The sequence below is a fragment of the Nocardioides sp. Root140 genome (genome assembly GCF_001426745.1).
GTDB lineage: Bacteria > Actinomycetota > Actinomycetes > Propionibacteriales > Nocardioidaceae > Nocardioides.
Genome location: NZ_LMFI01000012.1, coordinates 1 through 57,671, shown reverse-complemented (window position 1 = coordinate 57,671; position 57,671 = coordinate 1). Strand labels below are relative to the sequence as shown.

The window sequence follows — 57,671 nt, the reverse complement described above, 5'->3', positions numbered from 1 at the left end:
ACGGCTCCTCCAGCTCGATGAGCCAGCAGCGACCCTTCGCCGTACGACGGCAGCAGTTCGTGGCCCGCCCTGGCGGTCAGGAGCGTGGTGCCCCGACCGGTTCGATCGCCCACACACGCGACGGGAACGGCTCCGGCGCGGTCCAGGGCGTTGTCCAGCTCGGAGGACCGGAGGTAGGGCAGGTCTCCCGGCAGGACGGCCAGGTCGCGGCCCGGATCTGCGGAACGCAGCTGATCGGCGCCGAACCGGATGGCCTCGTTGAGGCCCGGACCTTCGGCGACCCTCACCCTCACTCCGGGCAGGTCGAACGACTCGACGTCGTCGGCGGTGTCGCAGACCACCAGGACACCGGCCACGGCGGAGGCGTTCACCACCGCGCAGAGGGTGTCCCGGGCCATCACGATGGCGAGCTGGCGTCGCTCCCCCGGCTCACCACCGAGTCGCGACTTGCCGTGACGGGTGTCCTTCATCGGGACGATCACCCACCACTTCACGGGCGTGTGCGGGGCCATGGTCAGTGACCGATCCCGACGACGGCCAGGCCGGAGCGGACCTTGTAGCGCTTGTTGATCGAGATGAGGACAGCGGTGAGCGGTTCGAGCTGGCGGGCCAGCCGGAGCATGCCCGCGTCGACGCCCGGCTTGCCGGTCACCGTGCTGGCAAGCTCGATGACCGCGGCCTTGGACTCGGCGTCGTCGCCGCAGACCAGGACGTCCTCGTGGTCGAGCAGGTCGGCCTCACTGACCAGGGAGACCGCGGAGAGGTGGTGGAACGCACCGACCACACGAGCATCCGGCAGGAGCCCTTGGGCGGTCTCGGCCGCGGACGTCGGCCCGAGGTCGAGGCCGTAGGGTCCACGCTTGTCGAAGCCGAGCGGGTTGACGCAGCTGATCACGACCTTGCCTGCCAGCTGCGGGGCCAGCGACGCCACGAGATCGTCGTGGCCGTCGAACGGGATGGCGAGCAGCACCAGGTCGGCTGCTTCCGCGGCCTTCTCGTTCGCGGCGCCGTTGACCGACCCATTGCCGGAGATCCGTCCGGCCAGATCGGTGGCCGCCTCGACCGCGCGTTCCTCCGAGCGGGAACCGAGGATGACGTCGTGGCCACCCTTGGCGAACCGGTAGCCGAGTCCCTTGCCCTGGGGACCGGTGCCTCCGATGATCGCGATGGTGCTCATGTGGTTTCTCCTTCAGGCGTTGATGATGATCAGGCGTTGACGGTGAGCGGCAGTTGCCGGCGCAGCGACTCGTCGAAGGACGCCGCAGCCTGCACCCGCTCCTCGCAGACCGGGCCGTAAGTGGTGGACCGCTGGCGGGCCGGACGGCCGATGCCGGCGGCCAGGTCGTTCAGCTCCCGCACCGACTTCAATGAGCCGTTCTGGGCACCGGCCATCCGGCTGATGGTCTCCTCCATCAGCGTGCCGCCCACGTCGTTGGCGCCACCGGTGAGCATCAGGCGGGTGCCGTGCTCGCCGAGCTTCACCCAACTGGTCTGGATGTTGTCGATGCGGCCGTGGAGAAGCAGTCGGGCCATCGCATGGACGACCCGGTTCTCCTGCTCGGTGGCGCCGGCGCGGGCCTTTCCGGCGAGGTAGATCGGTGAGCTCTGGTGCACGAACGGCAACCCGACGAACTCGGTGAACCCGCCGGTCCGGTCCTGCATCTCGCGCAGGACCTTGAGGTGACCCAGCCAGTGCCTCGGTTCGTCGACGTGGCCGTACATCATCGTCGACGACGAGCGCAGCCCCACCTCGTGCGCGGTTTCCACGATCTCGATCCAGGTGGCGGCGGGCAGCTTGCCCTTGGTCAGCACCCACCGCACCTCGTCATCGAGGATCTCCGCCGCGGTGCCGGGGATCGAGTCGACCCCGGCCTCCTTGGCCGCGACCAGGAACTCCCGGAACGACAACCCGGTGCGGGCCGCGCCGTTGAGGATCTCCATGGGCGAGTAGGCGTGCAGGTGGATGTCGGGGACCCGGCGCTTGATCTCGCGGGCCAGCTCGAAGTACGCCGTCCCGGGCAGCTCCGGATGGATCCCGCCCTGCATGCAGATCTCGGTCGCGCCGACCGCCCAGGCCTCCTCGGCCCGCTTGCCGACCTCGTCCAGGGACAGGGTGAACGCGTCGGCATCCGTACGGCGCTGCGCGAACGCACAGAACCGACAGCCGGTGTAGCAGACGTTGGTGAAGTTGATGTTGCGGTTCACCACATACGTCACGTCGTCACCGACCACGGCTCGACGTACGTCGTCGGCCAGGCGACACAGTGCCTCCAGTGCAGGCCCCTCGGCCTGGAACAGCAGCATCGCCTCGGTGTCGGTGAGACCGGCCGGGTCGCGTTCGGCAGAGCGCAGGGCAGCCGCGACGTCACCATCCAGGCGGGCCGGGACCGTGTGCAGGGAGGCGTCCTGCAGGGCGTCCCAGTCGCCGTACACCTGGTCGAAGTCGTCTCGACGGTCATGGGTCCGGCCGGTCGTGTCGATGCTCCGGTGCAGGTCGGTGCGGCCCGAGCTGGTCCAGTCGAGATCCGGCTCCTGCCACGGCAGACCCACCGGCACAGCCGACTCGAGTGCCAGGCCACGTGCATCGGCCAATCCGTCGACGTGGTGGCGCAGGCGCGGGTCCAACCACGGCTCACCCCGCAGCACGAACTCCGGGTAGATGGTCAGTCGCTCACGCAGCTCGAAGCCCTGCTCCGCGGTGCGCAGGGCGAGCTCGTCGATCTGTGGCCACGGCCGTTCGGGGTTCACGTGGTCCGCGGTCAAGGGTGAGACACCACCCCAGTCATCGATGCCGGCCCGCAGCAGCAGCGCGAACTGGTCGTCGATCAGGTTCGGCGGCGCCTGGATCCGCATCGACGGACCGAGCACGACACGGGCCACCGCCACGGTCGCCGCCAGCTCCGCCAGCTCGGCGTCATCCTCGTGGGCCATCGCCGTGTCCGGCTTGGCGCGGAAGTTCTGCACGATGACTTCCTGGATGTTGCCGTACTGCCGCGCAATCCCGCGCAGCGCGAAGATCGCGTCGGCGCGTTCGGCGAACGTCTCGCCGATGCCGATCAGCACACCCGTGGTGAAGGGCACCGACGAGCGGCCGGCATCCTCGAGCGCCCTCAGCCGGACGGCCGGCTCCTTGTCCGGCGAGCCGTAGTGGCACCCACCGGGCTCGGACCACAGCCGCGTCGCGGTGGTCTCCAGCATCATCCCCATCGACGGGGACACCGGCTTGAGCCGCTGGAGGTCCTCCCACCCCAGCACGCCGGGGTTCAGATGGGGAAGGAGACCGGTCTCCTCGAGGATCCGGATCGCGACCGCCCGCACATAGGCCAGGGTCGAGTCGTACCCGTTGGCGTCGAGCCACTCGGCCGCGGCCGGCCAGCGCTCCTCGGGCCGGTCTCCCAACGTGATCAGGGCTTCCTTGCAACCCAGTGCCGCACCCTCGCGGGCGATCGCCAGCACCTCGTCCATCGACAGGAAGGGCGCCGGCACCTTCTTCGGGGTGGTCGCGAACGTGCAGTAGTGGCAGCGGTCCCGGCACAGCCGGGTCAGCGGGATGAACACCTTGCGGGAGTAGGTGATCACTCCAGCCCGGCCGGCCTGGTCGAGCCCGACGTCACGAACGTGGCCGGCGATCTCGCACAGTGCGTCCAGGTCCTCCCCACGCGCCTGCAACAACACCGACGCCTCCTCGGGGTTCAGGGTCACCGCCTGGCGGGCACGGTGCAGCGCACGCCGCATCTCCGCCGAGGTCGCTGCCGTCCCCGTGGTCATGCGCCGAACCTCGCCGTTCCGCCCTTGAGCACGACGGTGTCGCCCACGAGGGCGTCGAAGTGGACCACGCCGTCGGCCTCCCCGGACTCGACACGCAGCTCGTCGCCGGGCAGCACAGGTGAGGCCAGCCGGACCTCCAGCTCACGCAGGTCGGCGGGGTGTGCGCCCACCTGACCGGCGACGATCCGCGCGGCGATGCCCAGGGTGCACAGGCCGTGCAGGATCGGCCGGTCGAACCCGTTCGCGGTCGCGACCTCGGGGTCGACGTGCACCGGGTGCCGGTCGCCGGTCAGTCGGTAGAGCGCGGCCAGGTCCGACCTGGTCGCGAACGTGTCGCTCGCGTTCCGATCGACCGGTGCGGCAGCGGGGGCAGAGGGTCCGCGGTCTCCGCCCCACCCACCGAGGCCGGGCAGGAAGATGTTGTACGTCGCGGAGAACACCGACGAGCTCACCTCGATCTCGACGACGGCGGCCTTGCCCTTGTCGAGAACGCCGGCGATGCGCCCGGTCATCGGGATCTCCCCGCAGGCCGGCATCTCGCCGTGCACGACAAGCTTCTGCGAGGCATGCAGTGACCGCTTCGGGTCGTAGGCGCCGAGACGGCCGGCCGACTCCACGGCCCACAGGCCCAGCGCACAGGCGTACGTCGGCAGGGTGCGCAGGTCGCGCTCGTAGACGAGGTCGAGGTCGGTCGCCGAGGCACCGACCGAGAGCGCGTAGAGGATCGCGGCCGTGTCGTCGTACGACGCGGTGTGCGAGCCCAGTTCGGTGCCGGCGAGATCGGCAAGGGTAAGGGTGGGAATGTTCATCGGTAGGCCGCCGTCCCGGTGATCGCGTGGCCGAGGGCCAGCGTGTGGATCTCGTTCGTGCCCTCGTAGGTGTAGACCGACTCGAGGTTGTTCATGTGCCGGATCACCGGGTACTCCAGGGTGATGCCGTTCGCGCCGAGGCTGTTGCGTGCCTCGCGGGCGACGTCCATGGCCTGCCGCACGTTGTCGAGCTTGCCGAAGCTGACCTGCGCCGGCGTCAACGTGCCGGCGTCCTTGAGTCGCCCCAGATGAAGGGCCACCAGGGTCGAGCGGTTGACGCTGACCAGCATCTCCACGAGCTTGCGCTGGACCAGCTGGAAGCCGGCGATGGGCTTGCCGAACTGCTCACGGGAGAGGCTGTAGTCCAGAGCCGCCTCGTAGCAGGCACGGCCGGCCCCGACGGCGCCGAACAGGATCCCGAAGCGGGCCTCGTTCAGGCACGACAGGGGCCCGCGCAGGCCGGTGACACCGGGCAGCACCGCGGTCTGGGGCAGCCGCACGTCCTCGAGCACGATCTCGCCGGTCACCGACGCCCGCAGCGATGCCTTCTTGTGGATGGTGTTGACCGTGAAGCCCGGAGTGCCGGTCGGGACGATGAACCCCCGGATGCCGTCGTCGGTCCTCGCCCAGATGACCGCGACGTCCGCGATCGGTGCGTTCGTGATCCACATCTTGGTGCCGTTGAGCACCCAGTCGGTGCCGTCACGACGGGCCTGGGTCTTCATGCTGCCGGGGTCCGAGCCCGAGTCGGGCTCGGTGAGCCCGAAGCAGCCGATGATCTCGCCGGCGGCCATGCCCGGAAGCCAGGCTTCCTTCTGCTCCTCCGACCCGTAGGCGTGGATCGGGAACATCGCCAGGGATCCCTGCACCGACACGAAGCTGCGGAAGCCGGAGTCCCCGGCTTCGAGCTCGAGGCAGGCCAGGCCGTAGCTGACCGCGTTCGTTCCGGCACAGTCGTAGCCCTCGAGGTGCATGCCGAGCAGACCGAGGCCGCCCATCTCCTTGGCCAGCTCCCGTGGGAAGACGCCTTGGTCGTACCAGTCGCCGATCTCGGGAAGGACCCGGTTGACCACGAAGCTGCGGACGGTCTGCTGGATGGCGCGTTCCTCGTGGTCGATGAGCGTGTCGAGGTCGAGGAAGTCGCGCGGGTTGTCGGCGCGCTTGAGGTTGGTGGCGTCACTCATGCTGTCCTTCTTTCGTGAGGTGCTTGCTGCGGGCCCGGGCGACCGCGGATGCGCGCTCCGGGGATCCGAGCAGGGCGAGACGGGATGACTGCCATTCCACGGGGTCGAACGTGCCCGCGTCGTGGCTGTTGAGCACGGCCTTCGTCGCGGCGACTGCGGCCAGGTGCTCGGTGGTGGTGGCGCCCAGGAGTGCCTCCGCGGTCGCGACAGCCGTGCCCTTCGCCACGACCTGGGAGACCAGACCTGCCGCCCGGGCCGAGTCGTGGTCGAAGCGTTCGCCGAGCAGCAGCAGCCGGCGTACGGCGTCGCGCGGGTAGGCGTCACAGAGCCGGCCGAGTGACTCCGGGTTGTACAGCAGTCCGAGTCGTACGGCGGGCACCTGGAGGTAGCTGCCCTCCGCGGCCACCCGCAGGTCGCAGGAGAGGGCCAGGTCGGCGGCTGCTCCCAGGCACGGGCCCTCGAGTGCGGCCACGACGGCGACCGGCGCTGCGCGGATCGCGCGAGAAGCTGCTGCGACGGCCTCGTCGTAACCCACGTCGTCCGTGGTCCCGGTGATCTCCCGGAAGTCTGCGCCGGCACTGAAGACGTCACCGTTGCCGTGCAGCACGACACCTGTGACGTCGCACGCGAGTGTGGTGAAGGCCGTCGTGAGCGAATCGAGCACGGACAGCGACAGGGCATTGCGCCGTTCGGGCGCGTCGATGACGACGTGTTGGACCCGCCCGGTCATGTCAGGCCCCGACCCGGGCCGACGACCACCGCTCGACGAGTCGGGTGCGGTCGAACTCGACCGCCTGCTCGAGCTGCTCGGAGATGTTGAGCAGCAGCTGTTCGGTGCCAGCCCGGGTGACCAGCTGGGCGCCGACGGGAAGCCCGTCGACCAGGCCGCACGGCAGTGAGGCGGCGGGAACGCCCGCCACGTTGAAGGGCACCGCGAACGGGAACGCCCCCCAGAGCTGGTCGACCTCGTGTCCGTCGATCGTGGCGGGCCTCTCCCCCAAGGGGAAGGCCGGTACGGCGACGGCGGGAGTCAGCACCACGTCGTAGGTCGTGAGCAGGTCGTCGATCCGCTGGCGGAACACCGGCAGCAGCTCGTTGGCCCGCAGTGCGGCCGACGGGTCGAGGGAGAGCGCGGCCCGCAGCGCCGACCGCTCGTAGCGGGTGAGCTGGTCGGCATGCTGGGCCAGCAGATGCCCGCGCTCACGGTGCTCGTCGTCGAGGACCAGCGGACCGAACACGTCGTTCCAGCCGTCGACCGGGAGGTCGATCTCGGTGACGTGGTGTCCGAGGGTCTCGAGGATGTGCGCAGTCTTCGCGATGACCCCCGCGACTCCGGGATCGACCGGGCGCCCCTCGGGGTGGGCGCAGTAGCCGATCCGGAGCCCGGTGCGGGGCACCGCCGGCAGGAACGTGCGGCCCGCCAGGACGCCCAGCATGGTGCGTGCGTCGGCCACTGTGTTGGTCATCGGGCCGGCGCTGACGAAGTCGGTCATTGCGCGGAAGCCACGTTCGTCGCTCACCACGCCGGCGCTGGGCTTGAGGCCGTAGAGGCCGGCGAAGGCCGCGGGGATGCGGATCGACCCGCCGCCGTCCGACCCGACCGCGAGGGTCGAGAGGCCGGCCGCCACCGAGGCTGCGGCTCCGCCGCTGGAACCACCCGGTGTCCGTGTGGTGTCCCACGGATTCGCCGTGTCGGGGCCGAGCAGGTTGTCGGTCGTGGCCGACTGGCCGAACTCGGCGGTGTTGGTCTTGCCGGTGAACACTGCCCCGGCCGCGCGCAGTCGCCGGACCACACCGGAGTCGGTCTTGGCCACCTGGTCGCGATGGACGAGCGAGCCGAGGGTGGTCACCACACCTTCGATGTGGAAGGCGTCCTTGATCGACACCGGCACCCCGGTCAGCGGGGCCAGCGGCCCGCCGTCGGCGTACCGTCTCTCCGCCTCCGAAGCCTGTGCCAGGGCCAGGTCACGAGTGACCTCGACGAACGCGTTCAACTCGACGTCGTACCTGTCGATGCGGTCGAGGAACGTGGTGGTCACCTCGACCGGGCTCACCGTGCCCCGGCGGTACGCCGAGACCAGCTCGGCCGCCGACCACCGGCAGAAGTCCTCGTCAGCCATGGGGGTGGACCCCGCCGCTGACGCCGTAGACCTCTCCGGTGATGTAGCCGGCCTGGTCGGAGACCAGGAAGGCCACGAGGTTGGCGATGTCGTCAGGCTGCCCGATCCGGCCCAGCTTCGACTTGTCCTGCAGGTAGCCGTCGAAGAACTCGTCAGGGTAGATCTTGCGCAGGAAGTCGTTGTAGATCAGCCCTGGTGTGATCGCGTTGACCCGCACACCGTGCTTGCCGTTCTCCGCCGCGGCGACCCGGGTGAGTGCGTTGACGCCCGCCTTGGCCGCGGAGTACGCCGCCCCGTGCTCGGCCGTCGTCTCGTAGGCGGCGATCGAGCTGATGTTCACGATCGCGCCTGAGCCGGCTTCGATCATGTGGGGCAGTGCGTGCCGCATGCCGAGGAAGGTGCCGGTCAGGTCGACGTCGAGGCAGCGCTGCCAGGTCTCGAGCGACATCTGGGCGACGGGCTCGATCTTCGACCAGCCGGCGTTGTTGACGAGCACGTCCAGGCGACCGCGTTCGGCGACCACCGTGTTCATGCACTGCTCGATCGCTGCCGCATCGGTGACGTCGAGCGGGATGGCCAGGAACGGTCGTCCGTGCTCGCCGGCCAGCTCGTCAGCGAGCTCCTTGCACCTGCGCTCGTGCGCATCGGTGACGACCACGTCGAATCCGTCGGCGGCCAGCCGTCGGGTGATGGCTGCGCCGATTCCGGCGCCGGCGGCAGCGGTGACGACGGCGACCTTGTGCTCGGTCATGGTGCTCTCCTTGTCCTGGACGGTCAGGCGTTGACGGCGGGAATGATGTCGGTGGCCAACTGCTCCATGCGGCGCTTGCGGCCACCGGAGAGCAGGGCGAACGTGATCCGGTCGAGGTCGAGGGCGCAGAGATCCTTGAGGCGCGCCACGCACTGGTCGGCGGTGCCGGCCAGCGCGACGGACTTCACGAACTCGTCGCTGACGACCTGCTTGTGGCCTGCGTGCCGCGAGAGGTGCTCGACCAGGTGGTAGCCGGAGTTGGCCGCAGCGAACTCCGGACGGAAGCGCTCCCAGGCGGGCGGCATGTGCTTCCACACGTCGAACGTCGCGGCCTGGCTGGTCGCCCAGGCACGCACGTCGGAGAGCGCCTGCTCCTCGTCGTCGTCCACGCTCATCGTGACGACCAGGTCGATGACGATCTCGGAGCGGTCGCGACCGGCCTTCTCGAGGCCCTCGTAGATGTACTTCAGCTGCCACTCGACGAACTCGGGGTCGGCGCCGCCCATCAGGATCGCGCCGTCGCACTTCTCACCCGAGAGCCGCAGCATGCCGGGCTGGGAGACGGCCAGGTAGATGGGGATCTGCTTGCCTGCGGTCGCCAGCTTCACCTTGGTGCCGTAGAGGTCCTGCTCCTCGCCGGTGAAGAGTCGACGGAACTCGTCGATGCCGGCCGAGAGGTCGCCGAGCTTCGAGGGCTGGCCGCCGGCGCCGTACACCGCGGACCAGCCTGCGCCGAGGCCGAGCATCGCGTTGCCGTTGCTCAGCTCGTCGAGGGCAACCGTCGCGTTGGCGGTCACCGTGGGGTGCCTCGTGAGCAGGTTGGTGACGGCCGAGCCGATGTGCATGTTCTCCGTGGCGAGCGCGGCGATGTTCATCGCGGCGTACACGTCCTTCATGCCGAGCTGGAAGTCGATGAACCACATCGCCTCGAAGCCCTTGGCCTCGGCTTCCTTGGCCAGGTCGGTCACGTTGGTCAGTGGTTCGCGCGGGCTGACGCCCATCGAGAGTCCCCAGCGGTCCATGGTGTTCAGTTCCTTCCAGAGAGGGCAGTGCGCATGACGGCAGTCACGGCATCCGGGTTGTCGATGTTCATGAGGTGTCCCGCATTCGGGATCTCGGTGTAGGTCACGTCGGCCAGGGCCTCGGTGATGATGTCTGCGGCCTTGCGAGGGCAGAAGGTGTCGTCGGTGGCGCCGACGACGTCGACGTGCACCTTGATGTCGGCCAGGCGCGGCGTGAGCGGTGCGGCGTTCAGACCGGCCATTGCCTGCGCGGCATTGGCGTAGCCACGCCCGTCGCCGACCACGCGCAGCCGTTCCGCGACGACCTGGTCGAGCTGGTCGTGGGCCACCGCCAGAGCCGCGGCGGTGTCCTCGCGCATTCCGTGACGGAACTCGGCGGATGCCGTGTCCGCGGCCTGCGCGATCCGGTTCGCGTAGAAGCCGGTGGCGGCGCGACCGACCACGGACGACGTACCGAGCACGATCGCGTGGGTGACCAGGTCGGGGCGCTCGGCAGCGGCCCAGAGGGCGACGGTGCCACCGAGGGAGAACCCGACGACCGTGGCCGGGCCGGTGACCGTCTCGAGGAAGCCGAGCAGGTCGCGCCCCAGCTGCTCGAGCGTTGCGTCGCCGTCGCCAACCGTGGTGCCACCGTGACCGCGCAGGTCGTAGGCGAACGTGTGTACGTCGGCCAGGTCGCGCTGTTGCACGGCCCAGGTCTCCTTGCCCTCGGCAAGCCCGTGCACGAGCACGACGGGCGGGCCGGAGCCGGCCTCCGTCCACTCGACGTCGATGTCGCCGATGGTTCGGGTGGATGTGGCTGTCATGCGTGCTCCTCGAGGATGCGGCGAAGGTCGACCTTGCGGATCTTGCCTGCGGCGGTCACGGGCATTTCGTCGACGACGCGCAGGGACTCCGGAAGCTTGCGGTCGGACACTCCCGCTCGACGGAGCCAGCGCACGAGCTCGTCGAGGGTCGGCGGGAGGTTCCTGGCCACGATCACGGCGCAGATGCGTTCGCCGAGGCGCTCGTCGGGCTCGCCGATCACCGCCACCCGGAGCACGTCGGGGTGAGCCGCGATCGCGTTCTCGATCGGCACCGGGGAGATGTTGACGCCGCCGCGGATGATGAGGTCCTTCAGCCGCCCGGTCAGGCGGAGGTAGCCGTCGTCGCCGATGCTGGCCAGGTCGCCGGTGCGGAAGAAGGCGTCCGGGGTGAGCAGGCTGCGGTACATCTCCTCCTGCCCGAGGTAGCCGACGAAGACCCCGGGCCCACGCATGGCCAGCTCGCCGACCCCGTTGTCGTCGGGCTCGAGGATGCGGAGCTCGAGGTCGGGCAGCGGGATGCCAGCGGTGCTGGTCAGTTGCTCGGGCGTGCTGTCGGCCGTGCCCGTCGTTCCGGCGCCCTCGGTCATGCCCCACAGGACGGTGACGAGAGTGTGCGGGGCCTGCTCGGCGGCCTGCTCGAGAAGGCTCGGCGGCACCGGGGCACCGCCGCAGAGGAAGCTGGTCAGGCTGGCCAGCTTGGCCTTTCCAGCCGGCCATTCGGCATCCACGAGGTCCTTGAGGAACGGAGTCGCGGCTGCGGTGAACACGCACTGGTGCTCGTCGACGAGCTCGAGGCCACGCACCGGGTCCCAGCGGTCCTGGAGCACGAGGGTGGCACCCGTGAACAGGGACAGTCGGCCGCCGTGCCACGCGCCGACGCTGTGGCCCAGCGGCGACGGCATGAAGATGGGGGTCTCTTCGGTGATCCCGAAACGCCGGGCGAAGCCCAGGTTGACGGCGGCCATGGTGTCGGCGGTGTGCATGACGGCCTTCGGCATGCCCGTCGTGCTCGACGTGAACATGAGGTGGTCGACGCCGGCGGGAACCACGGGGGCACGCCGCTCCCCCTGTGCCCAGGTCCAGAACTCCGCGCCGTCGTCGTCGACCAGCAGAACGCTGGTCGCCCAGCCGCACGAGACGGCCGCGTCGCGGGCCCATTCACCGGTCGGCCGGTTGCGGCTGGTGTGGGCGCCGATGATCACGCGGGAGCCGATGAGCTCGTGGACATGGCGCAGGGTCCGGGAGTCGGTGCTGATCGGCAGCGTCGCCGGCACGGCGCCGATCTGCAGGCAGGCGAGCAGCGACACCTGCCACTCCACGCTGTTGGGCAGGTAGATCAGCACGGCGTCTCCGGCCTGCACACCGGCGCTGACCAGGCCGCGGGCCATCAGGCGCGCCCGACTCGAGAGCTCGCGACGGGTCAGCGCGTGGCCACGGTCGTCCACGAGTGCGAGGTGGGTCGGGTCGGCCTCGACGAGGCGGTTGAAACGGTCGGCGAGCTGCTCACCCGGCCACCAGCCGTTGCGGCGGTAGTCGTCGGCGAGCGGGTGCTCTGCGCCGAGCTGGAGAGGCGTTGCTGTCTGGGTCACAGGTCGATCGTCCAACGGTCTGCATCTCCTGTCAAGAGAGTGATGTCGCTTTTTTTCTTTGCTCACGTCGCTTTACGTTATGCTCGGGTCCACACAGGCCAAGACGATCACTTCGGGAGCCCGCACATGCCAGTGTCCGCAGAACCCACCACCCCCAAGGGCCGGCGCACCCGCGACCATCTCGTGAACGCGGGCCGTGTGGTGTTCGCCCGCGACGGCTACGTCAGCGCCCGCATGTCCGACGTGGCGCAGGAGGCCGAGATCTCCATGGGTGGGCTCTACCGCTACTTCGCCAACAAGGAGGACCTCTTCGGCCAGGTCATCGCCGACCTCCATGAAGAGCTCTTCCAGGCGAGCACTGCCACCGACCACGACTTCAAGACCGACCCCTATGAGGCGCTGGTCGAGTCGAACAAGGGTTACCTGCGGCATTACAGCGAGCAACGCGACGTCATGCGGGCCTTCATCCAGGCTGCCCACGTCGAAGACCGGTTCCGCGACTTCTGGTGGAAGATGCGCAACCGCCACATCGACCGCTTCGTCACCGCGCTCAAGAACGTCCATGGCATCACCGAGGTGAACGGCGTCGACGCCGCGCTGGCGGCCGAGTCCGTGGCGTGCATGGTCGAGCAGTCGGCCTACGTCTGGTACGCCCAGCACAAGCTGCACGGTTCCGAGGTCGACCTCGATGACGCGGCTCGCACGGTGGCTCACACATGGTTCGTCACCTTCTTCGGTCCCGACGACCACCGGGTCGCCTCCTCCTAGAGGGAGCGCAGGTGCGGCGGGAGCCCGTCGGGAAGCAGCGGTTCGAGCGAGGCACCGATCGCGATGAGATCGAGGTCGCTCCCCCGACGCCCGACGAGCTGCACACCCACGGGCAGCCCCTCGTCCAGGCCGGCCGGGATCGCCAGCACCGGATGCCCGGTCAGGTTGGCGAAGGCCGTGTTGCGACACAGCGCGGTGTCGCGGTCCTCCCACTCGCCTGCCACCTGCACCTGCTCGTCGTACGCCGGTGACGCGGGGAACGGCACTCCCGGGAGCAGCAGGACCTCGACCGTGTCGAGCAGTTGGTCGAGTTCGTCACTGAACGCCATACCCGACGTACGCGCCGTGTCGTACTGCCCGTCGGTGACCAGGGCAGCTGCGGCCAGCCGAGCTCGGACGTACGGCGTGTAGAGGTCGGCGCGATTCGCCCACCGGGCGTGGAAGCGACTCGCCTCGTGGCCGATGATGGTGAAGTTGTCACCGACACTGGCCTCGATTCCGGGCAGCCGCACCTCCATCACCCGCGCGCCGAGATCACCGAACGCGTCGGCAGCCGAGGAGACGGCGACATCGACCGAGGCCGCCGATCGTCCGAGACCGGCGAGGACGCCGACAGTGCGCGGCACCCCCTGCGGCGTTGGCCCGCCGGCCAGGCCGGCCAGCACCCGTAGCAGCGGGTCGAGGTCCGCAACCGAACGTGCCATCGGGCCGGCCACGTCCAGGGTCGGGGAGAGTGGCACGATCCCGTCGGTCGGCACCAGCCCACGGGTCGGCTTCAAGCCGGCCACCCCGCACAGGTTCGCCGGAATGCGGATCGAGCCCGCCGTGTCGGTGCCGACGGCACCGAGGCAGAGTCCGGCAGCCAGGGCCGCCGCGGGTCCGCCGGACGAGCCGCCGACGATGCGTTCGGGATTCGCGGGATTGCGGGTCGGCTCGGTGGTGCCGCCGTACGCGAACTCGTGGGTGTTGGCCTTGCCGACCAGGACGGCGCCTGCCTGCTCCAGCCGGCTCCACACCGTGGCGTTGGTGTGAGCCACGTTCTTCTCGAGGACCCGGCTGCCGGCCGTGGTCACGAGGCCCGCGACGTCGATCAGGTCCTTCAGCACGACGGGGATCCCGAGGAGCGGACCCGACTCCCCCGCAGCCAGCCGGGCATCGGCCTTGGCCGCGTGCTCACGAGCCAGGTCGACGGTGGCGGTGACCAGCGACCTGATCGCGGGTTCGTGCACCGCCGAGCGCTCCAGCACCGCCTCGAGCAGCGCGGCCGAGGTCAGCTCGCCCGAGTCCAGTGCGGCCCGGGCGGCCACGAGCGTGGCGGGCAGGTTCACGCGGCTCCGACTCCGATCAGGCTCTGTTGCACGTCGCGCCGGCCCGAGAGATCTTCGGCGCTGCCATCGTAGGCCACCTCGCCGCTGACCAGGACGACTGCACGATCGGCGACCGAGAGCGCAAATCGCAGGTTCTGCTCGACCAGAAGGATGGCCGGGGCATCGGCCTCGCGGGTCAGTTGCCGCAGCAGGACGGCGATCTCGTTGACGATGGAGGGAGCCAGTCCCTCCGTCGGCTCATCGAGGAGCAGCAGGGACGGATTGGTGCTCAGCGCGCGGGCGATGACGAGGAGCTGCTGTTCGCCGCCACTGAGGTTGTTGCCGAACGCCTTCGAGCGCTTGCGCAGCACCGGGAAGAGGTCCATCAACCGGTCCGTGGTCCATCCGGTTCCCGACGCCGGCCGCCTGGCCGCCACCTCCAGGTGCTCGCGCACGGTGAGGCTGCGGAACACCTGGCGCGACTCGGGCACCAGACCGATGCCGAGCCTCGCGCGCTTGTGCGGGCCCAGCTCGGAGATGTCCCGGCCCGCCAGGCGCACTGCGCCCGAGGAGCGTGGCAGCTGACCCATGATGGCCCGGATGGTGCTGCTCTTGCCCATGCCGTTGCGCCCGAGCAGCGCGGTCACCGAACCGGACTCGACCGTGAGCCCGATGCCGTGCAGCACCGGCGCCCCGCCGTACCCGCCGCGCAGGTCCTTGATCTCAAGCAACGATGGGTTCTGCACCGAGATACACCTCCTCCACGAACGCGTTGCGGGCGATCGCCTCCGGGGTGTCGTCGGCCACGAGCTGCCCCTGGTGCATGACGAGGATGCGGTCGGACCAGCCCATGACCATGTCCATGTCGTGCGCGACGAAGATGACCGCGGTCTCCGGGCCCAGTTCCGCGACGCGGTCTCGCAGGTCGCCGCACTCGGAGGCTGTCAGCCCGACGTTCGGCTCGTCGAGAAGCAGCAGGCTGGGCTGTGCCGAGACGGCGATCGCCAGCTCGAGCCGCCGTTGTGCGCCGTACGACATGTTTGCGGGCAGCTCCACGCCGTCATTGCGACCAAGGTCCCACGTGTCCAGGAGCTCGTCGACGCGCGCCGCGAGAACCCGGTCGCCGCGCCAGCCGCGGACCATGCTCCATCGGTGGTTCTGACGGCACGCGAGGGTCAGGTGCTCACGCACCGTGAGGTCAGGGAACAGGCTTGAGATCTGGAAGGAGCGCGAGATCCCGGCCCGGTAGCGGCGGTGCGGGGCGAGTCGTGTGACATCGCGTCCGGCCAGTCGCACGTGACCGCTCGAGGCCTTCACCTGGCCCCCGAGGATGTTGAACAGCGTGCTCTTGCCGGCTCCGTTGGGGCCGATCACGCCGACCCACTCGCCGGCTTTCACGTTGAACGAGACGTCCTGTACGGCGTGCACTCCGCCGTACGACCGTCCGACTGCATCGATCTCAAGCAACGGCATGGGAGACCCGTCCTCTCGTGAGGGAGCGCAACGCGCCGGCGACCTTCGGTCGGAACCGGAGCAGCAGCGCGGTGACGATGAAGAGCCCGCCGATGATCATCGGGGCGCGCTCCATCGACCACTGGTTGGCGTAGAACTGGAGCAAGGTGACGAGGATGCCGCCGATGAAGGCGCCGTACCTCGTGCCGGAGCCGCCGATGATCGCCATCAGCACCAGCAGCCCCGACGTGGCGACACCGATGTTGGTGGGCGAGATCAGCCCGCTCTGGAAGGCAAACAGGGCACCACACACTCCGCTGAGGGTGCCGGACAGGACGATCGCGACAACACGGTAGCGCCACACGTCGTACCCGAGGGCCTCCATACGGACCTCGTTGTCTCGACTCCCCCGGAAGGCCAGGCCTAGCGGCGAGCCGATGATCCGCTGGATGGTGAACAGTCCGAGCGCAGTGAGGACGAGCACGAACTGGTAGAGCGTGCCCGAGTGCCAGTCCTCGCCGAGACCGAGCGAAGGGATGTAGATGCCGGTGACGGCCTCGGCCTGCGCGGTCTTGAGGAAGTCCCACTGCTGGGCGAGGTTCGAGACCATCTGGCCCAGCGCAAGCGTGACCAGGATGAAGTACAGCCCGCGAGCCCTGAGCGAGACGAGGGCGAAGACCAGCGACGCCAGCGCGGACGCGAGGGCGGCGGCGACGATGAGGTACCAGAACGACTCGTGGCCGTAGCGCACCATCAAGAGCCAGGCGGTGTAGCCGCCCACACCGGCGAGTGCGGCGTGACCGAGGCTGTAGAGCCCGGCCTGACCGTAGGCGAGGTCGAGGCTTGCGGCCATCATGGCGAAGATCAGGGCCCGGGTGAGCAGGCTCTCCTGCTGGCTGGAGAGCAGGAACGGCAGTTCGAGAGCGCCGATCAGGAGCACCAGGACCGGCACCTTGCGGCGCAGCTGGGTGAACACGGTCGTCATGTCAGGCCGTCCTTCCACTGAGGCCGGTCGGCCGCAGCACGAGCACTCCGGCCATCAGCAGGTAGAGCATGACCGAGGACATCTCGGGAAACCGGTCGCGCGAGAAGGCGTCGAGCAGGCCGATCACCAACGCCGCGACGAGAGTGCCGGGCACCGAGCCGATGCCGCCGACCACGACCACGACCAGTGCCATGAGGAGAACCTCCATCGGCTGGTTCGTGTTCGCCCCCAGGACCAGGCCGCCCATGCCACCGGCGATGCCGGCGACCGCGGAGCCCAGCACGAACACGGCGAGGACCACCCGGTCGAGGTTGATGCCGAGGCCCTTGGTCATCTCCGCGTCGTCCATGCCGGCACGCACCATGGCGCCGACCCGGGTACGGTCCTGCACCAGCCAGAGCATCAGCGCGATCGCGAATCCGACGACAGCGATGGCCAACCGGTTGGCCGGCACCGACACTCCGCCGATCTGGACGGCGCCCTCGAGCCAGCTGATCCGGAACGGTGCCTTGGCGATCGGGCCCCAGATCCACTGGGCCAGGTTGGCCAACACGTAGATCAACCCGAACGACATGAGTATCTGCTCATTCGGTCTGCCGGGGATGAAGCGGAACAGCCTCTCCAGCGCCAGCCCGAGCGCCGCACAGATCACTGCCGCACCCAGGATCGCGACCACGAGGGGGTAGCCCTGGTCGACGGCGAGGGTCGAGGTGACGAACGCCCCCACCATGTAGACCGCCCCGTGGGCCAGGTTGAGCACGCCCATCGCTCCCAGGAGCAGGGCGAGACCCGATCCCATCAGGAACAGGACCGCTCCGAGCGAGATCCCATTTGCGATGATCTGCATGTCAGTGTCCGACGTTCTCGTAGGTCTTCACGGGTTCCCACTCGTAGCGACTGCCGTCCTTGATCGCCTTGACCACCGTGCGGTTGGACGCGGCGACGCCGTCTGCGTCGTACGACGCCGGGCCGATGACGGTGTCGAACACCTTCCCGTCGAGCTCCTCGCGGAGTGCCTTGACGGACGTGTCTCCATCGGTCTCGTCGGCACCGGTCAGGAAGATGTCGGTGACCGTGTAGGCGAAGGCGACGGTCTGGTTCGGAATTCCGTGGTACTTGGCGTCGTACGCCTTGGTGAAGGCCGCATTCTCCGGGTAGTCGAGCAGGTGGTTGTACTCGTTGAGGCCGATCTCACCGGAGAGCTCGTCGCCGATGCTCTGATAGGTGGGGTCGAAGACGCCCTGGAACATCAGCAACGGGACCTTGATCCCGAGGTTGCGGTACTCGCGGACGAACGCCGCGGCATCGTTGGGGACCAGCCACATGGCAAGCGCGTCGACGTCCTGGTCGAGCTTCGTGGCGTACTGCAGCATGTCCGTGGTCCCGAGCGGAACCCACTGCTGCTGGGAGACCTCACCGCCGGCTGACTTGAACGCGTCCGCGACACCGGCGATCGCGTTCTGGCCGTAGGCGTAGTCGGGTCCGAGGGTCGCGATCTTCTTGTAGCCAAGTTCTTCGGCCGCATAGGTGCCGAGCGGAGCCGCCGTCTTCTTGTCCGCCCCGGGCCAGATGAACCCGCTTCCGTCGCCGCCAGCCAGGGCGACGTCGCCACCGAGCAGGGTGAACATGGGAACACCCTGTTGGTCGAGGTACGCCGACACTGCCTGCTGGCTGGAGCCGAAGATCGGTCCGACGACGACGTCGGCACCGTCGGACTCGACGAGCTTCTTCACCCGCTCCAGGGTCTGGGACGGGTCGAGCACGTCCTCGTTGACCTTGACCACCGAGACCTTCTCGCCACCGGCCTCGCTGCCGAACTTGTCGAGCGCGAGCTCCACGCCCTGCGCTGCTTCGGGACCGTAGTCGGCGGCGAATCCCGAAGTCGGAGCCACCAGCCCGATGACGATCTCATTGTCATTGGCCGCATCGTCGTCGCGCGTGGCGCACGCCGCGAAGGACATCGTGAGCGTCGTCGCGGCAACGGCTGCCATCAGTTTTCGAGCCTGCACGTGGACTCCTCCAAGTCGATTACCAACCCCGTGGAGTCGATCGTCGGCCTGTGACGCGCATCATGTCAAGAGGGTGACGTCGCTTTTTTGTGTTTGCCGCCTCGCTTTTCTGGGCCCGATGCGGAAAGTGCCTACGACCGGTGGCGCCGAGACTGAAGGATCTGTGACTGCCGAGTTGTCACCGCCGATCGGGAGAACTCGCCCTCGACGACCTGGATGTAGGTCCGCGGGGATACTCGCTACGGTTTGGGCGGGTCCGGTCAGGTGGTCACCCCGAGAATGGCCGAACGGTCTGCGGCATGTTTTGCGGCATCGGCCCCAATGCGGGCCGTCGTGCGATCGCGCTGTGCGTCGGCCAGAAACGCAAAAACCGCCTCTGTCCTGCGTTCTCCGCAGGACAGAGGCGATTTCTCCGGTCGGGCTGACAGGATTTGAACCTGCGACCCCTTGACCCCCAGTCAAGTGCGCTACCAAGCTGCGCTACAGCCCGAAGCCCCGCGACTCACGCCGTGGAGCGAGTGGAACCCTACCGCAGCCCGGCGGCGAACACGGAATCAGGGTCCATCCTCGTCGCACCGAAATTCGTTGACACTTGGATTCTGCAACTGCTAAGCCAGTTCCCAACCACTGCGCCTCTTGCTTGCAGCACGGGAGGGTCTCGAGCACCGGGCTCGGTGGGGACATCCACTCACCTCGGGAAGGACCCTCCTCATGCGCTCGATCCGCCACACCATGCTGCGCCGACGTACGTCGTACGCGGTGGCCGCCGCCGCACTCGCGATGACCAGCCTGTCCGGCACTCCGACGGCACAGGCCGACGACGGCGACCTCCATCCGGACCCGTTCGCGTACTGCCCGGTCGGTGTGGTGACCAACCCCGACACCGGCGCCACCACGAGCACCTGCATCGCCTCCGTGGGACGCGGCGGCACGTTCAAGCTCGGCTCCACCGTCGTGACGCTCACCGAGGGCGTCAACGTCCAGGGCGGCCTGGGCATCACCCCGACCGGGCCCGCGTTCGTGCTCGCCAACGACGGCATGACCCTCTCCGGCCCCGACCAGAACGTCCCGGGTGGGGTGCTGGGCGTCGCCCAACTGGAGGGGCTGCTCCCGGGAATCACCGACATCAAGGCTGTCGTCCACCTCGCCGGCACTCCGACGTTCAAACTGGGCGCCAACCTCCGGATGGACCTGCCGGTCTACGTCGAGCTCAAGAACAACCTGCTCGGCCCCCACTGCACCATCGGCGCGCCGGACGCACCGTTCGTGCTGCACCTGACCAGCGGAACGACGACTCCCCCGGAGGGAGTCGAGCCGATCACCGGCGCCAACGGCACCGTCACCGCTCCGGACCTGGGCGTGACCGTGCTCGAGCTCAAGGGTCAGCGGTTGGTCGACAACACCTTCGCCGTGCCGGCCGCCACCGGGTGCGGTCCACTCGGACTGCTCAACGGCGCGGTCAACGCCAAGTCCCACCTTCCGGCTGCTGCCGGGGTCAGCGAAGCAAGGCTCGACGGCAATGCGTTCATCGTCGGTGCCTCACAGGTCGACCAGGTGACGGGCTACGTGCCGGGCATGTAGCAGCAGATGGTCTCGAGACGGGCGCAGAGTGCCCTCCTCGACCAACGAAGAACGCGAGCGCCCTCCTCGACCAACGATCCAGGAGGGCGTTCGCCTTCGATCAGCGCTTGCGCTTCTCGCGGGGTCGCACGGACAGCTCGATCGGGGTACCGACGAAACCGAACTCCTCACGCAGGCGACGCTCGATGTAGCGCTCGTATCCGGCGTCCAGCTTGCCGCTGGTGAAGAGGATGAACGTGGGCGGCGAGGTCTGCGCCTGCGTGCCGAACAGGATCTTCGGCTGCTTGCCGCCACGCACCGGGTGGGGGTGCTCGGCGACCAGACGGCCGAGGAAAGCGTTGAGCTGGCCGGTCGTGACCCGGGTCTCCCAGCCCTCGAGCGCGCGGTCGAGCGCCGGGACGAGCCGGTCCACGTGCCAGCCGGTGCGCGCGGTGATGTTGATCCGCGGCGCCCACTGCACCTGCACGAGCTCGCGCTCGATCTCGCGGTCGAGGTAGTAGCGACGCTCCTCGTCGACGAGGTCCCACTTGTTGAACGCGATCACCAGCGCACGGCCGGTCTCGCGGACGGTCTGGATGATGCGGATGTCCTGCTCGGACAGGCTCTGCGACCCGTCCACGACGAGTACGGCGACCTCGGCCCGCTCGATTGCGGAGGCGGTGCGCAGCGACGCGTAGTACTCGTGGCCGGAGGCCTCCTTGACCCGCTTGCGGATGCCGGCGGTGTCGATGAAGCGCCAGTCACGGCCGCCCAGGGTGATCAGCTCGTCGACCGGGTCGACGGTGGTGCCGGCGACGTTGTCGACCACGACGCGGTCCTGGCCGGCCAGCTTGTTGAGCAGCGACGACTTGCCGACGTTGGGCTTGCCGACGAGTGCGATGCGGCGCGGGCCGCCGACCTCGCCGTACGACTCCTCGGGAGTCTCGGGCAGGGCCTCGAGGACCGCGTCGAGCAGGTCGCCCGAGCCGCGTCCGTGGATCGCAGAGACCGGGTAGGGCTCGCCCAGACCGAGGTTCCAGAGACCGAACGCCTCGGCCTCGGTGCGCTGGTCGTCGACCTTGTTGGCAGCGAGCACGACGGGCTTCTTCGACTTGCGCAGGATCTTGACGACGGCCTCGTCCGAGTCGGTGATGCCGACCGTCGCGTCGACCACGAAGAGCACCGCATCGGCCAGCGACACCGCGATCTCGGCCTGCCCGGCGATGCGCTCGGCCAGGCCCTTCGCGTCGGGGTCCCAGCCACCGGTGTCGACGACCGTGAAGGCGCGACCGTTCCACGAGGCGTCGTAGGAGACCCGGTCACGGGTGACACCCGGACGGTCCTCGACGACGGCTTCGCGGCGGCCGATGATGCGGTTGACCAGGGTGGACTTGCCCACGTTGGGGCGGCCGACCACGGCGAGCACCGGCACCGGTCCCAGGATCTCCGGGCCGGCCTCGGTGGACGCGTCGTACTCGCTCATCATGCTCCTTGTTCGACCACACCGGTGTGCGGGTCGTCATCGATGTTCTGCTGCCCCACGGGCAGGGGCCCGGGGAGTTGCCGGCCGGTGAGGGCCAGCGCTTCGTCAAGCCGGGCGATCATGTGCTCCCGCAACAACAACGCCGAGTGCCTCACTTGTTCCCGGGTGCGTGGCCACGGAGTCTGCTCGAAACGGTACGGCTCGCCGTACACGATGTCGACGGTGCTGCCCCGGGGCGGCAGGGCGTTGCTGCCGGCGCCGGGTTCGCGGGTGCCGATCATGCTCACCGGCACGATCGGCGCACCGGAGACCAGGCCGAGGTACGCCGCTCCGGCGTGGAAGCGGCGGAAGTCGCCGGGTCCGCGGGTGCCTTCGGGGAAGACGCCGGCTGCACGCCCGTCGCGCAGCACGGCCAGGCACGCCTTCATCGCCGACGGGTCGGCGGCGAAGCGGTTCAACGGGATCTGGCCGGCTCCACGCAGGAACCCACCCAGCCTGCCCTCGAACATCTCGACCTTGGTCAGGGCGTGCACCGGCCGCGCGCCGAAGATCGCCAGCAGCGGACCGTCGACGACGCCCACGTGGTTGCTCGCGACGATCACCGGTCCGGTGGCGGGCACCAGGTCCGCGTTGTGCACCCGCACGCCGAAGCGGCGGCGGATCAGGAAACGAGCGAGGGGCCGCAGGCCATGCAGCATGAGGGTCCGGGGCAGCTCCACCCCGTCGGTGTCGGGAAGTGTGCGTGCCATCACACCCCTTCCCGGGCGGCGCTCACCAGAGCGACCACCTGATTGATCACCTCTTCGAGCGTGTACGGCGTGGTGTCGATGTGGTGCGCACCATCGGCCATCACCAACGGCGCGGTCGCCCTGCCGGAGTCGATCTTGTCGCGGGCCAGCAGCGACTGCTCGGTGGCGGCCAGGTCGGAGCCGCCTTCCTCGGCGGCCCGGCGGAGCGCGCGTGCGGCGGGGTCGGCGGTGAGGTAGAGCTTCACCTCGGCCTGCGGCCACACCACGGAGCCGATGTCACGGCCCTCGACGACGATGCCGCCGTCGCCGATCACGTCCCGTTGCAGCTCGAGCAGTCGGGCCCGGACCTCGGGGACCGCGCTGACCGGGCTGACCGCGCCGGTGACGTCCTCGCCGCGAATGCCCACGGCCACGTCGGTGCCGTCGACGGTGATGGTCGGTGCCAGCGGGTCGGTGCCGGACTCGATGCGCGGTGTCAGCGCGTGGGCGGCCACTGCCTGCGGGTCATGGACGTCGACGTCGTTCTCGAGCATCCACCACGTCATCGCCCGGAACATGGCACCGGTGTCGAGGTAGCGCAGGCCCAACCGGGCAGCCGCACCGCGGGAGGTGCTCGACTTGCCCGACCCGGAGGGTCCGTCGATCGCGACGACGACGTTGTTGCTCACGGGTTCCTGCCTCCTGCTGGGTCGATAAGTGCAGGGTGCAGCCTACCCGTGAGTCAGCCCGGCCCGGCCATCCTCGACTCGGCATCCCCGACTGGGCCGCCGGTCAGCTGTGCAGGTCCCAGCCGCGTTCGCCGAGCGAGACCCTCAGGTGCTCGGCGCGGTCGACCTCGACCAGCAGCTCGACCAGGCCGACCGGGCGGCCCGGGTCGTGGTCGATGTGCACGTCCTCGATGTTGACCCCGATCTCGCCCGCGTCTGCGAACAGTCGGGCCAGCTCGCCCGGGTGGTCGGGCACCGCGACGTACAGGCTCCGCATGGGGCGCGGGGGCCCGCCGTGCTTGCCGGGAATGGCCCGGGTGCCGGCCACGCCCTCGGCCAGGAGCACGCCGAGCGGGCCGCGCTCGTCAGCGGAGATGGCCGCGCGGAACTCGGTCAGCCGGCCCTGTACCTCGTCGATGAGGCCGAGCAGTGCCGCCGAGTTCGCGGTGATGATCTGCTGCCACAGGCGCGGATCGCCCGCGGCGATGCGCGTCACGTCGCGCACCCCCTGCCCGGAGAGCGCCAAGTGCTCCTCGGGGGCGTCGACCAGTCGGCCGGCCACCAGCGAGGCCATCAGGTGCGGCAGGTGCGACGTGCGGGCCACGGCCTGGTCATGCTCCTGCGGCGTCAGCTGCAGCGGCACTCCCCCACAGGCTTCCACCAGCTCGGTGACCAGGCGGACGGCGTCGGCGTCGGCCTCGTCGTGGACGGCGATCGCCCACGGACGGCCCTCGAACAGGGTCGCCGACGCGGCCAGGGGGCCCGACCGTTCACTGCCGGCCATCGGGTGGCTCCCGACGTAGCGGCCCACCGACTCGGGGGCGACGGCCGCGACCTGGGCCAGCGGCTGGGACTTGATGCTGCCCACGTCGGTCACGATCGCGTCGGTGTCGCGCAGGGCGTCGGCGACGATGCTGCCGAGGTGGTCCGGCGGCACGGCCACGACCACCAGCTGCACCGGCTGGCCGTCGTACGCCTTGCCGGCACCGAGGCCGCTCGCCGTCCGCAGGTGCTCGGAGGAGGCGTCCTTCAGGTAGACCTCGAGCCCGGCCCGGCGACAGGCCAGGGCGACAGAGGTGCCGAGGAGGCCGGTGCCGACCACCAGGACCGGACCGCGCAGGTCAGCCATCCGCGCCGGTGTCGTCGGGGACCTCGCGGACCCGGGTGAGGTCGCGACGGAGGTTGGCGGCGCCGTGCAGGTAGACGTGGGTGATGTCGGCGCGCGGCAGGTCGGTCTCGACGTGCGCCATCATGCGCACGACCCTCGGCATGGAACCGTCGATCTCGAGCTCGCGTGCACAGATCAGCGGCACGTCGTCGAAGCCGAGCCTGCGGGCGGCGTACGCCGGGAACTCGGAGTTGAGGTCGTCGGTGGCGGTGAAGATCACCGAGATGAAGTCGTCGACCTCGAGCCCGTTCGACGCCATCACGTCCTGGACCATCTCGGCGACGCGCTCGAGCATGTGCTCGCGTACGTCGTCCTCGAGCTGCGTGGCCCCACGCACGGCTCGTACTGCCACGATGTCGTCCTTTCCTGACCGGATCCTTGCCCGCACAGGCTAGGCCATACCGGTCGAGGGAGGGCGCCGCGGCCTCACTTCGGCTGGTAGTTGCCGAAGGACCACTGGTTGCCCTCCGGGTCGCTCACCGTGCCGCCGCGGCCGCCGTAGTCCTGGTCCACCATCGGTCGTACGACGCTCGCCCCTGCCGCGACCGCCGCGTCGAAGAGGGTGTCTGGATCGTCGGTGACCAGGTAGCACGCGGCCGTGCCCGGACCGGACACACCAACGGCGTCTTCCCGGACCGAGCCGAACATGATCCCGCCGCCGCCGGACCACAGCCACTCGGCGTGGACCACCGTCGTCGGGTCCTTGTCGTCACGGTAGGTCGCGTGCTCGGTGAACCCGATGGCACCGAGCCACTGCATCATCCGCTCGGGGTCCTGCAGGGTCAGGGTCTGCCAGTGCTTGATGTCGGCTGCTGAGGTCATCATCGGCTCCTTCGTCGTCGTCGGACCCTCAGGTTGCCGCGTCGTCGACCCCGGTGTCTTGGACGAATGGGAACTCCTCGCGCGCCCAGTCCGACGGGGTGCAACCGGCCAACGCGTTCCACTCACGGGTCAGGTGGGACTGGTCGGCGTAGCCACATGTCGCAGCCAGGTCGGCCAGCGAGCCGGCACCCGCGGCAAGGCTTGCCACCCAACGCTCACGGCTGGCCGAGAAACGCGCAATGCGCTGGAACACCTTGGGCGTGACGCCGCACTCGGCCCGGAACATGGTGGTCAGGTGGCGCCGGGAGCAGCCGGTCTCGTCGGCGACCTCGTGCACCGGGACGCCTCGGGTCAGCCGGGCCAGCGCATGCCCCACCTCGGCGCGGGGCGCAGGTGCTTCGGTGGCGGCCAGCGCCTCGACCAGGCACCGTTCGACCAGGCGCACACGGTCACGCGGGTCGGCGAGCCCATTCACCTGCTCGGGGAGCCGGCGGAGGACGAGCGGCAGGTCTGGACCGAGCTCGTCGAGCCCGGTGAGCGCTCTGGCCACCTCGCCGAGCGGCACGCCCAACAGGGCCCGCGCCCCGAGCGGGGTGAGCGCCAGCTGGATGCCCGCCTGGCGACGGCCGTGGTGGATGTGCGCCGGACGGTCGTGCAGCCCGGACACCGACGACCAGCCACTGGTCCGTGACCCCGGCACTCCCGCCCACGACACCGCGAGGGGCTCGTCGACGGGCAGCACGAAGGTCAGCGTCGGCGACGGGAGCCCGCGATGGATGCCCGGCTCGGGCGTGGTCACGTCGTACGCCACGAGCGAGGCGACGTACGGCGCGAGCACCGGTGCGGGCATGTCCACGACGGTACGCCGACGTGCCGGGCGAGCAACACGGAACATCCAAGTCACCTGGTGACTGGGATGTTCCGCGCTGACCTTCTAGAGCTTGGCCGCGTCGAGGAGCTCACCGAGCTCGTCGGCGGTGAGCTCGCGGAGCTTGCCGAGCTTGAGGGTCTGCAGCAGCACCGGACCGATGGCGGTGCGGGTCAGGTTGCGCACCGGGTGGCCGAGGTGGTCGAGCAGTCGGCGGACGATCCGGTTGCGTCCCTCGTGGATGGTGAGCTCGACGATGCTGCGGCCCTTGGCGCCGCCCTGTCCGGTGCGCATGATGCGCGCCCGCGACACCTCGACCGGGCCGTCGTCGAGGGTGACGCCGGCCAACAGCTGCGCGATGGTGTCCTTGGTCGCCTCGCCCTCGACCTCTGCGACGTACGTCTTCTGCAGCTCGTACGACGGATGGGCCACCCGCTGGGCGAAGTCGCCGTCGTTGGTGAGCAGGATCAGCCCGGAGGTGTCGGTGTCGAGCCGTCCGACGTGGAACAGTCGCTCGGGACGATCGGCCACGAAGTCGCTCAGGGTGGGGCGTCCCTCGGGGTCGGACATCGTCGAGACGATGCCGCGGGGCTTGTTCAGCACGAGGTAGACGTTGGGGCTGATCGGCGGGAGCCGCTTGCCGTCGACGTGGATCACCGCGGTGCGCGGGTCGATCTTGGTGCCGAGGCGGGTGACCACCTCGCCGTCCACCTCGACCAGGCCGGCGAGCATGATCTCCTCGCACTTGCGGCGCGAGGCCACACCCGACTGGGCCAGGTGCTTCTGGAGGCGGACCAGGCCGTCGTCCGCTGCGTCGTCGTTCACGGTCGGACCGGCTCGTCGGAGGCGGCGGTCGTGTCGGCCGGCAGTGTCTGGTCGGTCGCGACCTGGTCGCCCGGGGCCTCCCCCGAGGTCTCGACGGCCACTGCGGCGACGGCCTCGTCGCTGCCACCGGCGAGTGCAGCGAGGTCGTCCTCCATGTCGGCCATGTCCGGCAGGAACGGCGCGAGCTCGGGCAGGTCGGTGATGTCGGTGACGCCGATCCTCTCGAGGAAGTAGGTCGTGGTGCGGTAGAGGTTGGCGCCGGTCTCGCCGTCCTGGCCGGCCTCCTCGACCAGGCCACGGGTCAGCAGGGTGCGCATGACGCCGTCGACGTTCACTCCCCGGATCGCCGAGACACGGGCCCGGGACACCGGCTGCTTGTAGGCAACCACCGCGAGGGTCTCGAGCGCTGCCTGCGTCAGGCGCGCCTGCTGACCCTCGAGGACGAACGCCTCGACCACCGCGGCGAACTCGTCGCGGGTGTAGAACCGCCAACCGCCGGCCACGTTGCGCAGCTCGAAGCCGCGGCCCTGTTCGTCGTACTCGGCGGCGAGGCCGGCGAGCGCCTGCCCGGTCTCCTCGACCCGGTAGCCGACCGAGGAGGCGAGGGTGACCAGGTCGAGCGGCTGGTCGGCGACCATGAGGATCGCCTCGAGCGACGGGCGCAGCTCGGTGACCGGGACGGCCAACGTCTCCGGGTCAGCCTCTGGCGCAGCATCGGCCTCGGTCGCCGTGTCGGCGTCGATCGTCGGCTCGGCGGGGGTCTCCGCCTCGGTCTGCTCGGCTTCGTTCACCGGGGCACCGGTCTCGTCGGTCATGCGTCGTCCTCGTTCGGGTCGGATGCGTCGGAGTGGTCTCGAGACGGTTGCAGGGCAACCTCCTCGACCAGCGGGGGTTCGGGCTGCGCGGCGTCGTCGACCAACGGGGGTTCGGGCTGCGCGGAGCTCTCGACGGGGGCGGGGTCATCGACCGGCGGCGCCCCGTCGAACTCGTCGGTGATCTCGATCTCGGCGTCGTCGTCCCCGGTCCAGCGGATGGTCAGCTCACCCAACGGGGTCATCTGGTCGAAGCCGACCGCGCCCTCGCGGAACAGTTCGAGCAGGGAGAGGAAACGGGCCACCGTGGTCAGGGTGTCCGGTGAGTCGCCGCACAGCGCGCGGAAGGTGATCGTGCCGGTGCGGCGTACCCGCTCGATGACGAGTGCGGCCTGCTCCTTGACCGACACCTTGGCGGCGTGGATGTGCTGCAGCGAGACCTCGAGCACCGGCTTGGGGGCCAGTGCCTTGGCCGCGAGCCGGGCGAACTGTTCGAGCCCGATGCCGATCAGCACCTCGGGCAGCAGCGTCGCGAAGCGGTCCTCGAGGCCCACCGCACGCGGGAACCTGCGCGACTCCCCCGCCAGACGTTGCTCCAGCACACCGGCCACCTGCTTGAACGCCTTGTACTGCATGAGCCGGGCGAAGAGGAGGTCGCGCGCCTCCAGCAGGGCGAGGTCCTCCTCGTCCTCGACGTCGCCCTGGGGCAGCAGCCGGGCGGCCTTCAGGTCGAGCAGCGTGGAGGCGACGAGCAGGAACGACGTGGTCTGCTCGAGGTCCCAGACCGGACCGCCTGCCTTGACGTAGGCGATGAACTCGTCGGTGACCGTCGAGAGTGCCACCTCGGTGACGTCGAGCTTGTGCTTGGCGATCAGGTTGAGCAGCAGGTCGAAGGGGCCCTCGAAGTTCGCCAGGTGGACGGCGAAGGCCGGGGTGACCTCACCTTCTCCAGGCGCCACGGCCACGGCGTCCGCCTCGCTCACGACTCCCTCAGGCGGGTGACCAGCATCGAGTCGTCGCCGTTCTCCTCCAGGTCGGCCAGCGCGATCGCGATCGCCGACCGGACCAGGCGGCCCCGGTCGACGGCCAGGCCCTGGGTACGCCGCAGCAGCAGCCGGGCGTGCTCGATGTCGAGCAGCTCGTCGGAGGTGACGTAGACCGTCATCTTCTCGTCGTGACGGATCCGGCCACTCGGCTTCCGCGGCGCCGACTCCGCCGAGGCCTCCGGCTGGACGTCGGGCACCGCCTTCGGCCCGGAGGTCCGCGCCGGAGCAGCGTCCCGGGTGTCACCGGCGGCGGCCGAGGTCGGCCGGAAGAGGTCGTCAGCCGCGGGCAGGCTCACCCGTCGAGACACGCGCCAGCACCTCCTTGGCCAGCTGCCGGTAGGACTCGGCGCCGGCGGACGACGAGGCGTACGTCGTGATCGGCTCACCGGCCACGGTGGAGTCGGAGAACTTGATCGTGCGGCGGATGACGGTGTGGAAGACGGTGTCGCCCCAGGCGTGCACCAGTCGCTCCATGACCTCGCGGCTGTGCAGGGTGCGGCCGTCGAACATGGTGCCGAGCACGCCGTCGATCTCGAGCTTCGGGTTGAGCCGCTCCTGCACCTTGTCGATGGTGGTCTTGAGGAGGGCCACGCCGCGGAGCGCGAAGTACTCGCACTCGAGCGGCACGATGACGCCGTCGGAGGCGGTCAGCGCGTTGACGGTCAGCAGGCCGAGCGACGGCTGGCAGTCGATCAGGATGACGTCGTACTTCTCGAGGGCCGGGGCCAGCACGCGCGACAGGGTCTGCTCGCGGGCCACCTCGTGCACCAGCTGGACCTCGGCGGCGGACAGGTCGATGTTGGAGGGCAGGAGGTCCATGCCCTCGACGCCGGTCGGCACGACCACCTCGTCGTAGGTGACGTCACGCTCCATGAGGAGGTTGTAGATGGAGAGCTCCATCTCGTGCGGGTTCAGCCCGAGCCCGACCGAGAGCGAGCCCTGGGGGTCGAAGTCGACCAGCAGCACCTTGCGACCGAACTCGGCCAGCGCGGCACCCAGGTTGATCGTGGTGGTGGTCTTGCCGACCCCACCCTTCTGGTTGCACATGGAGATCACCCGGGCGCCACCGTGGGTGGTGACCGGCGCCGGCTCGGGCAGGTGCGGCATCGGCCGGCCCGTGGGACCGAGCTTCTCCGGCTCGTCGATCAAGGCCTCGGCCGGGGTCTCCTTCGGAGCTGGTGCGGTCTGCCGGGGCTGGAAGGGAATGGGGTCGCTCACGCGGTGGTCATCTCCGGGGGAAGTCGGTGCGACGGGAGGTCGGAGCAGGGGAGGCATCTGCGGCGCGCCACTCCCCGCCTGACCGGGAAAGCCGGAGAAACTGCCGGAGAAATTTCCGTCGCCGCTCATGTACCGCTCCTCCAACTCCAGTGCATTGTCGACTCGGCGACATGTGCCCGAGCCTGCGGGCGACTCTAGGGCCACTGCTCCGACCCGAACAAGGCGGGAGCCCAGATCCCTGTGTTCATGGGGAAATCTGTGCACAAGCTGTGCAGAACCACGCGCTCAGTTGCACAGGGCAAGTGCCACCTGTGCACAACCCTGTGGAGGAAAGGTCACAGTCGTCGCATCGCCGTCGACGTGACGATCGCCTGGCCGAGGTCGTCCGACGCGTCGAGGTCGACCACTGCCTCGATCACCCAGTCGTGGTGTCCTTCGGGGTCGTCGATGACCTGGCGGACCTCCCACACCCGCCCCTGCTCCGGATCGGTTCCTGGCGTGATCTGCAGCAGGTCGGGACCACGGGCGTCGCCGGCCGTGCCGATCGAGTCGTGCTCGTCGTAGTAGGCCTCGATCGCCTCGTCCCACTGGCTACGGGTCATCCCGATCTCGCGCGGTGGCTCGAAGAGGTCTGCCGTTGCCCGTTCGCCCCGCATCAGCCCGTCGAGGTCGTCGCGGGCACACAGCTCGACCCGGCGGAACATCGCGTTGCGGATCATCACCCGGAACGGCCGCTCCTGCAGCGACAGGGGCCGTGGAGGCGGCGGGGGCTCCCCCGCGGACCCGGCCACCCGCTCCGGGTCGGTCAACGCCTCCCACTCGTCGAGCAGCGAGGAGTCGGTCTGGCGGATGGTCTCCCCCAGCCACTCGACGAGCTCCTCGAGCTCGGGCGTGCGGTGCGAGTCGGGGATGGTGTGTCGCAGGGTGCGGTAGGCGTCAGTGAGGTAGCGCAGCACCAGACCCTCGGAGCGGGCCAGCTGGTAGCGGCCGACGAAGTCGGTGAAGCTCATCCCCTGCTCATACATCTCCCGCACGATCGACTTCGGCGCCAGCCCGTCCTCCGGCAGCCACGGGTGGCTCTGGCGGTACATCTCGTACGTCGCCCCGAGCAGCTCGGCCAGGGGCTGCGGCCAGGTCACCTCGTCGAGCAGTGCCATGCGTTCGTCGTACTCGATGCCGTCGGCCTTCATCTCGGCCACGGCCTCCCCGCGGGCGGCGTGCTGCTGGGCGAAGAGGATCTGCCGCGGCCCCTCGAGCACCGCCTCGACCACCGACACCTGGTTGAGCAGGTGCTCGGGGTCCTCCGGGTCGAGCACGTCCAGCGCGGCCAACGCGAAGTGCGCCAGCGGCTGGTTGAGTGCGAAGTCCTCCGGCAGCTCGGTGGTCAGCACGAACCGCCGGCCCAACCCGTCGACCTCGGTCAGCCGGGTGAGCACGCCCGACTGCACGAGCGAGCGGGCCAGTCGCAATGCCCGGCGGACCAGACGGGGCCGGTTGCGCGGGTCCTCGTGGTTGTCGCGCAGCAGGTCGCGCATCACCGCGAACGCGTCGGTCTCGCGGGCCACCACGTTGAGCAGCATCGAGTTGTCGACCCGCATCCGGGAGACCAGCGCCTCGGGCGTGCCCTCGACCAGCCGACCGAAGGTCTCCTCGGTCCAGACCACACTGCCCTCGGGTGGCCGGCGCAGCTGGGCCTTCGACTTCTTCTTGGCCAGCTTCGCTTCGCTGAGTGCGGCGTTCTTGGCGGCCGCCTTCGCCTTGGCCTTCTCGTTCTCGATCACGTGCTCCGGCGCCTGTACGACGACGTACCCGGCGGTGTCGAACCCGGCCCGGCCCGCACGACCGGCGATCTGCTGGAACTCCCTGATCCGCAGGGTGCGCTGGCGGGTGCCGTCGAACTTGGCGAGCCCGGTGAACAGCACCGTGCGGATCGGCACGTTGATGCCCACCCCGAGGGTGTCGGTGCCACAGATCACCTTGAGCAGACCGTCCTGGGCCAACTGCTCGACCAGCCGGCGGTACTTCGGCAGCATGCCGGCGTGGTGCACGCCGATGCCGCTGCGCACCAGCTTGGACAGGGTCTTGCCGAAGCCGGCCCCGAACTTGAACGCCCCGATGCGCTCGGCGATCGCGTCGCGCTCCTCGCGGGTGACGACCTTCGAGCCGAACGACCCGGGTGAGAGCAGCTGGTTGGCGTGCTCGACGGCGTCCTTCTGGGTGAAGTGCACGACGTACGCCGGCACCTGCCGGGTCGTGACCAGTTCCTCGAGGGTCTCGGCCAGCGGGGTCATCGCCCAGGTGAACGTCAACGGCACCGGTCGCTCGGCATCGTCGACCAGCACGGTCGGCTTCTTCGTGCGACGGGTGAGGTCCTCGACGAACGGGCTGACGTCACCGAGTGTGGCCGACATCAACAGGAACTGGGCCTGCGGGAGCGTGAGGATCGGCACCTGCCACGCCCAGCCGCGGTCGGGCTCGGAGTAGAAGTGGAACTCGTCCATGACGACCAGCCCGACGTCGGCGGCCGCACCCTCGCGCAGGGCGATGTTGGCCAGCACCTCGGCGGTGCAGGCGATGATCGGTGCGTCCGCGTTCACGGAGGCGTCACCGGTGAGCATGCCGACGTTGTCGGCCCCGAAGACCTCGCACAGCGCGAAGAACTTCTCGCTCACCAGCGCCTTGATGGGCGCCGTGTAGAAGCTGACCTGGTCGCGGTTGAGCGCGGCGAAGTGCGCGCCCAGGGCCACCAGCGACTTCCCGGAGCCCGTGGGCGTGGCCAGGATGACGTTGTTTCCGGAGAACAGCTCGATGACTGCCTCGTCTTGGTGCGGGTAGAGGCCCAGCCCCCGCGACTCGACCCACGCGGTGAACGCGTCGTACAACGTGTCCGCGTCGGAGTCCGCGGGCAGGGGTACGTCGAGTCGGGTCATGTCCCGATCCAATCACCCGCCCGCACACCACCACGACGAGAGGCCATGAAACCGCCGCGGAGCCACCGTGAAACCGGCGGCCCCCACGCTCGGAGCATGACACCCCCTACCAATGTCCCGGCCACCGACGCCCCGGCCGTGAGTGCCCGGGCCCTCGTCAAGCAGTTCGGCGACCAGCGTGCCGTCGACGGAGTCGACCTGGAGATCCGCCGCGGCGAGGTCTTCGGCGTGCTCGGTCCCAACGGGGCCGGCAAGACCACTGTCCTGAAGATGCTGGCCACCATGCTCCCCATCGACGGGGGCACCGCCGAGGTCTTCGGCCACGACGTACGTCGGGAGCCGCACCTGGTCCGACAGCTGATCGGCGTGACCGGTCAGGACGCCTCGGTCGACGAGAACCTCACCGCAACCGAGAACCTCTGGCTCTTCGCCCGCCTGCTGGGCATGGGCCGCAACGACGCCCGGGCCCGGTCGATGACCCTGCTCGAGCAGTTCGACCTCACCGAGGCGGCCAGCAAGCCGATCTCCGCCTTCTCGGGCGGCATGCGGCGCCGGCTCGACCTCGCAGTCAGCCTGCTCACCCGGCCGCCGCTGATCTTCCTCGACGAGCCGACCACGGGCCTCGACCCGCGCACCCGCGGCCAGATGTGGGACACCATCCGCGAGCTCGTCGTCGACGGCTGCACGGTGCTGCTCACCACGCAGTACCTCGACGAGGCCGACCAGCTGGCCGACCGGATCGCGGTCATCGACCACGGTCGCAAGGTCGCCCAGGGCACCGCAGACGAGCTCAAGTCGTCGGTCGGCCGCTCCACCCTGCAGGTGCAGCTCAACGACCCTGACGACCTGGCGATCACGGCCGAGATCGCCCAGCGGATGGTCGGCGAGGCCGCCCTGAGCCCCGAGGCCCGACGGGTCAACATCCCGCTGCGCAGCACCGACCAGTCCATCGAGGTGCTGGTGGCACTGCGCGACCGCGGCGTGTCCATCGACTCGGTGACGGTGCAGAAGCCGTCGCTCGACGAGGTGTTCCTGGCCCTGACCGGCCACGACACTCACCCCTCCGGCGCCGACGCCTCCGATGAAGCCGCCGACCCCACCGACCTGATGGAGACCACCCGATGACCACCACAGCCCCCACCCTCGACCTGCCGACGCGGGTCAGCGTGTCCGACGCGCTCAGCCAGACCATGACCCTGGCCTGGCGCGCCACCATGAAGATGCGCCGCAACTTCGAGCAGCTCTTCGACGTGACCATCCAGCCGCTGTTGTTCACCGCGATGTTCGCCTACATCTTCGGTGGCGCGATCTCCGGCGACGTGTCGAGCTACCTGCCGATCATCATTCCCGGGCTGATCGGCCAGACCGTGCTCACCGCCTGCGTCGCCACCGGTGTCCAGCTGCGTGAGGACATGGACAAGGGCGTGTTCGACCGGTTCAAGGTGCTCCCGATCGCCCGGATCGCGCCGCTCGCCGGGCCCATGGTGGCCGACCTGATCCGCTACCTGATCGCGTCGGTGCTGACCTTCGCCACCGGGTTCGCGATGGGCTACCGCCCCGGCGGCGGCATCCTCGGCGTCACCGGTGCGGTCGCGCTGGCCGTGATCGCCGGCTGGTCACTCGCCTGGATCTTCACGTGGTTCGGCATCATCGGCCGCAGCGCCCAGGGCGTGCAGGGCATCTCCCTGATGGTGATGTTCCCGCTGACGTTCCTGTCCAACGCGTTCGTGCCGACCGACACCATGCCGAACTGGCTGCAGACCTTCGCCGACCTCAACCCGGTCTCCCACGTGATCTCTGCGATCCGCGAGCTGGCCAACAACGGTCACCTCGGCGCCGAGACCGGCTGGGCGCTGCTCGGCTGCGCGGCCCTGGTCGCGATCTTCGCGCCGCTGTCGCTTCGCACCTTCAACGCGAAGATGTGATCGTGCCGAGAAGGTCCGCGACCTCCGGCACCAGCTCGACGCTCGGCCGGCCGGCGTACTCCGCGAGGTGTACGTCGAGCCGGCCGGGCGTCATGCGTTCGGCGAGCGCCGCGAGCAGCTCCCAGCGCAGGCTCGGCAACGTGCGGTTGTAGGCCCACCGCTGGCCGACCGCGAGCAGGCGTACGCCGACCTCGCGCGCGGCCTGGTCGCCGTGACGCAGCAGCCACGCACCCAGCGACACCACGAGCATGCCGTTGAGCGGCAGGTCCGGAATCGCCTGGCGCTGGCCGCCGAGCGTGCTGTGGGCCCGGATCATCCGGGCCAGCTGGTCGGCCCGCGGATCGGGACCGGGAGGCGCGTGGTGGACACGGGCCACCAGCGCGCACGACGCGCCCAGCACCAACCAGGGAGTGAATCCGACGCCGGTCTCGGCGTCCTCGATCAGGAGCACGGCCTCGTCGTAGTCCCTCAGCCCGCCCTCCACGTCACCTCGGGCGAGGCGGACCTCCGCCCGCGCCGACTGCAGGGTCATGCGTGAGCCGAGCTGGACGCCCTCGGAGATCGCCTCGACCTCGTCGAGGATGCGCTCTGCTGTGTCCGGGTCGCCGTCGACCAACCGCGCCAGTGCCGTGGTGATCCGCAGTGACCGGGCGTCGTCAGTCGCGTGCAGCCGCATCAGGGTGGGCCAGGCGATCTCCGCGTGCCGCGCCGCCTCCCGGTGGTCGCCGAGCACCAGCTGCAGCTGGGAGATCTCCGAGTGGAGCGAGGCCTCGATGTAGGGGGTCAGGGGCGCCCAGGTCAGGCCCCGCGTGGCGTAGTCGAGTGCCAGGGCCGCGTCTCCGTTGTTCTCCGCGGTCAGCGCTGCCCACATCATCATCATGCCGGCGGTCAACGGATCATCGGCAGCACTCGCCTGGACTGCGAGTCGCTCGGGGTCCGGTTGGCTGCCCGGCTCGGCGAACATCGTGTACGCCGCCTTCGCCCACGGTGTGTCCGGCTCGTCCCAGCCCTGCATCGACCGGCGCAGCTCCTCGAGCGGACGCCCCGGCACCCAGTTGAGGTGCACCAGCAGGATGGCCGCCGCCTCGCACGCGACCGACTGCACTGCCTCCGGCGCGTCCCACCCGGTGAGCAGCTCCGCGGCAGCGTCGGAGACCGCGAAGACGCGGGCGTGGTCGCCGGTGATGGTCCACAGGGTGCCCAGTGAGGCGACCAGGCGGGCCACCAGCTCGGCGTCGCCCCTGGCCAGGGCTCGCCGGAGCACGTCGGTCAGGTTGTTCTCCTCGAGGCGCAGCCGGTGGACGCGTTCGACCTGGTCGACGGCCACGAAGATCGACGCGTTGTCGTCGGCGATCGCTGCCGCCCAGGCGTCCTGGGCGAGCCACGCCGCGTCCCGCTCCCCCGCCTCGTTGAGGCGGAGCGAGGCGAACTCGCGAATCGTCTCGAGCGAGCGGAACCGGGTCACGCCCTCGTGCTCGCTGACCACCAGCAGCGACTGGTCGACGAGGTTCTCGAGCAGGTCGGCTGCACCCGCGCCGATCACCGATGCGGCGGCGACCGTGTCGAACCCGTCGTGGAAGACCGAGAGCCAGCGGAGCGCGCGTTGCTCGGCGTCGTCTAGGAGGTCCCAGGACCAGCCGATCACCGCCTCGAGGGTGCGGTGGCGTTCCGGTGCGCCGCGGTCCCGGGTGCGCAGCAGCTCGAAGCGACGCTCGAGGCCGCGCCGGATCTCCGCCACCGACATCGTGCGCACCCGCGCCGCGGCCAGTTCGACGGCCAGCGGCAACCCGTCGAGTCGCGCCACCACGCCGGCCACCTGTGTCGGGTCGAGCGCGGCATCCGGGCGTACGGCGCGGGCCCGTTGCCGGAACAGCTCGGCGGCGTCCTGCTCCGCGAGCTGGCTCAGCGGCACGATCCGCTCGGCCGCGATCCGCAGGGGCGCCCGGCTGGTGGTGAGGATCCGGAGGTCACGCGTGGAGACCAGCAGGAAGGCGACCAGTGAGGCCACCGCCTCGAGGACGTGCTCACAGTTGTCGAGCACCAGCAGCGTCGGTCCCTCGCCGAGCGACTGCGCGATGCGGCCGCGGACGTCCGCCTCCTGCGCCGGGGTCAGGGTCCGTCGCGAGGTCATCGAGCCGCGTACGCCGAGGGCGGCGCCGACCTCGGCGACCACGTCGTCAGCGGAGCCGACGCCGACCAGCTCGACCACGTGCACCCGCGGCAGCGACGACTCACGCGCCAGGGCCTGGGCCACGCTGGTCTTCCCGATGCCACCCGGGCCCATGATCGTGGTGAGCCGGCCGTTGGCCAGCGCGGTGCGCAGGTCGGCCAGGTCGCCCTCGCGGCCGAGCAGGGCGCCACCGTCGAAGCGGAGTCCGGTGCGGACCGGGTCGTCGGCGGCCAGCAGCTCGCCGTGGAGGCGTTGCAGCTCGGGGTCGGGGCTGACGCCCAGCCGCTCGCCCAGGTCGTGGCGGTAGGCCTCGTAGTGCACGAGCGCCTCGGCCGGTCCGGACGTGTCGGCGATGGAGCGCAGCAGCGCCAGCCGGGCTCCCGTGTCGTCGGGCCGTCGGCGCAGCACGCCTTCGAGCAGGGGGAGCGCCTCTGCGAACTGTCCGGTCGCGGCCAGGGCCCGACCCCGCAGCTCGCGTGACTCGTCGAGTCTGCTGGCTGCGGCCGCACGGACTGCTGCCAGTGGACCCGGGGCCTGATGGTCGGCGAGCACGAGGCCCGCAGTGTCCTCGAGTGCGGCGAGCGCGGCGGTCGGGTCGGTGGCCAGCTGACTGCGGGCGCGGGTGACCGCCCGATCCAGGCACCACGCGTCGACGTCGTCGGCCGGGAGCCCGAGCCGGTAGCCGCCGTCGTACCTCTCGACGAGCGCCGCGTCCGTGGCAGTGCGCAACCGCGAGACCAGCACCTGCAGCGCCTTCAGTGGTCGCTCCGGGCGGCTGTCGGGCCACACCTCCTCGATCATGCGGGTGTCGGAGACCCCGCGCGGCTCGGCAACCAGCGTGCCCAGCAGCGCGGCGATCCGCTCCCCCGGCAAGGCTGCGCCGTTCCACAGGACGCCGTCGAGCACGCGCAGCCGCGGCGCCGGACCCGGGCCTGTCGGGACCATCACCCCTGCGCCCTCGGGTGGGCGGTCGCGAAGACCTCCCGGAGGTTGTCGACGGTGACCAGGGTGTAGACCTGCGTGGTGGTCACCGAGGCGTGACCGAGAAGCTCCTGCACGACGCGCACGTCGGCTCCGCCGTCGAGCAGGTGTGTGGCGAAGGAGTGCCGCAGGGTGTGTGGTGACACGTCACGGGTCACGCCGGCCTTCTCCGCGGTCTTGACCAGCACCGTCCACGCGCTCTGGCGGGACAGCCGCCCGCCGCGGGAGTTGAGGAAGAGGGCCGGGCCACCCGCGCCGTTGCCGACCAGGTCACGACGGCCGCCCTCGACGTACGCCGTGACCGCCTCGCGGGCGAAGGACCCGACGGGGACGACGCGCTCCTTGCTGCCCTTGCCCCGCAACCGCACGGTGCCGTCGACCAGGTCGAGGTCGTCGACGTCGAGGCCGACCGCCTCGGAGATGCGCGCCCCGGTGCCGTAGAGCACCTCGAGGAGGGCCCGGTCGCGGCTGGCGAGGGCGGTGCCGCCCGAGCCGGCCGCCTCCAGGATCGCCTCCACGTCCGAGAGCGGCAGCGCCTTGGGCAGCCGCTTCGCGGGGGTGGGCGGCTTGACCGCGGCCGCAGGGTCGAGCTCGGCCAGGCCGTCGCGTACGGCGAACTTGTGGAAGCCACGGACCGCGACGACCGTGCGGGCCGCGGACGTCGACCCGAGGGGCTGGTGGTCGGCATCCCCTTCGCGCAGCCGGACGAGGAAGTCGGCCACCACGGCCTCGGTGACCGCGCTGAGCTCGGTGATGCTCTCCCGGGCGAGGTGCTCCTGGTAGCGGCGCAGGTCTCGCCGGTAGGACTTCAGGGTGTTCTCGGCCAGGCCGCGCTCGACCGACAGGTGGTCGAGGTAGGTGCGTACGGCGCGCGTGACGTCGCCTGCCCGGTCAGTGGTCAGTGCGATCGCCCCGCACGCAGCTGTCCCGAACCCACGCGTGCGTCGTACGCGAAGACCGCGAGGGCGACCGGCCCGTCGGTGACCCGGCCGTCGAGGATCGCCTCGCGCAGCTCGGCCAGCGGAACCCAGAGGGTCTCCATGTCGGCCTCCTCCGCCTCGAGCGCGAAGTCACCGCGATCGCAGCGGCTCAGTCCACGCGCCAGGTAGAAGTGGTGCTGCTCGGCCGAGATGCCCGGGGAGCCCCACACGGAGATCAGGTGGGTCCACTCCTCCGCCTGGAACTCGACCTCCTCGCGGAGCTCGCGGATCGCGACGTCACGGGGGTCCTCACCCGGGTGGTCGCAGATGCCGGCCGGCAGCTCGAGGAAACGCCGCTGCGCGGGGTGGCGGTACTGGCGCAGGCACAGCACCCGCTCGTCGTCGTCCAGTGCCAGCACCATCGCGGCGCCGGGGTGCTCCAGCACGAGACGACGGAACGACCGACCGTCGGGGTCGTCGGGGTGGGTCACCTGGTCGGAGCGGAACGCCACGACCCAGTCGTCACGGTGCAGGTCGGTCGTGGACGTGACCGGCCACGACTCGGGGGTGTCTCCTGTCAGCGGCATGCCCGAAGGTTATCGCCCGACCCCGACAACGCGGGGTCCGGCGAGCCGTCAGGCCTGCTCGTCCTTGCGGTGCAGCTCCTCGTCGATCGGGAACCGCAGTTCCTTCTGCCGCTCGATGGCCGCACCGATCAGCCCGGCGAAGAGCGGGTGCGGCTTGGTCGGCCGCGACTTCAGCTCCGGGTGCGCCTGCGTGGAGACGTAGTAGGGGTGCACGTCCTTGGGCAGCTCGGCGAACTCGACCAGGTTGTTGTCGGGCGACGTGCCCGAGAACACCAGTCCGGCCGCCTCCAGCTGGTCGCGGTAGGCGTTGTTCACCTCGTAGCGGTGGCGGTGGCGCTCCTCGATCTCGGCCGCGCCGTACGCCTCACGCACCACGCTGCCCTCCTTGAGGTGGGCCGGGTAGGTGCCCAGGCGCATGGTGCCACCCAGGTCACCGGCGCCCTCGACGAAGGACTTCTGCTCCTCCATCGTGGCGATCACCGGCTCCGGGGCGTCGGCGTCGAACTCGGTCGACGCCGCCTTCTCGAGGCCGGCCTCCGAGCGGGCGTACTCGATGACCATGCACTGCAGGCCAAGGCACAGGCCGAGGGTCGGGATGCCGTGGGTGCGGGCGTAGGTCAGGGCGCCGAGCTTGCCCTCGATACCGCGGATGCCGAAACCGCCGGGCACGCAGATCGCGTCGACGTCGGAGAGGTGCTTGGCGGCACCGGCGGGCGTGGCGCACTCGTCGGAGGCGATCCACTCGATCTTGACCTTGGCCTCGTGGGCGAAGCCGCCGGCTCGCAGTGCCTCGCCGACCGAGAGGTAGGCGTCGGGCAGGTCGATGTACTTGCCGACCAGGGCGACCGTGACCTCCTCGGAGGGGTGGTGCACGCGGCGCAGCAGGTCGTCCCAGACGGTCCACTCGACGTCGCGGAACGGCAGGTTCAGACGGCGTACGACGTAGGCGTCGAGGCCCTCGGAGTGGATCACCTTCGGGATGTCGTAGATCGACGGGGCGTCGGCGCAGTTGATCACTGCTTCCTTGTCCACGTCGCACATCAAGGAGATCTTGTCCTTGATCGACTGGGGCACCTCGCGGTCCGAGCGAAGCACGATCGCGTCGGGCTGGATGCCGATCGAACGCAGCGCGGCCACCGAGTGCTGGGTCGGCTTGGTCTTCAGCTCACCAGAGGGCCCGAGATAGGGCACCAGCGAGACGTGCAGGAAGAAGCAGTTGTCGCGGCCGATGTCGTGGCGCACCTGGCGGGCCGACTCGAGGAACGGCAGCGACTCGATGTCGCCGACCGTGCCGCCGATCTCGGTGATGACGACGTCGACGTCGTCGCCACCCATCGCGCGGACCCGGTCCTTGATCTCGTTGGTGATGTGCGGGATCACCTGGACGGTGTCGCCGAGGTAGTCGCCTCGGCGCTCCTTGGCGATCACCGTGGAGTAGACCTGCCCGGTCGTCACGTTCGCGATCTGGTTCAGCTCGGTGTCGAGGAACCTCTCGTAGTGACCGATGTCGAGGTCGGTCTCGGCGCCGTCGTCGGTGACGAAGACCTCACCGTGCTGGAACGGGTTCATCGTTCCGGGGTCGACGTTGAGGTAGGGGTCGAGCTTCTGCATCGTGACGCGAAGTCCCCGTGACTTGAGCAGATTGCCCAGGCTCGAGGCCGTGAGGCCCTTGCCGAGAGAGGAGGCGACGCCTCCGGTCACGAAGACGTGCTTGGTGTGCGCCGATGAGGCCAAGGAAACTCCCGCTGTCAGACTGGGTATGGAGAACTGCGTGTCTGCTACGGGGTTCTAGGCTACCAACGGAAACGCCTGTTGGAGCAATCAGCCCCGCGGAACGGCCCCGTCATTTCCGTGGACGCCGTAGTGACCGGGTCCACCGGCGCCCTCCGCGGCCAAGGCGAGCACCGTCGCGAGCTGTCCCGAGCGGGTCTGCACGGAGTCGACGGTCGACACCGCAGCGGCGGCGGCCGAGTCGTCCCGGAGCTGGCTGAGCGTGTCGGACTCGGTGTCCCCGGCGACCACGACACCGTCGGTCCCGTGCGCCAGACCCGTCACCAGGCCCGAGAGCAGCTTGTCGAGACCGGTGCCGGTCAGCTCGTCACCGAGCACGACCAGGGTGAGGCTGCCGCGCTTGTCGCCACCAGCGGTCGTGGTCAGCAGGTCGGCACTGGTGAGGCTGGAGAGGATGTTGCGCGCCCCGGTGTCGGTCGCGACGCCCGCGTCGGTGGCGGTGGCGACGGCCCGGCTCATCACCTGGCCCATCCGGACGTACGTCGAGGCGCCGTCCTCGACGCCCGAGTCCTTGGTGGTCTCGACGAGCTGCGCGCCGAGCGTGTCGACCAGCGAGCCCTCGTCTGCCGAGAGCAGCGTCTTGCCGAGGGCGTAGCTGCCGGTGACCGAGCCGCCGGACGCCTTGATCTGCGCGGTCAGCGCGGCGACCCGCTTGGCGTCGGCGCCGGGCAGGGTCACCAGCGAGATCGGGCGGCCCTTGAGTGCGGCGGACACCCGGGTGCCGGCCACCGTCGCACCGAAGTCGTCCTGGAAGCCGGAGACGAGGCGGGCCTCCTCGAGGTCGCCGCTGAGCCGCTGGTTGTCCTTGCGGACCTCGCTGGCGGTGTCGGAGCCCCGCCCGATCTCGGACAGGGGGCCGCCGCCGAGCGCCACGCCGACGGCGAGGGCCAGCAGGACGGCAACGATGGAGACGACGTGGTAGCGGAACGAGATCACGGGAGAAGTCCTTTGACGCGGTCGAACAGGTCCGGAACGTGCGGGCTGAGGTCGTCGAGCCATTGCTGGCCGACGGGGGTCACCGCGATGGCAGCCACCACCGCCACCAGTCCGGCGAGCAGGATCAGCCAGAGGTGCCACGTGCGCACGCGTCCGGCGTACAGGGCGGGGACGGTGCGGGCGTCGACCAGGGTGGCGCCGACCCGCAGCCGGGTGAGGAACGTGGAGGCCAGGCCGCCGCGCTGTCGGTCGAGGAAGTCGTCGAGGCTGGCGTGCGCACCGACGGCGACGACCAGCGATGCCTCCCCCAGGGCCGCCAGCATGAGGCCGGCGTCCTCGGCGGTGGCACCGGTCTCGAAGCGCAGCGGGCGTACGCCGAGGCGCTCGAGCGAGTCCATCGGAGTGCGGCCGGTGCCCCGGTCGACCAGGACCACGACGTCCTCGGCGCCCCGGAGTGCCTTCGGCGAGACGCGGGTCTCGTCGGAGTCGGCGCTGTTCGGTGAGCTCATCACGACGACGTCGGGCTTCATGCCGGCGGCCAGCAGCGCGTCGGCACCGGCGTCGACGGCCACCAGGACCGGGCGTTGCTCGCGCAGGTAGCGGCGCAGCCCCTTGAGCTCGTCCTCGTGGTCAGGACCGGGCACGACGACCACGACGGGACGTCCGGCCATCTTCGTGCCGAGGCGCGGCGCGCCCCTGCCGTGCAGGAGGAGGTCCTGCTCGCGACGCAGGAACTCCGACGTGTTGTGGGTGAAGCTGTCGAGCTGGCTGCCCATGCCGCTGCGGGCGTCGCCGAGCTCGATGTTCAGCAGGTCGGCGTCCAGCACCCGGCCGCTGGCAACCGTCTCCTCACCGGCGAAGACCGAGCCCTGGTGCAGCCGCACGCTGCGGCCGTCCTTGAGCGCACGGAACGACTCCGGTCCGACCGAGTCGACCAGGGTGATGCCCGCGTCGACCAGGATCTTGGGGCCCTGGCTGGGGTAGCGACCGGAGATGAACGGCGAGGCGTTCACGACGGCGACGACCTCTGCGTCGACGAGACGCTGGGCCGTCGCCCGGTCCATGTCGAGGTGGTCGAGCACGGCGATGTCACCGGGTTCGAGGCGGCTGAGCAGGGTGGGCGTGCGGCGATCGACCCGGGCGGTCCCGACGATGCCGGGAGGCGCGGCTTCACGCGGCTGGCGAGTGGGCAATTTCATGACCGATTCATGGTGGCACGCGGCCCCCTGCGGATTCGGGAGGCCACGCGGAGCGTGACCCGTTGCACCCCGTCACGGGACCCGGGCCCCGACGCGCCGCTCCAGTGGGCTTCGGAGCGTCAGTCAGGAACGGGCCGCGCGCGCCGTCTCGAGCAGCTCCTGGGCGTGCGCCAGGGCGGTGTCGGACTCCTCCATGCCGGCCAGCATGCGGGAGAGCTCGCGCACCCGTTCGGCGTCGTCGAGGACGGTCAGTCCGGACGTGGTGACCGTGCCGTCGCTGGACTTGGCCACGACGACGTGCCGGTCGGCGTACGCCGCCACCTGGGGCAGGTGGGTCACCACCAGCACCTGCGAGGTGCGGGCCAGGGTGGCCAGTCGACGGCCGACCTCGACCGCCGCCTTGCCGCCCACACCGGCGTCGACCTCGTCGAAGACGAACGTCGGGACAGGACTGGTCTCGGCCAGGGCCACCTCGAGGGCCAGCATCACCCGGGACAGCTCACCGCCCGAGGCACCCTTGTGCAGGGCACGGGCATCGGCGCCCTTGTTGGCGGCCAGCAGGATCTCGACGTCATCGAGACCGCTGGAGCCGTAGCGCACCCACCGCCCGTCGACCGGGAGCGGCGACCCGGCCTCCTCCACGTCGTCCGGGGCGTCGACCTCGCGCTGGCGTACGTCGACCACCACACTCGCGTGCGGCATGGCGAGCAGGGTCAGCTCGTCGGAGACCACGGTGCCGAGTCGTCGTGCTGCCTCGGTGCGGGCCTGTGACAGTGCGGCACCGGTCTCGGCCAGCTCGTCGCGCTGTCGGACCCGGTCGGCCTTCAGCTCGGCGATGTGGTCGTCGGTGCCGTCGAGGTCGAGCAGCTTGCGGGACGCCTCCTGCGACCAGGCCAGCACCTCGTCGGCGGTGTCGCCGTACTTGCGGGTCAGCGCGGTCAGTGCCGCGCGGCGTTCGGAGACCACGGCCAGGCGGGCGGGGTCGATGTCGAGGCCGCTGGCGTAGGAGGCGACGTCGGCGGCCACGTCGGAGAGCAGGTAGGTGACCTCCGCGAGCCGGTCGGCCAGGCCGGCTGCGACGGGGTCGTGGTCGCGTACGCCGTCGAGCAGTCGTCGGGCCGCGCCGGCCGCACCGAGCGCGTCGGGGCCACCCTGTTCGGCAGAGAGCGCCTCACGCGCCTGCTCGGCGGCGGTCCTGAGCGTGTCGACGAAGCCGAGGCGGGACTCCTCCGCGGCCAGGTCGTCGTCCTCGCCGCTCTGCGGGTCGACCGCCTCGATCTCCTCGAGGCCGAAGCGCAGCAGGTCGGCCTCACGGGCGCGTTCACGGGCCGACGCGACCACCTCGACCAGCTCGGCCTCGGTGGCCGCGAGTGCGGCATACGACTCGATGTAGCGGTCGAAGAGCTTCTGCACGTCGGTGCCCCCGAAGAGGTCGAGGGCGCGGCGCTGCGCCGCCTGCTTGAGCAAGCGGTGCTGGTCGGACTGGCCGTGCACGGCGACGAGGCCGTCGGTGACCTCGGCCAGTTGTGAGGCGGGCACGGAGGCTCCCCCGACGAAGGCACGGGACCGGCCCTCCCCCGCGATGTTGCGGGCCAGCACGACGCGGCCGTCCTCGGCCTCACCGCCGAGGTCGTCGACCTCGGTCAGGAAGGACGGCAGGGACGAGGCGTCGACGACTCCCTCGACCCGTGCCGATCGGGCGCCCGAACGCACCGCTCCGGGATCGGCACGACCGCCGAGGAGCAGTCCGAGCGCCGTGACCACCATGGTCTTGCCGGCACCGGTCTCACCGGTGATGACGGTCAGGCCGGGGCCGAGCTCGAGGGTCGAGGAGTCGATGACGCCCAGCGACTGGATGCGGATCTCCTCGATCACGACTCTCCACCGCCATTGCGCCGACGTCGTTCGGAGGCGCCACGCCAGCCCTCGACCGAGAGCCCGAACTTGGCCACCAGCCGGTCGGTGAACGGGGCCTGGTGCAGTCGGACCAGGTGCACCGGCGAGGCTCCGCGGCGTACCTCGATGCGCGCACCGGGGGGCAGGTCGACGGTGCGGCGCCCGTCGCACCAGAGCACGCCGGCTCCTTCGGTGCGGGCCAGCACCTCGACGGCCAGGACCGAGGTGGGCGCCACGACCATGGGTCGAGCGAAGAGGGCGTGGGCGCTGATCGGCACCATCAGGAGTGCCTCGACGCCGGGCCACACCACGGGTCCGCCGGCACTGAAGTTGTACGCCGTGGAGCCGGTCGGGGTCGCGCAGACCACGCCGTCGCAGCCCCAACGAGACAGCGGTCGGCCGTCGATCTCGACGACCACCTCGAGCATGCGTTCGCGGGCCGCCTTCTCGACGCTCGCCTCGTTGAGCGCGAAGGTGCTGGCCACCAGCTCCTTGTCGCGGTAGACCGACACGTCGAGGGTGAGGCGCTCCTCGGCCGTGTAGTTGCGGTGGATGATCGCCTGGATCGTCGACTCGACGTCGTCGTACTCGGCCTCGGCCAGGAAGCCGACGTGGCCGAGGTTGACGCCGAGCAGGGGCGTGGACTGTCCGTGGGTGATCTCGGCGGCGCGCAGGATGGTGCCGTCGCCGCCTATGACGACCGCGAGCTCGCAGTCGGTCGCGGCCGCCGGGCTCTCCGGGACGACCTCGATCTCGGGGTCGAAGGACGCGGGATCGAGGTCGAGGTCGGCCGCCTCGGGGGCCAGCAGGCGTACGACGATGCCGTGGTCGGTCAACGCCTTGGAGAAGGCGCGCGCCACCTCACGGGCGTCTTCACGTCCCGTGTGGGCCAGCAGGAGCACGCGTCTGGCTTCAGTCACGGGTCAACCCTCTCACCCGGCACCCCCAGGGCACCGGAGCGCTCCACCTCGGCGGTGATCTCGTCTGCCCCGATGGTCGCCTCCCCGGCGCGCATCCACAGGAAGAACTCGACATTGCCCGACGGACCCGGCAGTGGGCTGGTGGTGACCGCCCTGGCACCCCAGCCACGTCGGGCGGCGGCCGCGGCGACGGCCTGGACGGCTTCGGCGCGCAGCGACAGGTCACGGACCACGCCCCCCTTGCCGACCCGGTCCTTGCCCACCTCGAACTGCGGCTTGACCATGAGCGCGAGGTCGCCGTCGTCACGGGTCACGCCGATCAGCGCGTCGAGGACGAGCTCGAGAGAGATGAACGAGAGGTCGCCGACGACCAGGTCGACGGGTTCGCCGATGGTCTCCGGGGTCAGGTCGCGGATGTTGGTGCGGTCGTGCACCTCGACTCGTTCGTCCTGGCGCAGCCGCCAGACCAGCTGGCCGTACCCGACGTCGACGGCCACCACCGCAGCGGCACCGTTGCGCAGCAGCACGTCGGTGAAGCCGCCGGTCGAGGCGCCCGCGTCGAGGCAGCGGCGTCCGGTGACGGAGAGGCCGAGGGGCGTGAAGGCGGCCAGCGCTCCGGCCAGCTTGTGGCCTCCACGGGAGGCGTAGTCGGGACTGTCCGGATCCTCGATGACGACGATCGCGACGTCGGTGGTCACGCCGGTGGCCGGCTTGCCGGCGATGGCGCCGTTCACCTTGACCCGGCGGGCGGCGATCAGCTCGCTGGCATGCTCACGGGAGCGGGCCAGTTGGCGGCGTACGAGTTCGGCGTCGAGCCGCAGGCGTCGTGGCGGCACGGCGGTCAGGGGCGCGGCAGGCGTGGGCCGTCGAGGGCCCCGCGCAGCTGCTCGTGGGCCTGCTCGAAGACCGCGACGTGCTCGTCGACCGGCTTCTCGGCCAGGGTGTCGAGGCTGTCGAGCACCCGGTCCACCGCGTGGTTCCCGGTGTGCGCGGTCGCGGCCGGTGCGTGCTCTTCCGCATCGCCCGCTGCCGACTGGTCCTCGGTCCCGTCCGCGTAGTCCTCGACCGGCGTGGGTTCGTCCGCCTCGAACACGTCTGACGCATCGGATTCTTCGGGCACCTCGACCGGGGCCTGGCCGGCGTTCGGCTCGCCCGGGGCGGGCCGCGCCTGTTCGTCGGGACGGCCCAGGGGCGGGCCCGGCTTGGGGAACTGAACGCTCATGTCGTCACCGTACCTGTCCGCCGCCGTCGGTTGGTGGGTCGACACCGGCCACGTCGAGCGCGTGCCCGCGTGCGTCGAGGTGTGCCCAGGCGACCGTGGCGGCGACCCGCCACCAGTCGTCGTCGGCACCGGCGCCCTCGATCGAGAGCCGCCCCTCACGGACCGCGCCGCGCCACCCGCCGAGCACGACGTGCTCACCGTCGCGGGTCGGCGCCGGATGAGTGTCGAACAGTCCCCCGAGGTCGCTGGCGACGTACGTCGGCCGCAGCTCCGGCCGTGCGGTCGCAAGGTCGCCGAGCCCGGTGACTCCGGTCAGCACGAGCAGCGAGTCGAGCCCTGACCCGTTGGCGCCCTCGATGTCGGTGTCGAGGCGGTCCCCGACCATCAGCGGGCGCCTGCCGCCCACCCGGCGTACGGTCTCGTCGAGCAGTGGACGCTGCGGCTTCCCAGCGACGATCGGCTGCACACCGGAGAACTCACTCAGCATGCGCACCTGCACGCCGTGGCCGGGACCGACCCCGTAGTCCATCGGCACGGTCAGGTCAGTGTTGGAGGCGACCCACGGCAACCCGTCGCGAATCAGCACCGCGCCCTGCATGAGCCGTCGCCACACGAGGTCCGGGTCGTAGCCGCTGACCACGGCGAGGGGTTCTTCCTCCATGCTGCGGACCGGCCTGAGGCCTTCGGCGACGAGCGCCTCCTCGAGGCCGGCGCTGCCGAGGAGGTAGACCGGTGCACCGGGCTCGAGCATCCCGGCCAGCACGTGCGCGGCTGCCTGCGCCGAGGTGACCACGTCTTCCGGGGATGCGTCGACGCCCAGCTCGGTGAGGTGTTGCGCGACCTTCACCGGCGTCCTCGACGCGTTGTTCGTCACGAAGGCGAGGTGCATGCCGGTCGTACGGGCCCGGCGTAGGTGCTCCGGAGCGCCCGGTACGGCGGCCGGGCCGATGTAGACGACGCCGTCGAGATCCAGCATGGCCAGGTCGAAGATCTCGACCAGCGGGCCGGCTGATGCCTTGAGCACCGGTGACCTCCTGGTTCATTGCCCGATCACGACCCGTTGGGGGTCGCGCCCTACGATGATTTGAATGGAAACCCCGCAGGTGGCGCGCCCACACTTCGACCTGCGACCGTTCCGCGCCCTCAGGCTGGCCAACAGTCATGTGGGCGATCCGGCGTCCCACCGCATCTTCGCCCGACCCTATCGGGCGGTCCCGGCCCGGCTGCTCGAGTGGCGTCGCAAGCGACACCTGACCGTCGACCCGGACCCTGCCCTCTACGTGCACGAGTACACCTCCGCCGGGGTGACCATCCGTGGCCTGGTTGCCCTGGTGGACCTCCCAGCGAGCGAATCGCGCATCTTCGCGCACGAAGACGTCCAGGACGCGCAGGTGCAGCAGCTGGCGCACCGGATGCGCGAGATGTCGTTGAACCCCGCCCCGATCCTGCTGATGCACCGCGGCACACCGTCCGTGCGCGACGTGTTGCACGAGACCACCCGGGGCGAACCGCAGCTCGTCTACACCGATCGCGGTGACCAGCTCCAGCGGATCTGGAGGATCACCGACCCGGACACCGTCTCGCTCCTGCGTGCCGAGGTGGCCGACACCCACGCCGTCATCGCCGACGGGCACCATCGCTACGCCGCTGCGCAACAGCTTCGCACGGACGAACCCGGCACCGGCTGGGACCAGACCCTCGTCATGCTGATCGACCAGGCCGACACCCCGCTGCAGCTGTGCGCGATCCACCGCACGATCCCCCGCCTCTCCCTGGACACGATTGCCGAGAACGCGCGGGAGTACGGCGACCGGTTCCGCACGCACTCCTCGAGCCACAAGGCGCTGGCCAAGCTCGAGCACGCGCTGGTGCTGCACGACGGGCAGGAATGGGCCACGCTCACACCTGCCGCATCACCGCCGATGCTGATCACCTGGCTCCACGAGGTGCTGCTCCCCCGGTGGCAGGTCGACGCCTCAAAGCTGGTGTTCCACCACTCGGCGAGTGACGCCATCACCCGTGCCGGCCACGGCGTGAGCGTGCTCCTGCCGGCCCCGACGTTCGACCAGGTGGACAGCTCGGCACTCTCGGGTCATCTTCTCCCCCAGAAGGCCACCTCCTTCCAGCCCAAGCCGCACCTCGGCGTGCTCATGCGGGAACTGAACGACGAATGAGTCGGCCCGCAGTGGCCTCCACCTCCAGCCTCGACACCGGCGCACCGCCGACGCGGAAGAACCGACGGCGCAGCACACCCTCGACCACGACCACGTCGCCGGCGCCCCACTTCGCGACCGAGCGCCGAAGCCTGGCCGACCACACCGAGCAGTCGACCCAGTCGACGCCGGGACGGTCGCCCTCCGGTCTCGGCACCACGACGCGCAGGGTCCACACGGCATCGCCACTGGGCAGGATCTTCTCTTCCGGCGACTTCGAGAGCCGCCCTTCCAACACGACCTGATTCGTCATGGTCATCACCTCCACGACCAGATTGCTGCGCAGCGCAGACAACCTGTCCCGTGCAGGGCCAGGCCTGTGGAGAACCCGTACGCGAAGTCACCTGTGCGCCGAAACCGGCGCACGCCGACCGCAGACCTGCCTGAGGCCGCGGAACGACGCCGGTTCCGGACGCCAAGTGGCCGGAACCACACGTACTGTCCCGGCATGGCTACGCACTGGACCATCGGGGCCGACGCGCTCGACCCGGAAGCACTCGCCGCGTTCTGGAGCAGCGCCCTCGGATACGTCCACGAGCCGGGCTACGACAACCCGGACGGCGCCTCGATCATCGATCCCGACGGCACGGGCCCTGCCATCGGCTTCCTGCGCGTGCCCGAGCGCAAGACCTCGAAGAACCGCTTCCACATCGACATTCGCGTGGCGGGCGAACAGCCCTGGGACCACGCAGAGCGCGCGCGGCTCATCCGCGCCACCGCCGCTCGACTCGTGCAGGCAGGCGCCACCGAGCTCCGAGATGAGGAGTACGCCGACGAGCGCGGCACTGTCCTCGGTCATGTCGTGATGCATGACCCCGAGGGCAACGAGTTCTGCGTCGCCTAGACCTCAGCCAGCAACCTCGGGCTCCGGATCGTCCTGCCAGGCCACCGCGCTGATCCGCCACCGACCGGAAACCCGGACCAGCTGCACGGACTTCGTTCCCCCACCCTCGAATCGTTGACCTGACTGACGTCCCTGTTTCGCATACCGCCCGAACCAGTGCGCGACGTCTCCGCGCACCTCTGTGCTCCCCTCGACCCGCCACTCACGGAAGTCCTCGAGCGCTCCCTCGGTGAGCAGGGCGAGCCTCGGCACGATGAACGACTCGACGTCGTCCTCGTGCGGTCCTTCGGCTCTCAACGTCACGATCGTGGCGTGCGGGAGGAACAGCTCGCCTACGGCGTCCAGTCTGGCCACGCACTCCGGGCCACTGGTGAATGCCGCCAGGAACTGGTCCACGACATCCTCGACCTCGGTCACCTCGTCGGCAGACACAGATGCGGCACCACCACTCATGCCGGAGAACCTAGCGTCACCTGCTGAAGCAGGACACCCTTTTTCAATGTCAGTTGGGTTGTTCGAGTTGTTGGGCGCGGGTGGCGGCGTCGGTGAGTTCGTCGCCGTCGATGGCTTCGGTGCGGTGGAACCATTCGAGTGCTTCGGGGGTGCGGCCGGCTTGTTCGAGGCGTCGATGGCTTCGGTGCGTTTTTCAATGTCAGTTGGGTTGTTCGAGTTGTTGGGCGCGGGTGGCGGCGTCGGTGAGTTCGTCGCCGTCGATGGCTTCGGTGCGGTGGAACCATTCGAGTGCTTCGGGGGTGCGGCCGGCTTGTTCGAGGGTGTCGGCGTAGGCGTAGCGGAGTCGGACGACCCAGGGTGCGCGGGTGTTGGTGTGCAGGGGTGCGTATTCGAGGGTGCGTAGTGCTGCGTCGTATTCGCCGAGGTCGCGTCGGGCGCCGGCTTCGACGATGGTCATTTCGGCTTTGGCTTCGGGGGTGAAGTTCTTGATGGCGGGTGATTTGGCCAGGGTGAGTGCGCGTTCGGGGCGGCCCAGGGCGCGTTCGCAGTCGGCCATGATGGGGAGGTAGGCGGTGGCGCCGTTGATGCGTTTGGCGGCGCGGAGTTCTGAGAGTGCTTCGGCGTATTCGCCGGCGGCGTAGGCGGCTTCGCCGCAGGCTTCGCGGACCACGGCCAGTCGGGCGGCGCGGGCGCGGGCGGCGAGGGTGTGTTGGTAGGCGGTGGCGGGGTCGGTGTCGATGAGCAGGCCGGCGGCGGCCAGGTGGCGGGCGACGCGGCTGGCGAGCTTCTCGGGGAGGCCCTTGAGTTGGGCGGCCACGGCTCGGTCGAGTTCGCGGCCGGTGATCTCTTCGGGGATCGGGGGGCCGTCGTAGCGGGCTTGTTGTTCGCTGCGGGGTCGTTGGTCCTCGGCGGGGCGGCGCCAGTCCTCGCGGCGGCCCGGACGGCCACCGCCGGTGCCCTTGGCCTCACCGGTGCGCTTGGCGTCACCGGTGCGCTTGGATCCGCTGGTTCGTTTCGAGTCCGACCACTTGGAGTCGCTCGACCGGCCACCACCGGTGCCACCGGACCGGCCGCCGCCGCCGTTGCCGCCGCCGCTGTTGTTGCCGCTGGTGTTGGGGCGGCGGTCATTGCGGCGCGGAGTGTTCTCGGCCATGGCAGGGGAATCCTTTCGGCGGTGACCAACCCTGGGGATCCAAGGTTAGGTGGACAAATGCGTAGAGGCCACCTCAAATGAGGTGGCCTCTACAAAGTAATGTCCGGCGACGTCCTACTCTCCCACAACCTCCCGGTTGCAGTACCATCGGCGCTGAAGGGCTTAACTTCCGGGTTCGGAATGGAGCCGGGTGTTTCCCCATCGCTATGGCCGCCGAAACTCTATGGAGTTAGATCAAACCAATTCGCCCCGAACCATCTCCCCGAAAGGGAGCTATGGTTCGGAACTCAAGGTTCCCGACCGTAACTCGGGAACCACACAGTGGACGCGCAACATCTTTGAGGGACAAGCCCTCGGTCTATTAGTACCGGTCGGCTAGGCATTGCTGCTGTACACCTCCGGCCTATCAACCCAGTAGTCTACTGGGGACCTTACCCGGTTAACCCGGTGGGAAACCTCATCTTGAAACGTGCTTCCCGCTTAGATGCATTCAGCGGTTATCACTTCCGAACGTAGCTAACCAGCCGTGCTCCTGGCGGAACAACTGGCACACCAGAGGTTCGTCCATCCCGGTCCTCTCGTACTAGGGACAGCCTTTCTCAAGTTTCCTGCGCGCGCGGCGGATAGGGACCGAACTGTCTCACGACGTTCTAAACCCAGCTCGCGTGCCGCTTTAATGGGCGAACAGCCCAACCCTTGGGACCTACTCCAGCCCCAGGATGCGACGAGCCGACATCGAGGTGCCAAACCATCCCGTCGATATGGACTCTTGGGGAAGATCAGCCTGTTATCCCCGGGGTACCTTTTATCCGTTGAGCGACGCCGCTTCCACATGCCAGCGCCGGATCACTAGTTCCGACTTTCGTCCCTGCTCGAGTTGTCACTCTCACAGTCAAGCTCCCTTGTGCACTTACACTCGAAACCTGATTGCCAACCAGGCTGAGGGAACCTTTGAGCGCCTCCGTTACATTTTAGGAGGCAACCGCCCCAGTTAAACTACCCATCAGGCACTGTCCCTGATCCAGATAATGGACCTAGGTTAGATATCTAGTACGACCAGAGTGGTATTTCAACGTTGACTCCACGACAACTGGCGTCGCCGTTTCACAGTCTCCCACCTATCCTACACAAGCCGAACCAAACACCAATACCAAACTATAGTAAAGGTCCCGGGGTCTTTCCGTCCTGCCGCGCGTAACGAGCATCTTTACTCGTACTGCAATTTCGCCGAGTCCACGGTTGAGACAGCGCCCAAGTCGTTACTCCATTCGTGCAGGTCGGAACTTACCCGACAAGGAATTTCGCTACCTTAGGATGGTTATAGTTACCACCGCCGTTTACTGGGGCTTAAGTTCTCCGCTTCGAACCGAAGTTCTAACAGGTCCCCTTAACCTTCCAGCACCGGGCAGGAGTCAGTCCGTATACATCGTCTTACGACTTCGCACGGACCTGTGTTTTTAGTAAACAGTCGCTTGGGCCTGGTCTCTGCGGCCTTCATCGCTTCCGGGAGCAAGTCCCATCACGAATCCGGCCCCCCTTCTCCCGAAGTTACGGGGGTATTTTGCCGAGTTCCTTAACCGTGGTTCACTCGATCGCCTTGGTATTCTCTACCTGATCACCTGAGTCGGTTTGGGGTACGGGCGGCGCATAGCTCGCTAGAGGTTTTTCTCGACAGCATAGGATCATCCACTTCGTCCATACGGACTCCCCATCAGGTCTCAGGCACATGAACGGCGGATTTGCCTACCGTTCGCCCTACACCCTTAGCCGTGGGCAACCATCGCCACGGTTGGACTACCTTCCTGCGTCACCCCATCGCTTGACTACTACTAGTTCGGGTCGTGCGCTCTGCCACCATCGTCCCGAAGGATCCCGGTGGTTTTGGGCACTTAGCATCACTAGGTTCGTCATGGGCGCTATTTTGCCGGTACGGGAATATCAACCCGTTGTCCATCGACTACGCCTGTCGGCCTCGCCTTAGGTCCCGACTTACCCAGGGCAGATTAGCTTGACCCTGGAACCCTTGATCATTCGGCGGACTGGTTTCTCGCCAGTCATTCGCTACTCATGCCTGCATTCTCACTCGTGTGGCCTCCACGGCTGGATCACTCCGCCGCTTCACTGCCCACACGACGCTCCCCTACCCATCCATGCAACTGGACCACAAAGGCCTGTCTTACGCATGAATGCCATAGCTTCGGTGGATAACTTGAGCCCCGCTACATTGTCGGCGCGGAATCACTTGACCAGTGAGCTATTACGCACTCTTTCAAGGGTGGCTGCTTCCAAGCCAACCTCCTGGTTGTCTGTGCGACTCCACATCCTTTTCCACTTAGTTATCGCTTAGGGACCTTAGCTGATGGTCTGGGCTGTTTCCCTCTCGACTACGGAGCTTATCCCCCGCAGTCTCACTGCCGCGCTCTCACTTACTGGCATTCGGAGTTTGGTTAACGTCAGTAACCTTGTAGGGCCCATCGGCTATCCAGTGCTCTACCTCCAGCAAGAAACACGCGACGCTGCACCTAAATGCATTTCGGGGAGAACCAGCTATCACGAAGTTTGATTGGCCTTTCACCCCTATCCACAGGTCATCCCCTCAGTTTTCAACCTAAGTGGGTTCGGTCCTCCACGCGGTCTTACCCGCGCTTCAACCTGCCCATGGATAGATCACTTCGCTTCGGGTCTTGATCGTGCTACTCAAACGCCCTATTCGGACTCGCTTTCGCTACGGCTTCCCCACACGGGTTAACCTCGCAACACAACGCAAACTCGCAGGCTCATTCTTCAAAAGGCACGCTGTCACAGGGACGAATCCCCGCTCCAACGGTTTGTAGGCACATGGTTTCAGGTACTATTTCACTCCCCGCCAGGGGTACTTTTCACCTTTCCCTCACGGTACTTGTCCGCTATCGGTCACCAAGGAGTATTTAGGCTTAACGGGTGGTCCCGCCAGATTCACACGGAATTTCAGGGGTTCCGTGTTACTTGGGGTGACGTCTCAGAGCCATCGTCTTACGTGTACGGGGGTATCACCCTCTACGCCAGGACTTTCCAATCCATTTCGACTTCAACGATGGTTTCTAACTCTGTGTCGGATCGGCAGATCCGACGTGACGGCCCCACAACCCTCGAACAGCAACGCCTGCCGGCTATCACACTGCACGAGTTTGGCCTCTTCCGATTTCGCTCGCCACTACTCTCGGAATCACTTTTGTTTTCTCTTCCTACCGGTACTGAGATGTTTCACTTCCCGGTGTTCCCTCCAACTGTCCTATGTGTTCAGACAGAGGTAACTGGACATGACTCCAGCTGGGTTTCCCCATTCGGAAATCCCCGGATCACAGCTTGGTTACCAACTTCCCGGGGCTTATCGCAGGTTCCTACGTCCTTCATCGGCTCTTGGTGCCAAGGCATCCACCATGTGCCCTTAGTAGCTTGTCTTGCTACAAAGATGCTCGCGTCCACTGTGTAGTTCTCAAGATACGGGCGGTACCACCACAAACTCCGTGCCTACCCAGTCCAACGACCAAGCGGTTCAGCGGTGTGATGGCCCACGAGAAAACGAGTCAAGACTCGATCCCTCAGGACCCAACAGTGTGTCAAGTGCTCACCCCCACCAAACCCCGCGTTCCACGTCCCGAAGGACAGTACTAACAGACCAGGCGGAAAGCTCCCACCAACTAATCGACGTTCCACTAGTGAGCGTTGCCTGCCGCGACACATTCGGCCACGAAACAGACAGACTGGACAGACAATGTCTGCCAATAGCTCCTTAGAAAGGAGGTGATCCAGCCGCACCTTCCGGTACGGCTACCTTGTTACGACTTCGTCCCAATCGCCAGCCCCACCTTCGACGGCTCCCTCCACAAGGGTTGGGCCACCGGCTTCGGGTGTTGCCGACTTTCGTGACGTGACGGGCGGTGTGTACAAGGCCCGGGAACGTATTCACCGCAGCGTTGCTGATCTGCGATTACTAGCGACTCCGACTTCATGGGGTCGAGTTGCAGACCCCAATCCGAACTGAGACCGGCTTTTTGGGATTCGCTCCACCTTACGGTATCGCAGCCCTTTGTACCGGCCATTGTAGCATGCGTGAAGCCCTGGACATAAGGGGCATGATGACTTGACGTCATCCCCACCTTCCTCCGAGTTGACCCCGGCAGTCTCTTATGAGTCCCCACCATTACGTGCTGGCAACATAAGACGAGGGTTGCGCTCGTTGCGGGACTTAACCCAACATCTCACGACACGAGCTGACGACAGCCATGCACCACCTGTATACCGACTAAAAGGGGCTCTATCTCTAGAGCTTTCCGGCATATGTCAAACCCAGGTAAGGTTCTTCGCGTTGCATCGAATTAATCCGCATGCTCCGCCGCTTGTGCGGGCCCCCGTCAATTCCTTTGAGTTTTAGCCTTGCGGCCGTACTCCCCAGGCGGGGCGCTTAATGCGTTAGCTGCGGCACGGAACTCGTGGAATGAGTCCCACACCTAGCGCCCAACGTTTACGGTGTGGACTACCAGGGTATCTAATCCTGTTCGCTCCCCACACTTTCGCTCCTCAGCGTCAGGTAATGCCCAGAGAACCGCCTTCGCCACCGGTGTTCCTCCTGATATCTGCGCATTTCACCGCTACACCAGGAATTCCGTTCTCCCCTGCATACCTCTAGTCTGCCCGTATCGGAAGCAGGCCAGGTGTTAAGCACCTGGTTTTCACTCCCGACGTGACAAACCGCCTACGAGCCCTTTACGCCCAATAATTCCGGACAACGCTCGCACCCTACGTATTACCGCGGCTGCTGGCACGTAGTTGGCCGGTGCTTCTTCTGCAGGTACCGTCACTTTCGCTTCGTCCCTGCTGAAAGAGGTTTACAACCCGAAGGCCGTCATCCCTCACGCGGCGTTGCTGGATCAGGCTTTCGCCCATTGTCCAATATTCCCCACTGCTGCCTCCCGTAGGAGTCTGGGCCGTGTCTCAGTCCCAGTGTGGCCGGTCACCCTCTCAGGCCGGCTACCCGTCGAAGCCTTGGTGAGCCATTACCTCACCAACAAGCTGATAGGCCGCGAGCTCATCCTTCACCGCCAGAACTTTCCACAACCACCAGATGCCTGGAGTTGTCGTATTCGGTATTAGCCACCGTTTCCGGTAGTTATCCCAAAGTGAAGGGCAGATTGCTCACGTGTTACTCACCCGTTCGCCGCTCGTGTACTCCCGAAGGAGCCTTACCGCTCGACTTGCATGTGTTAAGCACGCCGCCAGCGTTCGTCCTGAGCCAGGATCAAACTCTCCGTTGAAATCATGCAGGCAACCACCCAAAGGCAGCCACCAAATCTCATAGATTGTTTCTCCCGGCAAGAGACCGAATCGCCGACATAATTGTCGGAATCATCGTTTCTTACCAAAGGAACCATCACAACCAATCACCAACCAAAAGGCCAGATCAAAAGCTGCGACGGGTTATCAATTAATTCGTCGACTTTTGACACACTGTTGAGTTCTCAAGGATCAAGCGCGCACCGCACCCAGCCTCACGACCAAGCCCCGGGGCAACCTGACAAAACTTACCGGAGTGAGATTCGCCWGTCAAACCGGCCAATCTGCTTCCAGATGGGCAACCTGACAAAACTTACCGGAGTGAGATTCGCCTGTCAAACCGGCCAATCTGCTTCCAGATGCTTCCCTCGATGTCGGGCGTGCTGGACA

Annotated in this window: 50 protein-coding genes, 1 tRNA gene and 3 rRNA genes (1 of these 54 running past the window's edge); 6 read left to right on the top strand and 48 right to left on the bottom strand. The window is 68.6% G+C overall.

Annotated features, from left to right (window positions below):
• The 11 genes in view from cofC to ASD30_RS20275 are tightly spaced (at most 29 nt apart) and all read right to left on the bottom strand, a layout consistent with a single transcriptional unit that may run on beyond the window.
• Positions 1–512, bottom strand: partial view of a 2-phospho-L-lactate guanylyltransferase gene (cofC, locus tag ASD30_RS20325; RefSeq protein WP_056686251.1) — the 5' portion only. It extends 181 nt beyond the left edge of the window; only the first 512 of its 693 coding nucleotides appear in the window; it begins with the start codon at positions 510–512; the stop codon falls past the left edge of the window.
• 2 nt (positions 513–514) lie between these two features.
• Complete coding sequence (gene npdG, locus ASD30_RS20320) at positions 515–1,177, bottom strand: NADPH-dependent F420 reductase (RefSeq protein WP_056686248.1); 663 nt, start codon at positions 1,175–1,177, stop codon at positions 515–517.
• A gap of 29 nt (positions 1,178–1,206) precedes the next feature.
• Entirely contained in the window at positions 1,207–3,768 is a 2,562-nt protein-coding gene (locus ASD30_RS20315) for a bifunctional FO biosynthesis protein CofGH (protein ID WP_082564038.1), read from the bottom strand.
• Complete coding sequence (locus ASD30_RS20310; protein WP_056686246.1) at positions 3,765–4,577, bottom strand: MaoC/PaaZ C-terminal domain-containing protein; 813 nt, start codon at positions 4,575–4,577, stop codon at positions 3,765–3,767. Before ASD30_RS20310 ends, ASD30_RS20315 begins: the two co-directional genes overlap by 4 nt.
• Positions 4,574–5,761, bottom strand: a complete 1,188-nt coding sequence (locus ASD30_RS20305; RefSeq protein ID WP_056686243.1) for an acyl-CoA dehydrogenase family protein — start codon at positions 5,759–5,761, stop codon at positions 4,574–4,576. Before ASD30_RS20305 ends, ASD30_RS20310 begins: the two co-directional genes overlap by 4 nt.
• A complete protein-coding gene (locus ASD30_RS20300; protein ID WP_056686241.1) occupies positions 5,754–6,491 on the bottom strand; it encodes an enoyl-CoA hydratase/isomerase family protein in 738 nt (245 codons plus the stop codon). Before ASD30_RS20300 ends, ASD30_RS20305 begins: the two co-directional genes overlap by 8 nt.
• Position 6,492: 1 nt before the next feature.
• Positions 6,493–7,881 carry an amidase gene (locus tag ASD30_RS20295; RefSeq protein ID WP_056686238.1) on the bottom strand — a complete coding sequence of 463 codons (1,389 nt, stop codon included), beginning with the start codon at positions 7,879–7,881 and terminating at the stop codon, positions 6,493–6,495.
• Positions 7,874–8,632: an SDR family NAD(P)-dependent oxidoreductase gene (locus ASD30_RS20290; protein ID WP_056686235.1), complete on the bottom strand. Its 759-nt coding sequence runs from the start codon at positions 8,630–8,632 to the stop codon at positions 7,874–7,876. Before ASD30_RS20290 ends, ASD30_RS20295 begins: the two co-directional genes overlap by 8 nt.
• Before the next feature lie 23 nt (positions 8,633–8,655).
• A complete protein-coding gene (locus ASD30_RS20285; RefSeq protein ID WP_056686232.1) occupies positions 8,656–9,654 on the bottom strand; it encodes an LLM class flavin-dependent oxidoreductase in 999 nt (332 codons plus the stop codon).
• 5 nt (positions 9,655–9,659) lie between these two features.
• A complete protein-coding gene (locus tag ASD30_RS20280) occupies positions 9,660–10,460 on the bottom strand; it encodes an alpha/beta fold hydrolase (RefSeq protein WP_056686229.1) in 801 nt (266 codons plus the stop codon).
• A complete protein-coding gene (locus tag ASD30_RS20275; RefSeq protein WP_056686226.1) occupies positions 10,457–12,049 on the bottom strand; it encodes an AMP-binding protein in 1,593 nt (530 codons plus the stop codon). Before ASD30_RS20275 ends, ASD30_RS20280 begins: the two co-directional genes overlap by 4 nt.
• A 126-nt stretch (positions 12,050–12,175) precedes the next feature.
• On the opposite strand from ASD30_RS20275, the gene ASD30_RS20270 reads away from it, so the two are divergent.
• Positions 12,176–12,817: a TetR/AcrR family transcriptional regulator gene (locus ASD30_RS20270; protein WP_200950170.1), complete on the top strand. Its 642-nt coding sequence runs from the start codon at positions 12,176–12,178 to the stop codon at positions 12,815–12,817.
• Here the strand turns inward: ASD30_RS20270 and ASD30_RS20265 are convergent.
• The 7 genes from ASD30_RS20265 to ASD30_RS20235 form a co-directional block, all read right to left on the bottom strand.
• Positions 12,814–14,145 carry an amidase gene (locus ASD30_RS20265; RefSeq protein ID WP_056686220.1) on the bottom strand — a complete coding sequence of 444 codons (1,332 nt, stop codon included), beginning with the start codon at positions 14,143–14,145 and terminating at the stop codon, positions 12,814–12,816. The genes ASD30_RS20270 and ASD30_RS20265 overlap by 4 nt on opposite strands.
• Positions 14,142–14,870: an ABC transporter ATP-binding protein gene (locus tag ASD30_RS20260; protein WP_200950169.1), complete on the bottom strand. Its 729-nt coding sequence runs from the start codon at positions 14,868–14,870 to the stop codon at positions 14,142–14,144. Before ASD30_RS20260 ends, ASD30_RS20265 begins: the two co-directional genes overlap by 4 nt.
• The gene (locus ASD30_RS20255; protein ID WP_056686214.1) at positions 14,848–15,597 is read right to left on the bottom strand and encodes an ABC transporter ATP-binding protein; all 750 of its coding nucleotides are present in this window, start codon (positions 15,595–15,597) and stop codon (positions 14,848–14,850) included. The genes ASD30_RS20260 and ASD30_RS20255 overlap by 23 nt, the downstream gene beginning before the upstream one ends.
• Positions 15,584–16,561 carry a branched-chain amino acid ABC transporter permease gene (locus ASD30_RS20250; protein WP_056686210.1) on the bottom strand — a complete coding sequence of 326 codons (978 nt, stop codon included), beginning with the start codon at positions 16,559–16,561 and terminating at the stop codon, positions 15,584–15,586. The genes ASD30_RS20255 and ASD30_RS20250 overlap by 14 nt, the downstream gene beginning before the upstream one ends.
• Position 16,562: 1 nt before the next feature.
• Positions 16,563–17,408 (bottom strand): branched-chain amino acid ABC transporter permease, encoded by an 846-nt coding sequence (locus ASD30_RS20245; protein ID WP_056686206.1) that lies wholly within the window; start codon positions 17,406–17,408, stop codon positions 16,563–16,565.
• A 1-nt stretch (position 17,409) separates the two neighbouring features.
• Positions 17,410–18,570 (bottom strand): ABC transporter substrate-binding protein, encoded by a 1,161-nt coding sequence (locus tag ASD30_RS20240; protein ID WP_156393731.1) that lies wholly within the window; start codon positions 18,568–18,570, stop codon positions 17,410–17,412.
• Positions 18,571–18,986: 416 nt separating this feature from the next.
• Positions 18,987–19,060 (bottom strand) — tRNA-Pro (locus ASD30_RS20235).
• 221 nt (positions 19,061–19,281) lie between these two features.
• Between ASD30_RS20235 and ASD30_RS20230 the strand changes: the two genes are divergently transcribed.
• Positions 19,282–20,151, top strand: coding sequence for a hypothetical protein (locus ASD30_RS20230; RefSeq protein ID WP_056686200.1), 870 nt, complete (start codon positions 19,282–19,284; stop codon positions 20,149–20,151).
• Positions 20,152–20,251: 100 nt separating this feature from the next.
• Here ASD30_RS20230 and der read toward each other — a convergent pair whose 3' ends face one another.
• The 13 genes from der to ASD30_RS20165 form a co-directional block, all read right to left on the bottom strand.
• Complete coding sequence (der, locus tag ASD30_RS20225; RefSeq protein WP_056686197.1) at positions 20,252–21,613, bottom strand: ribosome biogenesis GTPase Der; 1,362 nt, start codon at positions 21,611–21,613, stop codon at positions 20,252–20,254.
• Positions 21,613–22,362, bottom strand: coding sequence for a lysophospholipid acyltransferase family protein (locus ASD30_RS20220; RefSeq protein WP_056686194.1), 750 nt, complete (start codon positions 22,360–22,362; stop codon positions 21,613–21,615). Before ASD30_RS20220 ends, der begins: the two co-directional genes overlap by 1 nt.
• Complete coding sequence (gene cmk, locus ASD30_RS20215) at positions 22,362–23,030, bottom strand: (d)CMP kinase (protein WP_056686191.1); 669 nt, start codon at positions 23,028–23,030, stop codon at positions 22,362–22,364. Before cmk ends, ASD30_RS20220 begins: the two co-directional genes overlap by 1 nt.
• 103 nt (positions 23,031–23,133) lie before the next feature.
• On the bottom strand, positions 23,134–24,198 hold the full coding sequence (locus tag ASD30_RS20210) for a prephenate dehydrogenase (protein WP_056686188.1): 1,065 nt from the start codon (positions 24,196–24,198) through the stop codon (positions 23,134–23,136).
• Entirely contained in the window at positions 24,191–24,589 is a 399-nt protein-coding gene (gene aroH, locus ASD30_RS20205; protein ID WP_056686185.1) for a chorismate mutase, read from the bottom strand. Before aroH ends, ASD30_RS20210 begins: the two co-directional genes overlap by 8 nt.
• A 74-nt stretch (positions 24,590–24,663) precedes the next feature.
• Positions 24,664–25,059: a VOC family protein gene (locus ASD30_RS20200; RefSeq protein WP_056686770.1), complete on the bottom strand. Its 396-nt coding sequence runs from the start codon at positions 25,057–25,059 to the stop codon at positions 24,664–24,666.
• Positions 25,060–25,087: 28 nt separating this feature from the next.
• The gene (locus ASD30_RS20195; RefSeq protein ID WP_056686767.1) at positions 25,088–25,909 is read right to left on the bottom strand and encodes a helix-turn-helix domain-containing protein; all 822 of its coding nucleotides are present in this window, start codon (positions 25,907–25,909) and stop codon (positions 25,088–25,090) included.
• An 84-nt stretch (positions 25,910–25,993) separates the two neighbouring features.
• Positions 25,994–26,752, bottom strand: a complete 759-nt coding sequence (locus tag ASD30_RS20190; RefSeq protein WP_056686182.1) for a pseudouridine synthase — start codon at positions 26,750–26,752, stop codon at positions 25,994–25,996.
• Complete coding sequence (scpB, locus tag ASD30_RS20185; protein WP_082564035.1) at positions 26,749–27,567, bottom strand: SMC-Scp complex subunit ScpB; 819 nt, start codon at positions 27,565–27,567, stop codon at positions 26,749–26,751. The genes ASD30_RS20190 and scpB overlap by 4 nt, the downstream gene beginning before the upstream one ends.
• Positions 27,564–28,547, bottom strand: coding sequence for a segregation and condensation protein A (locus tag ASD30_RS20180; protein ID WP_082564034.1), 984 nt, complete (start codon positions 28,545–28,547; stop codon positions 27,564–27,566). The genes scpB and ASD30_RS20180 overlap by 4 nt, the downstream gene beginning before the upstream one ends.
• Positions 28,544–28,918, bottom strand: coding sequence for a hypothetical protein (locus ASD30_RS20175; protein WP_056686178.1), 375 nt, complete (start codon positions 28,916–28,918; stop codon positions 28,544–28,546). The genes ASD30_RS20180 and ASD30_RS20175 overlap by 4 nt, the downstream gene beginning before the upstream one ends.
• Positions 28,887–29,885, bottom strand: a complete 999-nt coding sequence (locus ASD30_RS20170; protein ID WP_082564033.1) for a ParA family protein — start codon at positions 29,883–29,885, stop codon at positions 28,887–28,889. Before ASD30_RS20170 ends, ASD30_RS20175 begins: the two co-directional genes overlap by 32 nt.
• 278 nt (positions 29,886–30,163) lie before the next feature.
• Positions 30,164–32,758: a DEAD/DEAH box helicase gene (locus ASD30_RS20165; RefSeq protein ID WP_056686175.1), complete on the bottom strand. Its 2,595-nt coding sequence runs from the start codon at positions 32,756–32,758 to the stop codon at positions 30,164–30,166.
• 96 nt (positions 32,759–32,854) lie between these two features.
• On the opposite strand from ASD30_RS20165, the gene ASD30_RS20160 reads away from it, so the two are divergent.
• Positions 32,855–33,883, top strand: a complete 1,029-nt coding sequence (locus tag ASD30_RS20160; protein WP_056686172.1) for an ATP-binding cassette domain-containing protein — start codon at positions 32,855–32,857, stop codon at positions 33,881–33,883.
• Positions 33,880–34,683 (top strand): ABC transporter permease, encoded by an 804-nt coding sequence (locus ASD30_RS20155; RefSeq protein ID WP_056686169.1) that lies wholly within the window; start codon positions 33,880–33,882, stop codon positions 34,681–34,683. Before ASD30_RS20160 ends, ASD30_RS20155 begins: the two co-directional genes overlap by 4 nt.
• Here the strand turns inward: ASD30_RS20155 and ASD30_RS20150 are convergent.
• From ASD30_RS20150 to ASD30_RS20100, 11 genes are all read right to left on the bottom strand, one after another.
• The gene (locus ASD30_RS20150) at positions 34,667–37,798 is read right to left on the bottom strand and encodes an ATP-binding protein (RefSeq protein ID WP_056686166.1); all 3,132 of its coding nucleotides are present in this window, start codon (positions 37,796–37,798) and stop codon (positions 34,667–34,669) included. The two genes, ASD30_RS20155 and ASD30_RS20150, sit on opposite strands and share 17 nt — an antisense overlap.
• On the bottom strand, positions 37,798–38,736 hold the full coding sequence (xerD, locus tag ASD30_RS20145; RefSeq protein WP_082564032.1) for a site-specific tyrosine recombinase XerD: 939 nt from the start codon (positions 38,734–38,736) through the stop codon (positions 37,798–37,800). The genes ASD30_RS20150 and xerD overlap by 1 nt, the downstream gene beginning before the upstream one ends.
• Positions 38,733–39,341 (bottom strand): NUDIX domain-containing protein, encoded by a 609-nt coding sequence (locus ASD30_RS20140; RefSeq protein ID WP_056686160.1) that lies wholly within the window; start codon positions 39,339–39,341, stop codon positions 38,733–38,735. The genes xerD and ASD30_RS20140 overlap by 4 nt, the downstream gene beginning before the upstream one ends.
• A 48-nt stretch (positions 39,342–39,389) precedes the next feature.
• Entirely contained in the window at positions 39,390–41,075 is a 1,686-nt protein-coding gene (locus ASD30_RS20135; protein ID WP_056686157.1) for a CTP synthase, read from the bottom strand.
• 87 nt (positions 41,076–41,162) lie between these two features.
• Positions 41,163–42,068 carry a copper transporter gene (locus tag ASD30_RS20130; RefSeq protein WP_056686154.1) on the bottom strand — a complete coding sequence of 302 codons (906 nt, stop codon included), beginning with the start codon at positions 42,066–42,068 and terminating at the stop codon, positions 41,163–41,165.
• The gene (steA, locus tag ASD30_RS20125; protein ID WP_056686151.1) at positions 42,065–43,267 is read right to left on the bottom strand and encodes a putative cytokinetic ring protein SteA; all 1,203 of its coding nucleotides are present in this window, start codon (positions 43,265–43,267) and stop codon (positions 42,065–42,067) included. Before steA ends, ASD30_RS20130 begins: the two co-directional genes overlap by 4 nt.
• A 123-nt stretch (positions 43,268–43,390) precedes the next feature.
• Positions 43,391–45,142, bottom strand: a complete 1,752-nt coding sequence (recN, locus tag ASD30_RS20120) for a DNA repair protein RecN (protein WP_056686147.1) — start codon at positions 45,140–45,142, stop codon at positions 43,391–43,393.
• Positions 45,139–46,083: an NAD kinase gene (locus ASD30_RS20115; protein WP_056686144.1), complete on the bottom strand. Its 945-nt coding sequence runs from the start codon at positions 46,081–46,083 to the stop codon at positions 45,139–45,141. Before ASD30_RS20115 ends, recN begins: the two co-directional genes overlap by 4 nt.
• On the bottom strand, positions 46,080–46,919 hold the full coding sequence (locus ASD30_RS20110) for a TlyA family RNA methyltransferase (protein WP_056686141.1): 840 nt from the start codon (positions 46,917–46,919) through the stop codon (positions 46,080–46,082). Before ASD30_RS20110 ends, ASD30_RS20115 begins: the two co-directional genes overlap by 4 nt.
• A gap of 5 nt (positions 46,920–46,924) precedes the next feature.
• Positions 46,925–47,305, bottom strand: coding sequence for a hypothetical protein (locus ASD30_RS20105; RefSeq protein ID WP_156393730.1), 381 nt, complete (start codon positions 47,303–47,305; stop codon positions 46,925–46,927).
• A gap of 4 nt (positions 47,306–47,309) precedes the next feature.
• On the bottom strand, positions 47,310–48,329 hold the full coding sequence (locus ASD30_RS20100; RefSeq protein WP_235532643.1) for an HAD-IIA family hydrolase: 1,020 nt from the start codon (positions 48,327–48,329) through the stop codon (positions 47,310–47,312).
• 64 nt (positions 48,330–48,393) lie between these two features.
• Between ASD30_RS20100 and ASD30_RS20095 the strand changes: the two genes are divergently transcribed.
• Entirely contained in the window at positions 48,394–49,479 is a 1,086-nt protein-coding gene (locus tag ASD30_RS20095) for a DUF1015 family protein (RefSeq protein ID WP_056686135.1), read from the top strand.
• Here the strand turns inward: ASD30_RS20095 and ASD30_RS20090 are convergent.
• Entirely contained in the window at positions 49,454–49,771 is a 318-nt protein-coding gene (locus tag ASD30_RS20090) for a single-stranded DNA-binding protein (protein ID WP_235530231.1), read from the bottom strand. The genes ASD30_RS20095 and ASD30_RS20090 overlap by 26 nt on opposite strands.
• 195 nt (positions 49,772–49,966) lie before the next feature.
• Here ASD30_RS20090 and ASD30_RS20085 point away from each other — a divergent pair, with 195 nt between their 5' ends.
• The gene (locus ASD30_RS20085; RefSeq protein WP_056686131.1) at positions 49,967–50,362 is read left to right on the top strand and encodes a VOC family protein; all 396 of its coding nucleotides are present in this window, start codon (positions 49,967–49,969) and stop codon (positions 50,360–50,362) included.
• 3 nt (positions 50,363–50,365) lie between these two features.
• Here the strand turns inward: ASD30_RS20085 and ASD30_RS20080 are convergent, their stop codons facing one another.
• The 5 genes from ASD30_RS20080 to ASD30_RS20060 all read right to left on the bottom strand — a co-directional run bounded on the left by ASD30_RS20080 (position 50,366) and on the right by ASD30_RS20060 (position 57,262).
• Positions 50,366–50,815, bottom strand: coding sequence for a hypothetical protein (locus tag ASD30_RS20080; RefSeq protein ID WP_056686128.1), 450 nt, complete (start codon positions 50,813–50,815; stop codon positions 50,366–50,368).
• A gap of 199 nt (positions 50,816–51,014) precedes the next feature.
• A complete protein-coding gene (locus ASD30_RS20075; protein WP_056686125.1) occupies positions 51,015–51,968 on the bottom strand; it encodes a hypothetical protein in 954 nt (317 codons plus the stop codon).
• A gap of 101 nt (positions 51,969–52,069) precedes the next feature.
• Positions 52,070–52,186, bottom strand: a 5S ribosomal RNA gene (rrf, locus tag ASD30_RS20070).
• A 123-nt stretch (positions 52,187–52,309) separates the two neighbouring features.
• Positions 52,310–55,409: ribosomal RNA gene (locus tag ASD30_RS20065) — 23S ribosomal RNA — on the bottom strand.
• Between the two features lie 335 nt (positions 55,410–55,744).
• A 16S ribosomal RNA gene (locus ASD30_RS20060) occupies positions 55,745–57,262 on the bottom strand.
• Together the 16S, 23S and 5S rRNA genes form the textbook arrangement of a ribosomal RNA operon.
• Between the last annotated feature and the right edge of the window lie 409 nt (positions 57,263–57,671).

Bases quoted from the DNA above. Each gene is read 5' to 3' on its own strand.
- ASD30_RS20280 (WP_056686229.1), bottom strand. From the start codon at position 10,460: ATGACAGCCACATCCACCCGAACCATCGGCGACATCGACGTCGAGTGG.
- ASD30_RS20290 (WP_056686235.1), bottom strand. From the start codon at position 8,632: ATGACCGAGCACAAGGTCGCCGTCGTCACCGCTGCCGCCGGCGCCGGA.
- ASD30_RS20250 (WP_056686210.1), bottom strand. From the start codon at position 16,561: ATGACGACCGTGTTCACCCAGCTGCGCCGCAAGGTGCCGGTCCTGGTG.
- ASD30_RS20105 (WP_156393730.1), bottom strand. From the start codon at position 47,305: ATGAGCGTTCAGTTCCCCAAGCCGGGCCCGCCCCTGGGCCGTCCCGAC.
- ASD30_RS20270 (WP_200950170.1), top strand. From the start codon at position 12,176: ATGCCAGTGTCCGCAGAACCCACCACCCCCAAGGGCCGGCGCACCCGC.
- ASD30_RS20310 (WP_056686246.1), bottom strand. From the start codon at position 4,577: ATGAACATTCCCACCCTTACCCTTGCCGATCTCGCCGGCACCGAACTG.
- ASD30_RS20170 (WP_082564033.1), bottom strand. From the start codon at position 29,885: ATGCCTCCCCTGCTCCGACCTCCCGTCGCACCGACTTCCCCCGGAGAT.
- der (WP_056686197.1), bottom strand. From the start codon at position 21,613: ATGAGCGAGTACGACGCGTCCACCGAGGCCGGCCCGGAGATCCTGGGA.
- steA (WP_056686151.1), bottom strand. From the start codon at position 43,267: ATGAAATTGCCCACTCGCCAGCCGCGTGAAGCCGCGCCTCCCGGCATC.
- ASD30_RS20220 (WP_056686194.1), bottom strand. From the start codon at position 22,362: ATGGCACGCACACTTCCCGACACCGACGGGGTGGAGCTGCCCCGGACC.
- ASD30_RS20200 (WP_056686770.1), bottom strand. From the start codon at position 25,059: ATGACCTCAGCAGCCGACATCAAGCACTGGCAGACCCTGACCCTGCAG.
- ASD30_RS20140 (WP_056686160.1), bottom strand. From the start codon at position 39,341: ATGCCGCTGACAGGAGACACCCCCGAGTCGTGGCCGGTCACGTCCACG.
- scpB (WP_082564035.1), bottom strand. From the start codon at position 27,567: ATGACCGACGAGACCGGTGCCCCGGTGAACGAAGCCGAGCAGACCGAG.
- ASD30_RS20300 (WP_056686241.1), bottom strand. From the start codon at position 6,491: ATGACCGGGCGGGTCCAACACGTCGTCATCGACGCGCCCGAACGGCGC.
- ASD30_RS20210 (WP_056686188.1), bottom strand. From the start codon at position 24,198: ATGGCTGACCTGCGCGGTCCGGTCCTGGTGGTCGGCACCGGCCTCCTC.
- ASD30_RS20165 (WP_056686175.1), bottom strand. From the start codon at position 32,758: ATGACCCGACTCGACGTACCCCTGCCCGCGGACTCCGACGCGGACACG.
- ASD30_RS20160 (WP_056686172.1), top strand. From the start codon at position 32,855: ATGACACCCCCTACCAATGTCCCGGCCACCGACGCCCCGGCCGTGAGT.
- ASD30_RS20305 (WP_056686243.1), bottom strand. From the start codon at position 5,761: ATGAGTGACGCCACCAACCTCAAGCGCGCCGACAACCCGCGCGACTTC.
- ASD30_RS20075 (WP_056686125.1), bottom strand. From the start codon at position 51,968: ATGGCCGAGAACACTCCGCGCCGCAATGACCGCCGCCCCAACACCAGC.
- ASD30_RS20315 (WP_082564038.1), bottom strand. From the start codon at position 3,768: ATGACCACGGGGACGGCAGCGACCTCGGCGGAGATGCGGCGTGCGCTG.
- ASD30_RS20245 (WP_056686206.1), bottom strand. From the start codon at position 17,408: ATGCAGATCATCGCAAATGGGATCTCGCTCGGAGCGGTCCTGTTCCTG.
- ASD30_RS20085 (WP_056686131.1), top strand. From the start codon at position 49,967: ATGGCTACGCACTGGACCATCGGGGCCGACGCGCTCGACCCGGAAGCA.
- ASD30_RS20255 (WP_056686214.1), bottom strand. From the start codon at position 15,597: ATGCCGTTGCTTGAGATCGATGCAGTCGGACGGTCGTACGGCGGAGTG.
- ASD30_RS20150 (WP_056686166.1), bottom strand. From the start codon at position 37,798: ATGGTCCCGACAGGCCCGGGTCCGGCGCCGCGGCTGCGCGTGCTCGAC.
- ASD30_RS20090 (WP_235530231.1), bottom strand. From the start codon at position 49,771: ATGACGAATCAGGTCGTGTTGGAAGGGCGGCTCTCGAAGTCGCCGGAA.
- ASD30_RS20155 (WP_056686169.1), top strand. From the start codon at position 33,880: ATGACCACCACAGCCCCCACCCTCGACCTGCCGACGCGGGTCAGCGTG.
- npdG (WP_056686248.1), bottom strand. From the start codon at position 1,177: ATGAGCACCATCGCGATCATCGGAGGCACCGGTCCCCAGGGCAAGGGA.
- ASD30_RS20095 (WP_056686135.1), top strand. From the start codon at position 48,394: ATGGAAACCCCGCAGGTGGCGCGCCCACACTTCGACCTGCGACCGTTC.
- ASD30_RS20285 (WP_056686232.1), bottom strand. From the start codon at position 9,654: ATGGACCGCTGGGGACTCTCGATGGGCGTCAGCCCGCGCGAACCACTG.
- ASD30_RS20295 (WP_056686238.1), bottom strand. From the start codon at position 7,881: ATGGCTGACGAGGACTTCTGCCGGTGGTCGGCGGCCGAGCTGGTCTCG.
- ASD30_RS20230 (WP_056686200.1), top strand. From the start codon at position 19,282: ATGCGCTCGATCCGCCACACCATGCTGCGCCGACGTACGTCGTACGCG.
- ASD30_RS20080 (WP_056686128.1), bottom strand. From the start codon at position 50,815: ATGAGTGGTGGTGCCGCATCTGTGTCTGCCGACGAGGTGACCGAGGTC.
- ASD30_RS20195 (WP_056686767.1), bottom strand. From the start codon at position 25,909: ATGCCCGCACCGGTGCTCGCGCCGTACGTCGCCTCGCTCGTGGCGTAC.